The 57,671-nt window shown below is 58.0% G+C and carries 53 protein-coding genes and 1 other RNA gene (2 of these 54 only partly in view); 15 read left to right on the top strand and 39 right to left on the bottom strand.

All coding sequences use genetic code 11. The features are described 5' to 3' along the window. The 3 genes in view from creB to sdhE are tightly spaced (each overlapping or abutting the next) and all read right to left on the bottom strand, a layout consistent with a single transcriptional unit that may run on beyond the window. On the bottom strand, positions 1-619 hold the 5' portion of the coding sequence (gene creB, locus V2S86_RS20570; protein ID WP_006319417.1) for a two-component system response regulator CreB. The gene continues 77 nt to the left of window position 1, outside the view; only the first 619 of its 696 coding nucleotides appear in the window; its start codon is at positions 617-619; its stop codon lies off the left edge, out of view. Then, a complete protein-coding gene (locus tag V2S86_RS20565; protein WP_330763927.1) occupies positions 619-1,041 on the bottom strand; it encodes a protein YgfX in 423 nt (140 codons plus the stop codon). Before V2S86_RS20565 ends, creB begins: the two co-directional genes overlap by 1 nt. Further along, positions 1,022-1,288, bottom strand: a complete 267-nt coding sequence (gene sdhE, locus V2S86_RS20560; protein ID WP_330763926.1) for an FAD assembly factor SdhE — start codon at positions 1,286-1,288, stop codon at positions 1,022-1,024. Before sdhE ends, V2S86_RS20565 begins: the two co-directional genes overlap by 20 nt. Positions 1,289-1,612: 324 nt before the next feature. Here sdhE and ygfZ point away from each other — a divergent pair, with 324 nt between their 5' ends. Beyond that, positions 1,613-2,599, top strand: a complete 987-nt coding sequence (ygfZ, locus tag V2S86_RS20555) for a tRNA-modifying protein YgfZ (RefSeq protein WP_330763925.1) — start codon at positions 1,613-1,615, stop codon at positions 2,597-2,599. Between the two features lie 40 nt (positions 2,600-2,639). Here ygfZ and V2S86_RS20550 read toward each other — a convergent pair whose 3' ends face one another. Then, the gene (locus V2S86_RS20550) at positions 2,640-3,140 is read right to left on the bottom strand and encodes a DUF2165 family protein (protein ID WP_330763924.1); all 501 of its coding nucleotides are present in this window, start codon (positions 3,138-3,140) and stop codon (positions 2,640-2,642) included. Positions 3,141-3,302: 162 nt separating this feature from the next. Beyond that, on the bottom strand, positions 3,303-3,980 hold the full coding sequence (trhA, locus tag V2S86_RS20545; RefSeq protein WP_330763923.1) for a PAQR family membrane homeostasis protein TrhA: 678 nt from the start codon (positions 3,978-3,980) through the stop codon (positions 3,303-3,305). Positions 3,981-4,169: 189 nt separating this feature from the next. Between trhA and V2S86_RS20540 the strand changes: the two genes are divergently transcribed. Then, entirely contained in the window at positions 4,170-4,778 is a 609-nt protein-coding gene (locus tag V2S86_RS20540) for an HD domain-containing protein (RefSeq protein WP_330763922.1), read from the top strand. A 47-nt stretch (positions 4,779-4,825) separates the two neighbouring features. Here V2S86_RS20540 and V2S86_RS20535 read toward each other — a convergent pair whose 3' ends face one another. Genes V2S86_RS20535 through V2S86_RS20520 form a run of 4 tightly spaced genes read right to left on the bottom strand, consistent with a single transcriptional unit; the run spans position 4,826 to position 8,916 of the window. Continuing rightward, positions 4,826-6,151: an MFS transporter gene (locus tag V2S86_RS20535; protein WP_330763921.1), complete on the bottom strand. Its 1,326-nt coding sequence runs from the start codon at positions 6,149-6,151 to the stop codon at positions 4,826-4,828. Then, entirely contained in the window at positions 6,148-6,801 is a 654-nt protein-coding gene (locus V2S86_RS20530) for a hypothetical protein (RefSeq protein WP_330763920.1), read from the bottom strand. The genes V2S86_RS20535 and V2S86_RS20530 overlap by 4 nt, the downstream gene beginning before the upstream one ends. A 52-nt stretch (positions 6,802-6,853) precedes the next feature. Then, positions 6,854-8,203 carry an amidase gene (locus tag V2S86_RS20525; RefSeq protein WP_330763919.1) on the bottom strand — a complete coding sequence of 450 codons (1,350 nt, stop codon included), beginning with the start codon at positions 8,201-8,203 and terminating at the stop codon, positions 6,854-6,856. Continuing rightward, a complete protein-coding gene (locus V2S86_RS20520; protein ID WP_330763918.1) occupies positions 8,203-8,916 on the bottom strand; it encodes a DUF2848 domain-containing protein in 714 nt (237 codons plus the stop codon). Before V2S86_RS20520 ends, V2S86_RS20525 begins: the two co-directional genes overlap by 1 nt. A 127-nt stretch (positions 8,917-9,043) precedes the next feature. Between V2S86_RS20520 and V2S86_RS20515 the strand changes: the two genes are divergently transcribed. Further along, entirely contained in the window at positions 9,044-9,721 is a 678-nt protein-coding gene (locus tag V2S86_RS20515) for a GntR family transcriptional regulator (RefSeq protein WP_330764023.1), read from the top strand. Positions 9,722-9,729: 8 nt separating this feature from the next. Here the strand turns inward: V2S86_RS20515 and V2S86_RS20510 are convergent, their stop codons facing one another. Together V2S86_RS20510 and V2S86_RS20505 are read right to left on the bottom strand one after the other, a co-directional pair. Next, positions 9,730-10,476: an SDR family oxidoreductase gene (locus V2S86_RS20510; protein ID WP_330763917.1), complete on the bottom strand. Its 747-nt coding sequence runs from the start codon at positions 10,474-10,476 to the stop codon at positions 9,730-9,732. 25 nt (positions 10,477-10,501) lie between these two features. Beyond that, entirely contained in the window at positions 10,502-11,314 is an 813-nt protein-coding gene (locus tag V2S86_RS20505; protein WP_330763916.1) for a MipA/OmpV family protein, read from the bottom strand. A gap of 450 nt (positions 11,315-11,764) precedes the next feature. Here V2S86_RS20505 and V2S86_RS20500 point away from each other — a divergent pair, with 450 nt between their 5' ends. Both V2S86_RS20500 and V2S86_RS20495 read left to right on the top strand, forming a co-directional pair. After that, on the top strand, positions 11,765-12,433 hold the full coding sequence (locus V2S86_RS20500; RefSeq protein WP_330763915.1) for a response regulator: 669 nt from the start codon (positions 11,765-11,767) through the stop codon (positions 12,431-12,433). Then, positions 12,430-13,839, top strand: a complete 1,410-nt coding sequence (locus V2S86_RS20495) for an ATP-binding protein (protein WP_330763914.1) — start codon at positions 12,430-12,432, stop codon at positions 13,837-13,839. Before V2S86_RS20500 ends, V2S86_RS20495 begins: the two co-directional genes overlap by 4 nt. A 149-nt stretch (positions 13,840-13,988) precedes the next feature. Here the strand turns inward: V2S86_RS20495 and V2S86_RS20490 are convergent, their stop codons facing one another. The 4 genes from V2S86_RS20490 to gcvT all read right to left on the bottom strand — a co-directional run bounded on the left by V2S86_RS20490 (position 13,989) and on the right by gcvT (position 19,707). Continuing rightward, complete coding sequence (locus tag V2S86_RS20490; protein ID WP_330763913.1) at positions 13,989-14,954, bottom strand: quinone oxidoreductase family protein; 966 nt, start codon at positions 14,952-14,954, stop codon at positions 13,989-13,991. Positions 14,955-15,076: 122 nt separating this feature from the next. Further along, a complete protein-coding gene (gene gcvP / locus V2S86_RS20485) occupies positions 15,077-17,956 on the bottom strand; it encodes an aminomethyl-transferring glycine dehydrogenase (protein ID WP_330763912.1) in 2,880 nt (959 codons plus the stop codon). Between the two features lie 221 nt (positions 17,957-18,177). Further along, positions 18,178-18,564: a glycine cleavage system protein GcvH gene (gene gcvH / locus V2S86_RS20480; protein WP_020439706.1), complete on the bottom strand. Its 387-nt coding sequence runs from the start codon at positions 18,562-18,564 to the stop codon at positions 18,178-18,180. 45 nt (positions 18,565-18,609) lie between these two features. After that, positions 18,610-19,707 (bottom strand): glycine cleavage system aminomethyltransferase GcvT, encoded by a 1,098-nt coding sequence (gene gcvT, locus V2S86_RS20475; protein ID WP_330763911.1) that lies wholly within the window; start codon positions 19,705-19,707, stop codon positions 18,610-18,612. A gap of 854 nt (positions 19,708-20,561) precedes the next feature. On the opposite strand from gcvT, the gene V2S86_RS20470 reads away from it, so the two are divergent. Genes V2S86_RS20470 through V2S86_RS20455 form a run of 4 tightly spaced genes read left to right on the top strand, consistent with a single transcriptional unit; the run spans position 20,562 to position 25,093 of the window. Then, positions 20,562-21,569, top strand: coding sequence for a C-terminal binding protein (locus V2S86_RS20470; RefSeq protein WP_330763910.1), 1,008 nt, complete (start codon positions 20,562-20,564; stop codon positions 21,567-21,569). A gap of 24 nt (positions 21,570-21,593) precedes the next feature. Further along, positions 21,594-22,595, top strand: a complete 1,002-nt coding sequence (locus tag V2S86_RS20465; protein ID WP_006327758.1) for a radical SAM protein — start codon at positions 21,594-21,596, stop codon at positions 22,593-22,595. Positions 22,596-22,619: 24 nt separating this feature from the next. After that, a complete protein-coding gene (locus tag V2S86_RS20460) occupies positions 22,620-23,882 on the top strand; it encodes an ATP-grasp domain-containing protein (protein WP_330763909.1) in 1,263 nt (420 codons plus the stop codon). Then, positions 23,879-25,093, top strand: coding sequence for a hypothetical protein (locus V2S86_RS20455; RefSeq protein WP_330763908.1), 1,215 nt, complete (start codon positions 23,879-23,881; stop codon positions 25,091-25,093). Before V2S86_RS20460 ends, V2S86_RS20455 begins: the two co-directional genes overlap by 4 nt. A gap of 141 nt (positions 25,094-25,234) precedes the next feature. Here V2S86_RS20455 and ubiI read toward each other — a convergent pair whose 3' ends face one another. The 4 genes from ubiI to V2S86_RS20435 all read right to left on the bottom strand — a co-directional run bounded on the left by ubiI (position 25,235) and on the right by V2S86_RS20435 (position 29,660). Continuing rightward, positions 25,235-26,437: an FAD-dependent 2-octaprenylphenol hydroxylase gene (gene ubiI / locus V2S86_RS20450; protein WP_330763907.1), complete on the bottom strand. Its 1,203-nt coding sequence runs from the start codon at positions 26,435-26,437 to the stop codon at positions 25,235-25,237. An 87-nt stretch (positions 26,438-26,524) separates the two neighbouring features. Beyond that, the gene (ubiH, locus tag V2S86_RS20445; RefSeq protein ID WP_330763906.1) at positions 26,525-27,703 is read right to left on the bottom strand and encodes a 2-octaprenyl-6-methoxyphenyl hydroxylase; all 1,179 of its coding nucleotides are present in this window, start codon (positions 27,701-27,703) and stop codon (positions 26,525-26,527) included. A gap of 4 nt (positions 27,704-27,707) precedes the next feature. Next, on the bottom strand, positions 27,708-29,021 hold the full coding sequence (pepP, locus tag V2S86_RS20440) for a Xaa-Pro aminopeptidase (RefSeq protein WP_330763905.1): 1,314 nt from the start codon (positions 29,019-29,021) through the stop codon (positions 27,708-27,710). 60 nt (positions 29,022-29,081) lie between these two features. Next, positions 29,082-29,660 carry a YecA/YgfB family protein gene (locus V2S86_RS20435; RefSeq protein WP_330763904.1) on the bottom strand — a complete coding sequence of 193 codons (579 nt, stop codon included), beginning with the start codon at positions 29,658-29,660 and terminating at the stop codon, positions 29,082-29,084. Positions 29,661-29,979: 319 nt separating this feature from the next. On the opposite strand from V2S86_RS20435, the gene zapA reads away from it, so the two are divergent. The 3 genes from zapA (at position 29,980) to V2S86_RS20420 (ending at position 31,169) form a co-directional block, all read left to right on the top strand. Next, complete coding sequence (gene zapA, locus V2S86_RS20430; RefSeq protein WP_004931621.1) at positions 29,980-30,309, top strand: cell division protein ZapA; 330 nt, start codon at positions 29,980-29,982, stop codon at positions 30,307-30,309. Positions 30,310-30,350: 41 nt separating this feature from the next. Continuing rightward, positions 30,351-30,533, top strand: a non-coding RNA gene (gene ssrS, locus V2S86_RS20425) — 6S RNA. A gap of 27 nt (positions 30,534-30,560) precedes the next feature. Continuing rightward, the gene (locus V2S86_RS20420) at positions 30,561-31,169 is read left to right on the top strand and encodes a 5-formyltetrahydrofolate cyclo-ligase (RefSeq protein WP_330763903.1); all 609 of its coding nucleotides are present in this window, start codon (positions 30,561-30,563) and stop codon (positions 31,167-31,169) included. A gap of 44 nt (positions 31,170-31,213) precedes the next feature. Here V2S86_RS20420 and serA read toward each other — a convergent pair whose 3' ends face one another. Both serA and rpiA read right to left on the bottom strand, forming a co-directional pair. Further along, on the bottom strand, positions 31,214-32,452 hold the full coding sequence (serA, locus tag V2S86_RS20415; RefSeq protein WP_330763902.1) for a phosphoglycerate dehydrogenase: 1,239 nt from the start codon (positions 32,450-32,452) through the stop codon (positions 31,214-31,216). A gap of 326 nt (positions 32,453-32,778) precedes the next feature. Beyond that, positions 32,779-33,435, bottom strand: coding sequence for a ribose-5-phosphate isomerase RpiA (gene rpiA, locus V2S86_RS20410; RefSeq protein ID WP_330763901.1), 657 nt, complete (start codon positions 33,433-33,435; stop codon positions 32,779-32,781). Between the two features lie 204 nt (positions 33,436-33,639). Between rpiA and V2S86_RS20405 the strand changes: the two genes are divergently transcribed. Next, on the top strand, positions 33,640-34,533 hold the full coding sequence (locus V2S86_RS20405) for a LysR family transcriptional regulator ArgP (RefSeq protein ID WP_004952519.1): 894 nt from the start codon (positions 33,640-33,642) through the stop codon (positions 34,531-34,533). A 50-nt stretch (positions 34,534-34,583) separates the two neighbouring features. On the opposite strand, the gene V2S86_RS20400 is transcribed toward V2S86_RS20405, so the two are convergent. The 3 genes from V2S86_RS20400 to mscS all read right to left on the bottom strand — a co-directional run bounded on the left by V2S86_RS20400 (position 34,584) and on the right by mscS (position 37,132). Then, the gene (locus V2S86_RS20400) at positions 34,584-35,315 is read right to left on the bottom strand and encodes an oxidative stress defense protein (RefSeq protein WP_006319489.1); all 732 of its coding nucleotides are present in this window, start codon (positions 35,313-35,315) and stop codon (positions 34,584-34,586) included. 110 nt (positions 35,316-35,425) lie between these two features. Beyond that, positions 35,426-36,043 carry an arginine exporter ArgO gene (gene argO, locus V2S86_RS20395; RefSeq protein ID WP_330763900.1) on the bottom strand — a complete coding sequence of 206 codons (618 nt, stop codon included), beginning with the start codon at positions 36,041-36,043 and terminating at the stop codon, positions 35,426-35,428. 222 nt (positions 36,044-36,265) lie between these two features. Further along, on the bottom strand, positions 36,266-37,132 hold the full coding sequence (gene mscS / locus V2S86_RS20390) for a small-conductance mechanosensitive channel MscS (protein ID WP_330763899.1): 867 nt from the start codon (positions 37,130-37,132) through the stop codon (positions 36,266-36,268). 215 nt (positions 37,133-37,347) lie between these two features. Here mscS and V2S86_RS20385 point away from each other — a divergent pair, with 215 nt between their 5' ends. Next, positions 37,348-38,016 carry a DUF1345 domain-containing protein gene (locus tag V2S86_RS20385; RefSeq protein ID WP_330763898.1) on the top strand — a complete coding sequence of 223 codons (669 nt, stop codon included), beginning with the start codon at positions 37,348-37,350 and terminating at the stop codon, positions 38,014-38,016. 53 nt (positions 38,017-38,069) lie between these two features. On the opposite strand, the gene fbaA is transcribed toward V2S86_RS20385, so the two are convergent. From fbaA to tkt, 7 genes are all read right to left on the bottom strand, one after another. Further along, a complete protein-coding gene (gene fbaA / locus V2S86_RS20380; protein ID WP_004952575.1) occupies positions 38,070-39,149 on the bottom strand; it encodes a class II fructose-bisphosphate aldolase in 1,080 nt (359 codons plus the stop codon). 116 nt (positions 39,150-39,265) lie between these two features. Then, on the bottom strand, positions 39,266-40,426 hold the full coding sequence (gene pgk, locus V2S86_RS20375; RefSeq protein WP_330763897.1) for a phosphoglycerate kinase: 1,161 nt from the start codon (positions 40,424-40,426) through the stop codon (positions 39,266-39,268). A gap of 72 nt (positions 40,427-40,498) precedes the next feature. Then, complete coding sequence (gene epd / locus V2S86_RS20370) at positions 40,499-41,515, bottom strand: erythrose-4-phosphate dehydrogenase (protein WP_330763896.1); 1,017 nt, start codon at positions 41,513-41,515, stop codon at positions 40,499-40,501. 401 nt (positions 41,516-41,916) lie between these two features. Beyond that, a complete protein-coding gene (locus V2S86_RS20365; protein WP_330763895.1) occupies positions 41,917-42,987 on the bottom strand; it encodes an ABC transporter ATP-binding protein in 1,071 nt (356 codons plus the stop codon). After that, a complete protein-coding gene (locus tag V2S86_RS20360; protein ID WP_330763894.1) occupies positions 42,980-44,749 on the bottom strand; it encodes an ABC transporter permease in 1,770 nt (589 codons plus the stop codon). The genes V2S86_RS20365 and V2S86_RS20360 overlap by 8 nt, the downstream gene beginning before the upstream one ends. Positions 44,750-44,809: 60 nt before the next feature. Then, positions 44,810-45,898, bottom strand: a complete 1,089-nt coding sequence (locus V2S86_RS20355; protein WP_330763893.1) for an ABC transporter substrate-binding protein — start codon at positions 45,896-45,898, stop codon at positions 44,810-44,812. 169 nt (positions 45,899-46,067) lie between these two features. Continuing rightward, positions 46,068-48,062: a transketolase gene (gene tkt, locus V2S86_RS20350; RefSeq protein ID WP_330763892.1), complete on the bottom strand. Its 1,995-nt coding sequence runs from the start codon at positions 48,060-48,062 to the stop codon at positions 46,068-46,070. Positions 48,063-48,300: 238 nt separating this feature from the next. On the opposite strand from tkt, the gene V2S86_RS20345 reads away from it, so the two are divergent. Then, a complete protein-coding gene (locus V2S86_RS20345) occupies positions 48,301-49,053 on the top strand; it encodes a M48 family metallopeptidase (RefSeq protein ID WP_004947785.1) in 753 nt (250 codons plus the stop codon). A 39-nt stretch (positions 49,054-49,092) separates the two neighbouring features. On the opposite strand, the gene V2S86_RS20340 is transcribed toward V2S86_RS20345, so the two are convergent. The 8 genes from V2S86_RS20340 to V2S86_RS20305 all read right to left on the bottom strand — a co-directional run. Next, a complete protein-coding gene (locus V2S86_RS20340) occupies positions 49,093-50,733 on the bottom strand; it encodes a thiamine pyrophosphate-binding protein (RefSeq protein ID WP_330763891.1) in 1,641 nt (546 codons plus the stop codon). Between the two features lie 61 nt (positions 50,734-50,794). Then, on the bottom strand, positions 50,795-52,264 hold the full coding sequence (locus V2S86_RS20335) for an aldehyde dehydrogenase (RefSeq protein ID WP_330763890.1): 1,470 nt from the start codon (positions 52,262-52,264) through the stop codon (positions 50,795-50,797). 16 nt (positions 52,265-52,280) lie between these two features. Continuing rightward, positions 52,281-53,075: an aspartate dehydrogenase gene (locus tag V2S86_RS20330; RefSeq protein ID WP_330763889.1), complete on the bottom strand. Its 795-nt coding sequence runs from the start codon at positions 53,073-53,075 to the stop codon at positions 52,281-52,283. Positions 53,076-53,092: 17 nt separating this feature from the next. After that, on the bottom strand, positions 53,093-53,887 hold the full coding sequence (locus tag V2S86_RS20325; RefSeq protein WP_330763888.1) for an SDR family oxidoreductase: 795 nt from the start codon (positions 53,885-53,887) through the stop codon (positions 53,093-53,095). Next, positions 53,884-54,702, bottom strand: coding sequence for an alpha/beta fold hydrolase (locus tag V2S86_RS20320; RefSeq protein ID WP_330763887.1), 819 nt, complete (start codon positions 54,700-54,702; stop codon positions 53,884-53,886). Before V2S86_RS20320 ends, V2S86_RS20325 begins: the two co-directional genes overlap by 4 nt. Next, entirely contained in the window at positions 54,702-55,226 is a 525-nt protein-coding gene (locus V2S86_RS20315) for a cupin domain-containing protein (protein WP_012146663.1), read from the bottom strand. Before V2S86_RS20315 ends, V2S86_RS20320 begins: the two co-directional genes overlap by 1 nt. 29 nt (positions 55,227-55,255) lie before the next feature. Continuing rightward, positions 55,256-56,518: an MFS transporter gene (locus V2S86_RS20310; RefSeq protein ID WP_330763886.1), complete on the bottom strand. Its 1,263-nt coding sequence runs from the start codon at positions 56,516-56,518 to the stop codon at positions 55,256-55,258. Between the two features lie 23 nt (positions 56,519-56,541). Further along, a protein-coding gene (locus tag V2S86_RS20305) for an NAD(P)/FAD-dependent oxidoreductase (RefSeq protein ID WP_330763885.1) crosses the window boundary here: on the bottom strand, positions 56,542-57,671 show its 3' portion. The gene runs 82 nt beyond the window's last position; the window shows 1,130 of its 1,212 coding nt (coding positions 83-1,212); its start codon lies off the right edge, out of view; the stop codon is at positions 56,542-56,544.

Genomic DNA, 57,671 nt, shown 5'->3' with positions numbered 1-57,671 from the left:
GCTTGGCGCGCAGCGTTTTGATGTGAGTGTCGACGGTACGATCCAGGCTCTCTTCCGCCTGCGCCCAAACGCTGTCCATCAGTTGCTGGCGTGAAAACACCCGGCCGGGTGCCAGCAGCAGCGTTTTCAACAGCAGAAATTCGTAGCGGGTCAGCGGCAGCGGCCGCTGATGGTAATAAATGGTCGCCGCAGGTTCATCCAGGCCAAAAGGACCAAAGGTGTACAGTGCGGGCTGTTGCAGACGCTGCTGTTTTTGCAGGCGCCGCAGAATGGTACGCACGCGGGCGCTGACTTCGCGAGGAGAAAAAGGTTTGGCAACGTAATCGTCGGCACCGATCTCCAGCCCTATCAGGCGATCGACTTCGTCGCTGCGGGCGGTGAGAAACAGAATGGGCAAATCCGCCGACTGCGACAACAAACGGCGGCACAGTTCAAAACCGTTGATGTCCGGCAAGCCGACATCGAGGATAACCAGCGCGGGCGCTCCTTGCGCCAACGCCTGCAATGCCGGCTCGCCGCGTTCGAACCAGCGTACCTGAAAGCCTTCGCTCTCCAGGGTATAAATCAGCGTATCGGCAATGCTGGGCTCATCTTCCACCAGCCAAAGCGTCGGCTTCATCAGGGTTCCTCGTCATCATCGGCCGACGGGTACTGCAACAGCTGGCGCAGATGCCGCCATTCGGCTCGGCCCATACTGTCGGAGGCCAGCCACAGTCGGCGGCGCTTTTTGCCCTGCGTCGGCTGTAGCGTCAGCAGAATGCCGTAACGCGGCATCCAGGGTTGTTTTACCAGCAGCCATTCCTGCCCGTGCCAGCCCATACGTTTATTCGTCAGCAGGCGCAATTCACCCTGCCGTGACGCAATACGCTTTTGGCTGCGAATGCATTCAAACACCACCAGCGTCAGCAGCACCAGCCAGATCGGGCCGTAGCCTTCCGGCCAGGGCGCAATCAGGATCAGCAGGATCAGGACGCCATGGGTCAGCAGCGAGAGTAACTGGGTGCGCCAGGAAATGCGGACATTACATCGCCACTGGGCCACGGTCTTTATTTCGCGTTTGGATCAGTGTCACCATTCTCTGCAGTTCACTGTCTTGCGGAGCGCCATGATTCATCAGCCAGTTGAACAGATCGGGATCGTCGTTCTCAAGCAGCCGGATAAACAGGGCTTTGTCTATGTCATTCAACTGGTCGTACTCATACTCGAAGAACGGCATGATTGAGATGTCCAGTTCGCGCATACCACGGCGGCAGGCCCAGTGAATACGTGCTCTATTATTAATATCCATGTTGTTATGACTAACCTCTTTTCGGCGTGGCAAAAGCCATCGCAGGGTTCAACCGACACACTGTATGGCAACGCCTGCGCGATATAATTCCATCGGCCAAAGATCTGTCTGCAAGGGGTACCTTTGGCCGTAAGCCCATAGAGTAACAATTTGACATACTCGCCGGGAAGGACGTTCTCTGCGTAAAGTGGAATAAAGCGCTAAATGTCAAAAAAAGCGCTGCCGGGGATGCAAGCGTGAATAACAGTTTGCAAAGCCCGCCGCCTCTTTTACCATGGGGCCAACACACCTTCAGGTAAGCTAAACGTTAAGCAGGATCTTACTATGGCGTATAAAATTCCATTTCCACCCCGTCAGCCTTCCGCCTCCTCGCATTTGCCCCTGACCCTAATCTCTCTGGAAGATTGGGCGCTGGTGACGCTGAGCGGCCCGGACACGGTAAAATACCTCCAGGGCCAGGTGACTGCCGACATCGAAGCGCTGGCGAACGATCGTCACGTGCTGTGCGGCCACTGCGACGCCAAGGGCAAAATGTGGAGCAACCTGCGTCTGTTCCACCGCGGAGAAGGCTTCGCCTATCTGGAACGCCGCAGCGTGTTGGACAGCCAACTGGCGGAAATCAAGAAATACGCGGTGTTTTCCAAACTCACCATTGCCGCCGATAACGAAGCGGTGCTGTTGGGCGTAGCCGGTTTTCAGGCGCGCGCAGCGTTGGCGGGGGTATTCAACAACCTGCCGGATGCCGAGCATCAGGTGGTACAAGAGGGTGAAACCACCCTGCTGCATTTCTCCCTGCCGGCGGAACGTTTTCTGCTGGTGACCACTGCCGCCGTGGCCGAACAATTAGTCGGCAAGCTGAACGAGCAGGCAGAGCTGAACGACAGCCAACAATGGCTGACGCTGGATATCGAAGCCGGTTATCCGGTGATTGACGCAGCCAACAGCGCGCAGTTGATTCCGCAGGCCACCAACCTGCAGGCGCTGGAGGGCATCAGCTTCAGTAAAGGCTGCTATACCGGCCAGGAGATGGTAGCTCGAGCCAAGTTCCGCGGTGCCAACAAGCGTGCGCTGTACTGGCTGGAAGGCAAAGCCGGGCGGGTGCCGCTGGCCGCTGAGGATCTCGAACTGCAGTTAGGCGACAACTGGCGCCGGACCGGCACGGTGCTGGCCGCCGGCAAACTGGCCGATGGCCGGCTTTGGGTGCAGGCGGTGTTGAACAACGATTTGGATGCTGACAGCAAGCTGCGGGTACGTGACGATGCAGCCAGTCAGTTGACGATCAAACCCTTGCCGTATTCGCTGGACGTATAAGGATCATGTGTAGGGCGCAACTTGTTGCGCCCTACACTCCTCACTCTTCGTCCAACTCTCCGTCACGCTGAACCAGATAGATCAGGACTAAAAGAAGGGTTACAAAGAAACGAAAGGCATCAGGCACGCCGTTCCACTGTTTCGACATCCACATACCGAACCACTCTCCGCCAATCGACATAAACCCAACCTGCCACGTCAGGAACCCGAGCGTCAGGCCGGCTACCGCCAGCTTTTTACGGCCGTTAAACGCTTGCGACGGCAGTTTCAGGCCCCGCAACAAACGCAGGCCGCCGATCCAACACAGCAAGGCGGTCAGGCTTTCCAGCAAAATAATGACAATATAACCTGCGTGATGCAGCCAGGGAGTTTGTATCGAGCGGTAAGCGATGGTCGCATCGGGGAAAATCGTGTCCATCATAAAAACATGGCGCACAAAAGCGAAGTTAGAGCCGTAATCCGTCATATTGCCAAAGGCAACCAGGGTAGCAAACAGCGCCATAGCGCATACCAGCAGCGTTTTAGATAACCTAACGATCATAGTGATGATTCCTGAAAAAGTAATAAGTGCACCGAAGGTGCAAGCGTGCGGGCTCAGGAATGGGAAAGGGGCTTGCTGGATACCCGTAAGAAACAAGCGCTCCCTTTTTAGCCTAAAAGAAACGCGTGTTCAATATGGCATTAACACATGCGGGGTCGATACTTAAACGTACAGATAAATCGCCATAAAGTGGCACAGGCTGCCGCCGAGCACGAAACCGTGCCAGATAGCATGGCCGAAGCGGAACCGTTTGGACGCGTAAAAAATCACCCCCAGGGTATAAACCACGCCGCCTACCGCCAGCAAGGTTACGCCGCCGATCGCCAGGCGAGTCGCCAACTGATAAATCACGATCAATGACAGCCAGCCCATCGTCAGATAGGTCACCAACGACAACGCCTCGAAGCGATGAGCGAACGCCAGTTTGAACAATACCCCCAGCAGCGCCAGCCCCCAGATAACCGCCATCAGCCCTTTGGCCAGCGGTGAGTTCAGACCGACCAGCAGAAACGGCGTATAGGTGCCGGCAATCAAGAGGTAAATGGCGCAGTGGTCAAACTTTTTCAGCCAGTGCTTGGCTTTCTGATGCGGAATGGCGTGGTACAGAGTGGAGGCAAGATACAGCAGGATCATGCTGCCGCCATAAAGCGTGTAGCTGGCGATGGCCGTCATATCCGCACCGGTATCCACCGCCTGCACCAGCAGCAACACCAGCCCGACAATACCGAACACCAACCCGATACCGTGGCTGATGCTATTGGCTATTTCTTCCGCCCACGGATACGCCGTAGCGGTATTTTTATCGTTCTCGGCTTTCATCACTACGCCCGTATTTCCCATAAATCACAAACCCTCAAACGGCCAATATTGTTCGAAATTACCGCAACCCAGCTTAACTGAGAACAATTCCAGTGTACACGTGTACGCTAAAATAAAACTGTGAACACGTGTAACGCCACAAACATCGAAATCCCCTGCCCGCTGGTCTACAATCGACGGGCTTCACCCATCTACCTTGAGGTTTACACCATGTCATCCGCTGTACCCGCGTTAGATTTCGGCTCCATGACCCAGGTCGTCCAGTTCCTGATGGAAATCGACAAGTTGAAAAGCGTGCAACGCCGCACCAAGGTTCTCGGCATCCAGCGCCAGGAAAACTCCGCCGAGCACAGTTGGCACTTTGCCATTGCCGCTCTCAGCTTGGCTGAGTACGCCGGTGAAGGCGTGGATATCCAGCGGGTGATCCAGATGGCGCTGCTGCATGACATCGTGGAAATCGATGCCGGTGACGTGCTGGTTTACGATCTGGCGGCGCGTGCGGCAATCCACGATCAAGAAGTGGCGGCGGCACGTAGGCTGTTTGGCATGCTGCCTGCGGCACAACGCGAGTATTTCACCGCTTTATGGCAGGAGTATGAAGATGGCGAAAGCGCCGATGCGCGCTTTGCGCTGGTGCTGGACCGCACCATGCCGATGCTGATGAATCTGCATAACGAAGGCCAAAGCTGGGTCGAGAACGGCATCAGCCTCGAACAGGTGCTGTCGCGCAACGCGATGATCGCTGAAGTCCACCCGGAGCTGTGGAAACACCTGCTGCAACACCTGCAGGACGCACAGCGCAAAGGCTGGTTGAAGTAATCCCGCAGTCGCAGCAAGCCGGGTGAACCTCTCACCCGGCCTTCCTTTCACAAGGGTTTATGCGCCGTTTCCTTCGCGGCAATCACCGCCCACAGCGTGATCAGTAACGCCGCCACCACATAGGCCGAGATCGCCAGCGTGCTGTCGTAGGACTTGAACAACGTAGCGATAATCAGCGGCGCAAAGCCGCCGCCGAGAATGCCGGCCAGCGTGTAGGCCAGCGACGATCCGGCATAACGTACTCGAGTCGGGAATTGTTCGGTGATGAATGCCGCCTGCGGGCCGTACATCGCCGCATGGATCAGCAAACCGACCACCACCGCCAGGCAGATCAGCACCGGCTGGCTGCTGTCCAGCAACACAAAGAACACGAACGCCCACACCATCGCGGCCAGCGCCCCACCGATATACACCGGCCGACGGCCAAAGCGATCGGACAGCGCGCCGAACATCGGCACGGTAATGGCGTTGCCAATCGCCCCCAGCATGGTGGCGGTCAGCGCCAGCGGACGCGGCAGATTCAGCACCGTAGTGACGTAGGTCAGGGTAAATACCACCACCAGCGCATACAGCACGTCGGAACCGATGCGCGAGCCGCCGGCGATCAGCAAAGGACGCCTGTGTTGAGTAAATACTTCGCGGATCGGAGCCTGAGTCACATCCCTGGACGCCTCCAGTTTCAGGAAGGCCGGCGTTTCCCCCACGCCGCGGCGCAGCCACAAGCCAAATACCACCAGCACCAGACTGAGCAGGAAAGGAATGCGCCAGCCCCATTGCTGGAAATCGTCCGCCGACATCGCCACCGTCACCAGCGTGATCAAACCTGTGCCGATCAGCGTGCCGCAGGAAGGGCCAACCTGAGCAAACGAAGCATTACGCCCCCGCTGATGCGGTTTACCGTGCTCCATCGACAACAGTACCGCGCCCGCCCATTCGCCCCCGAGCGCGATGCCCTGAATAAAGCGCAACGTCACCAACAGCAGCGGGCTCCAGATGCCCCAGGTGGCGTAGCCAGGCAGCAGCCCCATCAGTGCGGTGGTGACCCCCATAATCACCAGCGTGGTGACCAGCACAAACCGCCGGCCCAATACGTCGCCGAGATGGCCAAAAACGATGCCGCCGATCGGCCGCGAGACATAGCCGACCGCATAGGTGGAAAACGCCAGAATGGTGCCCACCAGCGGATCGAACGACGGGAAGAACACGTGGTTGAAAATCAGCGCCGCCATGATGTTATAAACGGTGAAGTCATACCATTCCAATGCGGTGCCAATCGAACTGGCGGCCGCCAATCTGCCGGTTTTTGGCGGATGGGCAGCAGAAGCGGCGGCAGTCGAGTCCGCGATCGGCGTTTCAGTGGTTGATGTGCTCATGATGCCAGCTCCTGCTTGGTCAGTTGCCAGCCAAGGACATAGTGCTGGGTCGCCTCAGCCGATGTTTTCAACTGGCGACAGGCCAGTTCATTTAGCCGCTGACCGGCTGCGGCGCTGCTGCTTTCAATCAGCAGCATCGGCAGCAGGCGACGGTTTTCCCGCGATTCTTTCGGCAACGGCGAGCTGAGTTCAACGTCGGGCGCAAGCAGGCTGCTGCGGACAAAGCCGGGTTGTTCCGCCAGCATGCTTCCCAGATGCGTAATAGCGTCCTTCAGTCTCTCAGGCTCCGCCGGTTCAAGGGTGATGATGGCCAAATGACTACCGCAGCCCTGGCCGGTTACCGCCTCCACCGCACACACCCGACGCATCGGATCGCGCATTTTATCGAGGCTTGCCACCGACCAGGGGGTTTGTTGGGTAAAGGCGGCGCGGTAGGCCGCGGAAGTAAAACTGGCCAGGGATTCGGTTTTGTATAACCCAAGGTATTTACGCCCGCCCTGCAACGCCTGGTAACGTGTGCCCGACAAAAAACCGGGAACGCGTACCCGCTCTTCCACATGCTCACGGTCGTACCACTGATTGAAATCCGCCTCATCCTGCGCGGCGACATCTGTTGCGACAAACAGCATTCCGTTCGGGGAACCGGTCATGGGTACTCTCCTGTTAGCTCAAAGTATGGCGGGGCCACGCCCCACCGGTAAATTACGCACCGGCAAGACAGCGCTCGACCGCCAGCGCCCAGCCCAGCAACGTTTCATCACTCATGGGCAACCCGGCCAGCATCAGGCCAACCGGCGCTCCGCCAGGCCGTTGACAAGGCAGCGACAGCGCACAACCGTCGAGGAAATTGATCACCGAGGGGTTGCGCAGCGCGGCACCATTGATACGGAAATAGGCATCTTCATCCGCTTCAAGCCCGGCAATCGTCGGCGCGACCAGCGGGACGGTCGGCATCAGCAGCGCGTCAAAGCTTTGCACTGCGGCGGTAACCCGCCGTTGCCAATCGGTCCGCTGCTGCTGCAGCTGCTGCAAATCCCCCTCCCCCAACGACTGACCGCGGCGAATGCGCGACAGCACCCGTGGGTCATATTCCTCGGCATGTTCGGCGATCAGCGCCTGATGCCAACGCCAGGACTCCAGCGCGGTAAAACCGCCGGCGGCGTTGATGGTCGCCAGTTCGGCAAATTCCGCGCAGGGAATGAGTTCAATCTGCGCGCCGGCCTCCATCAGCCGCTGCAGGCTGAGGTGAAACGCCACAGCGACCTCTTCCTCCAGGCCGTCCAGCACCAGGGTTTGCGGCACCGCAAAGCGCGCCTGACTCAGGTTTTTTAACTGCGGCTGCAACGGCAGCTCGGCTATCGCCGTATCCAGCGCGATGCAACCGGCAACGTCGTGAGCAATCACGCCAATCGAATCCAGCGACGGTGACAGCGGCAGCAGGCCGCCATCGCTAATGCGCCGGGCGGTAGGCTTAAAACCGGTCAGCCCGCAGAAGGCCGCCGGGATCCGCACCGATCCGCCGGTGTCACTGCCAATCGAACCAAAACACATACCCTCGGCCACCGCGACCGCAGCCCCGGAGGACGAACCGCCGGGAATTCGACGCGCGGCCCGATCCCAAGGGTTGGCGGGCGTGCCGTAGTGAAGGTTGATGCCAAGCCCGGAATAGGCGAACTCGGTCATGTTGGTTTTACCGATAACCACCGCACCCGCCTGCAACAAGCGTTCCACCACGGCGGCATGTTTTGCGGCGGCCTGTGCGGCGGCCAGCACCCGTGAGCCGGCGGCGGTGGCTTCACCGGCCACGTCGAACAGGTCTTTGACCGACACCGGCACGCCGTCCAGCGCTGACAAAGGTTTCTCCTCCGCACGCCGGCGATCGGCCGCCAGTGCCTGCCGTTGCGCCCACTGCGCATAAACGCGGGTAAAGGCGCGCATTCCCTCGCCCTGCTCATCGGCAATGTGCGCCAGCGCGGCGGCGGTCAGCTGCACGGCAGTCAATTCACCGCTGGCCAGCCCGGCGGCGGCTTGCCCTAACGTCAATTTTTTCATTACGCCACCACCGGCAGTTCAACGCTGTGATAGCCATGAGTGATAGAGCGCCCCAGTACCTCGTCCGCCAGCTCCATGCGGAACTCTGCCGCCGGCCGGATGCCGCCAATCGCAGCCACCGTCCCGCAGGTCATGGCCAGCCCATCACGCGGCTGCGGCAGCGTCAGCCCGCCTTCCGGCAACTGCCGGCCGCCCAGATAGCGCTCCAGCAGATCGCCCGGGGTGCGCAGGCTGGCGAGGCTTCCCTGCTGATAAAGCCGGAATTCCCCGTCTTCCTTGATCCACGAACGCAGGATCAGTGAATCCCAGTGCGCGATCACCTCTCGCAGCGGCCAGGCAGTGCGCGCAACCGGCTTAACGCAGATCTGTTTGGATAGCGCTACACTGTGCGCTTCCAGTTGACGATCGGTATGGTCGGACGCCAGCGAAACGAACAGCTCGCCGCGATGGGCAAAGATCAGCGGTTCCGCTTCCCCGGAAGTGGCGTTGCCGAGCACTTCGATGCGTTCGCTCTGGCTTAGCTGGTTAACCGCCACGCGGTAAAACAGCGGAATTGCACTGGGTTGGGGCACGCCCAGTTCAGCCAACTCCCGAATATGGTGCAAAATCGCCTCGCGATCGCGGCCGGTCCAACCGGCGATCACCAGATGATCAATCTCGGCATCCAGCGCCCCCGCGCCGCAGGATTCGGGTAAAGTGAAGGTCAATCTCATGGCGTTGTGCCTCTTTGGTTAAAATACTGTGAAATTTCACTATATCTTTAGTAACCAAATAAGCGATTTCCGTGCCATGTTTTTGTGTACTATGTCTAAAAACTTTCTTGTGCAGGAGCAGAACGTGATGACCGTTGACGCAGAGAGCCAGGCACTCCCGACGGCAGAGGAAGCCGGGCTGTCACTGAATGAACTGGCCTATCGGCGCTTCAAGCAGGCGCTGGTGACGTTGAGCTATAAACCAGGCGAATATCTCAATACCGCACAGGTTATGAGCGAACTGGATATGGGCAGAACGCCGATCAATCAGGCGATCCACCGTTTGGCCAATGAAGGGTTGCTGCAGGTGATCCCGCGCAAAGGAGTGATGGTATCGCCGTTGTCGATGGATGACGCACTGGAGCTGATCGAAGTGCGGCTCGCCAATGAAATGCTGTGTATGCGGCTGGCGAGCAAAAGGATCACCGAGCCACAGATCGCTGCGCTGACCGCGCTAAACCAGCAAATCGAAGCCGCCAGCCAGAGCCGCGACCGGGTACGGATGATGACGCTCGATCACACGTTTCATCAGGAACTGGCGCTGATCGCCGGCAATAACATGCTGGCGGACATATTGAGCGTACTGCACGCCAGGGCGCAGCGTTTCTGGGCCAGCACGTTGTCGCGGGAAGGGCATATGCGGGAGGTGATCGAGGAGCATCGGGCGATTATCGCCGCACTGGCCGCCCAAGACAGCGACGCGGCGGCCAATGCCGCAGAGGCGCATATTCTGTCGTTCCGCAGCGCGCTCCTGCACGAGGGCTGACAAAACGCTCACCGCCCGCCGGCAGCCTCGATAAAACTGCCGGTCACGTAAGACGCGGCATCGGACAGCAGAAAGGCGATGGCTTCCGCCACCTCTTCCGGATAGCCGCCACGCTGCATCGGCAACCCGTTTTTTACCCGGTCGACACGCCCCGGCTCACCGCCGCTGGCGTGCATTTCAGTATAAATAAACCCCGGTCGTACGCCGTTGACCCGGATGCCCTGCGCCGCCACCTCGAGCGCAAGCCCGGTAGTCAGCGTGTCGACCGCGCCCTTTGAGGCGGCATAGTCGACATATTCGCCCGGTGCTCCCAAACGGGCGGCGGCGGACGACACATTGACGATCGCACCGCCCTGCCCGCCATGGCGCTTGGCCATGCGCTTCACCGCCTCGCGGCAGCAGAGAAAATAGCCGGTCACGTTGGTGGTTAACACCTTGTTGATACGCTCTGCGGTCAGCTGCTCAATACCGGTCTGCTGAAACAGAATGCCGGCATTGTTGACCAATGCGTCGAGCGAACCAAGGGTTGCGTCCAGTTTGGCGAACATCGCCACCACCTGGTTTTCGTCAGCGATATCCGCCCGCAATGCCAGCGCCCGGCCACCCAGCGCCGCAATCTCAGCGACAACTTGCTGCGCCGCAGGCTCATCTTTCAGATAGTTAACGCCCACCGCGTACCCCTGGCGTGCCAGCAGCAGCGCCGTGGCACGCCCAATGCCCCGGCTGGCGCCGGTGACCAATACAACTCTCGACATGCTGTTCCTTTTTACGGTTGGGAAATCAGAAACTGTAACTGGCGCTCAGGAAGGCAACCCCAGCCACTTTTTTCTCGACGATCGGGCTTTTGGCCGCATCGCCCAACAGAGTATAGATACCCACACCGGCCTGGAAGGCGATTTCTGGCGTCCATTGGTAATTCAGCGCGCTATTGAGTGCCACCTGGTTGAAGCCACTCCCCGGCCGATAGGCGGCGAAAGTGGTTTGCTGCGCCTGACGCTGCGTTACGCCGAAATAGCCGCGCTGATAACCGCTGTTGGCCCAGGTGGTGCTCAGATCGGTCGACAGGGTCAACGCATCGCTCAGTGGATAAACCGCCGCCACGCCCAGATCGACGTAGGCGGTATGCCCCAGATCTTCCCCCCCATAACGACGTGCCTTGGTCGCCTGCATACCTTTTATATAGGTATGGAAAGCATCAAATTTATAACTCAGCTCTATGCCCGCCTCAAAAGCGCCATCGAGGTCACCCATGCCTTTTAGCCGCTTATTGCGGCCGCTCAACGTTTTCACCTCCTCATCCCGCCCGGCGTCATAACCGGCCAATAAGGCGATGCCAAACGGCCCTGACAAGGGTAACTGCCAGCGCGCCCCTTCGCTCAGGCCCAGACTGAAATCACCCCAGGCGGATTTGGCGTAGCCAGCCTCAATATCGTACAACGGCTCGGCGCTATAGCTGGAAGCCCCCTGATACACCGGCGCCACCGCCATGCCGCCGCTGAGTTTCAATGAAGCTTCCCCGCCGTCCTGCGTAAAACCCTGCAGGGGAAATAGCATCAATAATGTCGCTGCGGAATAACCCAGAGTATTCTTCACCGTCTCTACCTTATTATTTAATGGAAATCTTATAGCGCCGCCAGGCGCCGTAATTGTTTTTTAATACGGGGTTTGAAGCTGCTAAAAATATCCGACGCCACCGTATGCGAGCTAAGCTTCGCCACTGGTTGGCGCGTGGCTCGATTATTTTCGCCCCAAGCACCAGCGTGAAAAATCAGTAGAATCAGAGTGACAAATAAAATCACGCACGGGCGGATAACTCCCCCGGGGAGGGTTAAATGTAAAGAGTTGTCGGCATGCATTTTTTATCCAGAGGTGATTGTCGTGCAGAAGAGCCTACCCGAAATCCAGGGTCATTCCCTTAACGTGAAATTAACGCCAGATTAAGGTTTGCTTAAGAAGGGGTGAGCGAACAGCCACACGGCGTTGTCTTCCTCCGAAGGTTGTAGTTATATAGCCGCCAGCGCAGTGACATAAACCGGGTATCAAGTGAACATATTGCTTGTGGAAGACGATCTGCAATTGGGTAAAGCCCTTTGCCGCGCCTTGGAACTGGCAGGCTTCGACCTGTGCTGGGTACGGCTGCTCCATGATGCACAAGATAAATTATCGCAACGCAGCTTCGATTTAATGCTGCTGGATCTGACGCTGCCCGACGGCGACGGATTGACGAGACTGGTCGAATGGCGCGCCAGCGGACAGAATATTCCCATCATTATTCTGACCGCCCGCGATCGCATAGAAAGCCTGGTCAATAGTCTGGATTCCGGCGCAGACGATTTTCTGGCCAAACCTTTTGCGCTGCCGGAACTGATTTCACGCGTGAAGGCGGTGAACCGACGTATGGCCGGGTTTGCCTCCCAGACCTGGAGTCTCGGCAATCTGTATCTGGACCCGATGAACCATCAGGTGACATTGGAAGACGAATTGTTGCTGCTGTCGAAAAAAGAGTACCGATTGCTGCATGAACTGATGCGCTGCGCCGGCACGGTGGTGCGCAAGGCCGCGCTGGAACAGCGGCTGTTCGGCAATGGCGACTGTGTGGAGAGTAATTCCCTGGAGGTGCATATGCATAACCTGCGACGCAAGATCGGCAAGGAAAGGATTATTACCGTACGTGGCATCGGGTATTTATTGAAGAAAGAGACACAGGGATGATCAGTTTTAAATCATTTTTTATGCGTACCATTGTTTTTCAGGTACTGGCGATATTATTGCTATGGGGTGGCGTGATTGGCTGGGCCAAGTATCTCTATTTTCCCGACATGGAAAAGTATTTGGATAACCAGCAGCGTATCGTCGCACTAGGCCTCGCCAATATTCTCGAAAGGACCCAAACGACCGATCCTAATTACCCTGCGATCATCAAAGATATCGAAAAAATGTATATCGACTCGATCAATAACGGCATGCTGGACGAAATAGACTATCACCCATTATTTGTAGTTTACGATCATAATAACCACGTGATCTACGCTTCGCCACCGCAGGAAAAACCGCTGATCCTGCCCCCGTCGGTGCTGTCCGGCACCATCAGCTATGCCAACGAGAAGTGGCATATCTCCGGTAGCTGGAGCGATAAACGGCAATTTCGGGTGATCATCGGTGAATCCTTTGAAGACCGCACCACCATTTTTGGCAACCCGGCGGAAAGCACCGCAATCCCCCTGTTGGTGGTCCTGGCTGCCATTATTGTTACGCTGCTGATCACCGCTTATTTCAGCCTGCGGCCGCTGCGGCAAATCGCCAGAATGATTTCCGATCGCAAGCCCGGCAATTTATCGCCGATCAACGTCCGTGAGCAATACCAGGAAATTCGGCCGATAGTTTTGGAAATCAATAAGTTGATGACGCGCATCGATGCCGCCAATCAACGTGAAAAACGCTTTATGGCCGATGCCGCGCACGAACTGCGCACTCCGATCGCCGCCGTGCTGGCGCAATTGCATTTGCTGACCCAGGTAGCGGACAAGACCGAGCGACAGGAGATTATTGAAGATATGCAGCAGGGGCTGGATCGCGCTGCATCGTTGTCGCGCCAGCTGATAGACCTGGCCAAGCTGGAATCGGAAAACTTTCCGCTGAAGATGGAAGCGGTGGATATCTACGCTGAAATCAGCAAGTGCATTGCGCAGCACGTGCCCTATGCGCTGGAGAAAAACGTCGAACTTTCGCTGGATGGCAGTGAAAGTGTGGTGATTGAGACTGACCGCCACTCGCTGATTGCCATATTCACCAACCTGCTGGATAACGCCATCAAATACGCGCCGACTGGCGGTCGCATCGAAGCCAACATCCGTTCGCTGTCGCCGATGGGTTGCTACGTTAGCCTGCGCGACAACGGGCCGGGGGTGAATAAAGAACACTGCAAACGCTTGTTTGAACGCTTTTACCGCGTACCCGGCACGCAACAGATCGGCAGCGGTCTGGGGCTGGCGATAGCCAAAAACCTGGCCGATAAAATCGGCGCGCAGCTGCGGATCACCGAAGGGCTTGACGATCGCGGTATCGGATTTGTGATCGATCTGCCGGAAAATTACCCGCCCCCGCAGGGAAAGGCATAAATCGACGGCTGTCCCCTTCTTCTCCCGCAGCAACAAAGGGATCTGGCCCATTTTGGGGCGGGTACGGTACTGTGGCTCGAGCCGGCCATCGGGGTGGCGGCGCTGGCCAGTTTTTTCCTGGCGACCAAGCTGGCCGCCAGGGCTAACGCCTAACGCGAAATGCGGATCACCGAACGAACATCGCTCTTCTTGTTCAAATCCCAGACGGCGGCAATCTCGGACAAGCCATGCTCCTGCGTTTCGACGGCGATCTGGCCTGCCGCCGCCAAGGCCAGGATCTCGTGGGCATATCTCCGCATTTCCGCCACCGGCGGGAAGTTACCGGTACCGCTGCCCATAATCTGCAGCTGATTACTGCGCAGCACCGCCGCCGGCAGCCGGATATCCGGCCCGGCCATTGAGCCGACGTTAACCAGCCGAATGCCGCGCCCTCCGGCATAGGAAGAGAGATCGTGGTTGTTCAAGGTGGCGAGCAGCGCTTCGGTGGCCGCCCCCCAGATATAATCGATAATCACGTCATAACCTGCCGGGCCGGCTGCGTCGGCAAAGGCCTGCACCAGTTCCGCGCCTTCCAGCCCGAGATCTACCGTGCCATCAACGCCCAGCGCATCCAACACGCTCTGCCGACGACCGGCCGCCACGATGCGCCCTGCCCCCGCCTGACGCGCAGCGGCCACCGCCAGCTTGCCCGACGTACCCGTGGCGCCAATAATCAGCACCGTTTCACCCGGCTGCACCTCGGCGCGCCAATGAAGCGGCAGCCAGGCGGCGAAAGCCGGGTTAATCAGCGCCGCTGCGGTGGCGTCATCCACGCCTTCCGGCACCGGCACTGTCCATGACGCGACGGTTCTTTCCGCCAGTGCGCCATGCGGCTGGCGGAACGAGGCGAAATAAACCCGTTGGCCGTCCGGTGTATAACCCACGCCATCAGTGCCGGGCACAATCGGCAAGGTCCTGGGGCTGGAGTAGTGGGTTCCCGCTACCATCGCGCGGTCAAGCTGCTTAATGCCCGCCAACGTCACCTCAATCAACACCTCGCCCGCCTGAGCCTGCGGCTCTTCGACTGACCCGAAAACCGGTGGCTGCCCTAACGTTTTTACGATTGCCGCTTTCATAACGATTCCTTATGCCATTGAGTTTGCCCATTAAGCAGTGAAGCGCAATCACTGCGGCCCGGCAATAAAAAAGGGACACCGCATCATGCGGTGTCCCTTGCCAACAAACTTTACCGAATGTGTTATTCGTATTCGCTCATTGGCACACAGGAGCAGAACAGGTTACGGTCGCCGTACACGTCATCCAGGCGCTTCACGCTCGGCCAGTATTTGTTCTCACGCACACCGGCGACAGGGAACACCGCCAGCTCGCGGCTGTAGGCATGCTGCCAATCGCTGACCAGCTCCGCCTGAATGTGCGGTGCGTTCACCAGCGGATTGTCTTCCAGCGGCCATTCGCCTTTCGCCACCCGATCTATCTCGCCGCGGATGGCCAGCATCGCGTCGATAAAGCGATCCAGCTCTACCTTGCTTTCCGATTCGGTGGGTTCGACCATCAGCGTGCCCGCGACCGGGAACGACATGGTCGGCGCATGGAAACCGTAGTCAATCAGGCGTTTGGCGATGTCCATTTCGCTGATGCCGGTCTCTTCTTTCAGCGGACGAATATCGAGAATACATTCATGCGCCACGCGATGGTCGCGGCCGGTATACAGCACCGGGTAGGCATCTTTCAGGCGGGTCGCGATGTAATTGGCGTTGAGGATCGCCACCTGGCTCGCCAGTTTTAACCCTTCCGCGCCCATCATGCGGATGTACATCCAACTGATTGGCAAAATTGAAGCGCTGCCGAACGGCGCGGCGGACACCGCACCTTGCTGAGTGGTGACGCCGTCGATCTGCACCACGCTGTGGCCCGGCACGAAGGGTGCCAGATGCGCTTTCACGCCGATCGGGCCCATGCCCGGACCGCCACCGCCGTGCGGGATGCAGAAGGTTTTGTGCAGGTTAAGGTGCGAGACGTCCGCGCCGATGTAACCTGGCGTGGTGATGCCGACCTGAGCATTCATGTTGGCACCGTCGAGATACACCTGGCCGCCGAACTGATGAACGATCTGGCACACTTCACGGATGGTTTCTTCGTACACGCCGTGGGTAGACGGGTAGGTCACCATAATGCAGGACAGCGCTTCGCCCGCCTGTTCTGCCTTGACGCGCAGATCGTGCAGATCGATGTTGCCGTTCTTGTCACAGGCCACTACCACGACGCTCATGCCGGCCATCTGGGCGGAAGCCGGGTTGGTGCCGTGCGCGGAACTTGGGATCAGGCAAATATGACGGCCCGCTTCGTTACGGCTTTCGTGGTAACGGCGGATAGCCAGCAGGCCGGCGTACTCGCCCTGCGCGCCGGAGTTCGGCTGCATGCAAACCGCATCGTAGCCGGTCAGTTGCACCAGCCACTGCGACAACTGGCCGATCATCTGCTGATAGCCTGCCGCCTGCTCTGGCGGGCAGAATGGGTGCAGTTCGGAGAATTCGGGCCAGGTGATCGGGATCATTTCCGCCGCCGCATTCAACTTCATGGTGCAAGAGCCGAGCGGGATCATCGCCTGGTTGAGCGCCAGATCTTTGCGCTCCAGACGGTGCATATAACGCATCATCTCGGTTTCGCTGTGGTAGCGGTTGAATACCGGATGGGTCAGGATCGGATCCTTGCGCAACATTGCCGCCGGGATCGACTGGCCGTTTTTGCTCACCGCCGCGTCCAGCGCGTCGATGTCCAGCCCGTGCGCGTCACCCGCCAACAGGGCGAACAGCGTCTGCACGTCTTCACGCGAAGTGGCTTCGTCCAGCGTGATGCCGACCGCGCCGTGGATGTCGGTACGCAGGTTGATGCCGAAGCCCAGCGCGCGTTCCAGCACCGCGGCCTTGTCTTTGACTTCCACCGTCAGGGTATCGAACCAGGTTTTATGACGCAGCGCCAGGCCGGCCTGCTGCAGCCCGGCGGCCAGAATGTCGGTCAGGCGATGGATACGCCCGGCAATGCGCTGCAGGCCCTGCGGGCCGTGGTACACCGCGTACAGGCTGGCGATGTTGGCCAGCAGCACCTGCGAGGTACAAATATTCGAGTTGGCTTTTTCGCGGCGGATATGTTGCTCACGGGTTTGCATCGCCATACGCAGCGCGGTATTGCCGGCAGCGTCGCGGGAAACGCCGATAATGCGGCCCGGCATTGAGCGTTTGAATTCGTCGCGGCAAGCGAAGAAGGCGGCGTGCGGGCCGCCGTAACCCATCGGCACGCCAAAGCGCTGCGCGGAACCGAAGACCACGTCTGCGCCCTGTTTGCCCGGTGCGGTCAACAGCACCAGCGCCATAATGTCGGCCGCCACGCTGGTGACGATTTTGCGGGTTTTCAGCTCGGCCAGCAACGCACCGTAGTCGTGCAGTTCGCCGGTGGTGCCCACCTGTTGCAACAGCACACCGAACACGCCCTGCAGCTCCAGCACCTTCTCGGCTTGATCCACGATCACTTCAAAGCCGAAGGTTTCGGCGCGGGTACGCACCACGTCCAGCGTTTGCGGATGCACGTCGTCAGCCACGAAGAAGCGGTTGGCGTCTTTCAGCTTGCTGGCGCGCTTGGCCAGCGCCATCGCTTCGGCGGCGGCGGTGGCTTCGTCCAGCAGCGAGGCGGACGCCAGATCCAGTCCGGTCAGATCCAGAGTCAGGGTCTGGAAATTCAGCAGCGCCTCAAGGCGGCCCTGCGACACTTCCGGCTGATAAGGGGTATAAGCGGTGTACCAGCCCGGATTTTCCAGCATGTTGCGCAGGATCACCGGCGGCGTCAGCACCGCGCTGTAGCCCATACCGATATAGGATTTGTAGCGCTGATTCTGCGAGGCAATCGCCTTCAGTTCGGCCAGCGCCTGATGTTCAGTCGCCGCATCGCCCACCGGCGGCGGCCCCGGCAGTTGAATGTCTGCCGGCACAATCTGTTGGATCAGCGCGCTGAGCGAGCGTGCGCCCACCGCTTCCAGCAACTGCTGCTGTTGTTGCGCAGAAGAGCCGATGTGGCGTTCGATGAACGCTTCGCTGTGTTCAAGTTGGCTGAGTGTCTGAGTCATTGCTACAAATTCCTGAATGCTGACGGGGTACGGGATATAGCCTGTTCTATAACTAAAACGCCCTACCCTCGAAGCTTGGGTAAAGGCGTTACCTACTCAATGGATTTCAAGTTGCCGCCTGGCAGCGGCTTGCTTATCCCCAGGTGCTTACTTAAGTCAGTCACCGGGGTAAGCCAGTGCAGATAACAAAACCGCAGCTTGAAAAACGAAGAGTAGGTTGGTTACTCGTCGATAGAAGCCTGGTACGCACCGGCATCCAACAGCTTACCGAGTTCGGCAGCGTCGGAAGCCTTGATGCGGAACAGCCAGCCATCGCCATAAGGCTCGCTGTTCACCAGCTCAGGTGAAGCTTCCAGCGCCTCGTTAACCGCAACGATTTCGCCGCTGATTGGCGCATAGATATCGGAAGCGGCCTTCACCGATTCCGCCACGGCGCAGTCGTCGCCGGCGGTCACTGCCGCGCCAACGTCTGGCAGATCGACAAACACCATGTCGCCCAGCAGTTCCTGCGCGTGCTCGGTGATGCCTACCACGTATTCGCCGTTGCCTTCGTCACGCACCCACTCGTGGGATGCCGCGTATTTCAATTCTGTTGGCACATTGCTCATCGCCAGTTACTCCTTCGAAGAAATAAAAAATCAATAAACAAAAATTTAATTAGTCAGTGGCTTACCGGCACGGACAAAACCGGGTTTGGTGACCTTGACCGGCATTTCGCGATTGCGGATTTGCACGATAGCCCGCTCGCCGATACCGGCGGGCACGCGCGCCAGGGCAATACTGAAGCCCAGGGTCGGCGAGAAGGAGCCGCTGGTGATCACCCCTTCATGCGACTGGCCTGCCGCGTCGGTGAAGCGCACCGGCAGCTCATTACGTAATACGCCTTTTTCCGTCATGATCAAGCCGACCAGTTGTTCGGTGCCCTGTTCCCGCAGCTGTTCCAGCGCGTCACGGCCGATGAACTGGCGATCTTCCGGCTGCCAGGCGATGGTCCAGCCCATGTTGGCAGCCAGCGGCGAAACGCCTTCGTCCATCTCTTGGCCATACAGGTTCATGCCCGCTTCCAGGCGCAGAGTGTCGCGCGCGCCCAAACCGGCCGGTTTAACGCCCGCCGCCAGCAGTTGCTGCCAGAAATCCGCCGCCTGCTCTTTCGGCAGGGCGATTTCATAACCCGCTTCGCCGGTATAACCGGTGGTGGCAATGAACAGATCCCCGGTCTGCACGCCGAAGAAGGGCTTCATGCCTTCGACCGCACTTTTTTGTTCCGGGGTAAACAGGGTGGCGGCGCGTTCTTTGGCCTGTGGGCCTTGCACCGCAATCAACGCCAGATCGTCGCGCACTGTCAGTTCAATGCCATAAGGTGCAGCGTGTTCTTCGATCCAGGCCAGGTCTTTGTCGCGCGTGGCGGAGTTCACCACCAGGCGGAAATAGTCTTCAGTAAGGAAGTAAACGATAAGATCGTCGATCACGCCACCGGACGCATTCAACATGCCGGTATACAGCGCTTTGCCAGGTTGAGTGAGTTTGGCGACGTCATTCGCCAGCAGGTAGCGCAGGAACTCGCGGGTGCGGGCACCGTGCAGATCCACAATGGTCATATGGGAGACGTCGAACATACCGGCATCCTGACGCACGGCGTGGTGCTCATCGATCTGGGAGCCGTAATGCAGCGGCATCATCCAGCCATGAAAATCTACCATGCGCGCACCGCACGCCACGTGCTGGTCGTACAGTGGGGTTTGCTTTGCCATCTTTTCCCTCATTCCACTCAGTAGCTGAAGTTAGGGTGCTGCCACGCAATACGTCAGATTATGGCTCGCGGGCCGGGTTGCGTGGCGCACTGACTGCCCAACGGCAACGCTGCGCCGAAACGTACGGAAACTGCGGCTGACCGTCGTGACGCAAACGATACCTTTGTTCTGACGTTATCACCGAACGCCCCCATTAACCATAAGTTAAAATAGGTTTGGCGGTTCCCGTCGTCATTAAAAAGTCGGGCTAGTGTGCAGAGTTTTTAACTGGAAAAATGCGCTTTAAGGCACAAAAACAACAATTGGAGCACCAAAAATCCGAAGTTATATAACAAACCAACGGCCTGTCGCGGAATTTCGACTTTTGATAACCGAGCATTAAATTAGAAAAAGTAATGCGAAAAACCAGCTGAAATTAGATTATTTCAAATGAAGGGTTATATAAGGAAAAACTATGGGTGATCCCATGTTTGAGCATGGCCGAAACTTGACGTTCACTTGAACGCCGTGAGTTTTCCTGATGACGATGAATGCGCTCCGACCCAAGCCCTCTCTGTCGCATCGGGAATATTGGATTATTTCAGTAAAAGAACCTGCTTACCCATTCCGGTAAAGGTAAATATTTTTCACGTTTACTGTGTTTTTTTCAGAAGATTAATATTTCTATCCCTTACCCATTTCCTGTTTTTTTGATTAACAAACCTATATCAATTGGTTTTATAAACTAAAAAAAGAAAATTAATCGAATTTTTAAGCTAAAAAACAGCAACTTGTTAGAAAAAAAGAACCGTGCTTCAATTAACGCTCAGTTTGTAATGTTAATGTTATCTTAACAATTATAGGGTGGGCGTTAGATGGAACCCAGACGTACCAAGGTTTTAATCATTGATTCGACAACGGAAAAACATTTTCCCCAACCAGATATTGAACAAGAAATACTGGCCGGGCATGATGTTCACTTGGCACATATCAGCAATATCAATGAAATACCCGCCGACATCCTGCCTGAGATAGAGTTCATGATCATCTGGGCATGCATCCCGTCCATCCAGTTCAATCAGGCTTTTTTAAGCAATTTAGGCCGCTGCCGCGCTATCGTTAAAGCCGCTGTCGGTTACGATAATGTGGATATCGACGCCGCCAGGCAGCTCGACATCGCCGTGTACAATATTCCCGACTACGGCACAGAAGAAGTGGCCGATCACACTTTGGCGCTGATGCTCGGCGTAGCCCGTAAACTCAACGACATCAATCTGCATGTCAGACAAGGTGGTTGGGACTGGGCCAGCGTCAAAAAGTTGTACCGCTTGCGTGATAAGACCCTGGGGATCATCGGTTTTGGCCGCATCGGCGGTGCCGTGGCAAAAAGAGCGGCGGCTTTTGGTTTGAACATCCGGTTTTACGATCCCTTTGTCGCCAGCGGGATTGATAAAACGCATGGCGTAACACGCTGTGAATCCCTTGAAGAGCTGCTCGCTTCGTCGGATATCGTTTCTGTCAACGCTTCCCTAAACCGCACGTCCCACCATCTCCTTTCCGGGCCGCAGTTTCAGCAAATGAAAGAAGGCGTATTGCTGGTCAATACGGCACGCGGGGGCATTGTGGACTCACAGGCTTTGTTGGCAGCGCTGAAATCCGGCAAGGTTGCCGCGGCCGGGCTGGACGTCCTGGAGAATGAACCCGATATCCCCGCAGGTTTCAGAACTCTGGATAACGTTATTCTTACCGCACATTCGGCTTTTTACACTGAAGAATCATTCCTGGAAATGAGAACCAAGTCGGCCGAGCTGCTTTTGGGCATTATGGCCGGGGCTAACGTACGCAACCGCGTGAATGGAAACGGTATTTTACAACCCTCGTGATCAATAAGAGCATGGAGAATAACAATGTCTGCCGAGCAAAATATTGTCGTTAAACAGGTTGAAGAAGAAACGCGTTTTTCAGAAAAATTGACACCATATTTAAAAGAACTCAGCAAAACCAGCCAGGCAATAAAGGATATGTATGAATTCAATCCTGAATATGAAACATTGCCGGCCAATCTTGACGTTGACCTGCTGAACGAGAAAACATCCACGCCCGTTTTTGGTACGGTAAAAAAATATGATGGCCAATTGCTGGTCTTGCTCTCTTACACCTGCGCCGCCAACTGTCGCTATTGTGAACGGCAGGATCGCGTGGGAGTCGGCCTGGATGTGGAAGGTCGGTTAAAAATGTCTCAGATTGACGATATCGTTGACTATATCGCCAACGATAAAAGCATCTACGAGGTCATCGCCAGCGGTGGCGATCCGCTGACCAACCCCAAAGGTCTGCAATATCTGTTTAATCGACTGAAAGCGATCGACCATGTAAAAGTGGTCAGGATCCATACCCGCTATCCGCTGCAAAACCCCGGCAAGGTGCGGATGGAATTGATGGAAGAGCTGGCGCAGGCTAAACCGACCGTATATTTGAGCCTGCACATCGACCATCCGGATGAGCTGCAACCTGAAGTCATCGAGATGATCCGGGCTTTCAAAAAGATGGGCTATGTGTTGCTGACGCAAACCGTCTTCCTGAAAACAATCAATGACGATAAGGACACGCTGAAAACCCTCTTTTTGCGTTTATTCGAGTTGGGCGTTCGCCCTTATTACATTTATCACGGTCAGGAAGTCACCTCTACCCGGCGTTTTGTCATGCGCCTCGAAGATGAGATGGCGATCATGACGCAGCTGCGCAATGAACTGTCCGGCCTCGCCTTCCCCCAGCACGTTATCGATATTCCCAGCGCTTCCGGCAAAGTGGTGGTGCCGAGCGATCACTGGCAAACGGATACCGCTACCGTCACGGACTTTTACGGCAAAACGGTCAGAACGGCCGACTGGTCGCCCATTACCAACTAAAACAACAGGGAAAGAGGTTGTCGCATGAAAACATTTATCATATTACAGAACATTGTCACCTTCCGGGCTGACTGGAATAAGCTGATCGACAGGGAAAAATACGCAGTCTGCCTGCTAACGGGGAAACAGGGCTGGGGTAATTTGCCCGCGGATCAAAAACCTTGTTTCGACGATATTCAAATCTGCGATCCCTTCACGACAGAAGAGCTGGAGCAAGCCTGTCGCGATCTCTTTACCCGTCGCAATATCACCGATATGGCGGAGGTGAGAATTATCACCAACGACGAGTATTTTCTGGGACATGCAGCACGCCTGCGGGAAATATTCGGTATTCAGGGCGCAACGTTCGCGCAAACGGAACCCTTTATCAACAAGCTGCGCATGAAGGCTGTCATGGCTGCCGGCGATATAGAGATCCCTCGGGTGGCGCCTTTTTCTCCGCAGGCCTATCAGACCTCTCCTGAACGTTATCTTCAGCAGGTTGAACTTGCCTTGTCTTACCCGATATTCGCCAAACAAATTGATTCGGCCGGCAGTGAACGAATCGCCAAAATTCCTGACCGCCCGGCGCTGCGGCAATGGTGTGAAGCCAATAAAGACGTTGAAAACTATGAGTTGGACCAATTTATTGAAGGCACGCTGTTCCATATCGACAGCCTGGTTTATCAAGGAAAGATCGCCGATATTTATATCTGCCAATACAGCCACCCCAACGCCGAGTTTATTGACGGCAAACCCGTGGGCAGCTTACCGCTGGACAAGGAAAACCCGCTGTATTCACGCTTCGAAGCCTATAACTCCCGCGTATTCGATGCGCTGGGTTACGTGCCTGACGGCGCGACTCATCTGGAAGCCTTCCTGACCAAAGATGGCCGTATCGTGTTTCTGGAAATCGCCGCCCGTGCGCCCGGCGGCTGGATCCCGCAAATGCATGCCCTGTGCTCTGGCCGCAATATCGAAGAGCAGCATTTTTTGGCGCAAATGGGTTTGCTGGAGCAGGCGAGCGAGCGGCCTGTCGGTTACGCCGCCTGGGTGTGGTATCCGCACCGGGAAGGCGCGCGTGCCGATATAGAAAAAAACATCAGCGTCGGCAGCGCATATAAAACGGCATGGGAGGTTCCGCAAGGCACGCTGCTGACCAGACCGCAGAGCGTACGCGACCGCATTGGCGGGATCCTGTTGTGGAATGATTCGCTGGCGTCTTTAACCGCGGACTTCCAATGGCTGGTCAATGACTATCTGCCTTATCACGATGCCGTGGCGGCAGATAGCGGGGAGAATAAATGAATACCGCCGGCATGTTGCGATTATGGTTTCCCAGTGCGATCAGCATCAGTCTGCTGAATCTGGAACTCCCCATTATCTCGCTTATTCTTTCGGCCTACAGTCTCAAGGCATCCGGCGATTACGCCATTGCCCTGAGTACTTTCATGTTTGCCAATGCGTTTGTTTTTCCTCTGTGCGCGGTGGTCATCAAAATGAAAAAGAGTGCGGAGACACTGATGTTTTCCGCACTGCTCGCCGCCGCGGTCTTTTTGATATTCAATCTGGGCGTTTGGGGTTTTAGGCAACATATCAGCCCGCATATCGCTTTTATTACCCACGTGTTTTCGCTTTCTCTGCTGGCCGTAGGCGTCCGACGTTATCTGCAAGGATGTTGCATCCTGGAGGGGAAAACCGCCCTGATGAGCCGCGCCTCATTCGTACGCGTGCTGGTTTCGGTGCTCGGCTGTTATGCACTGACCCGATTTCAGGTCCCTGTGGATATGGCGGCGATCCTTGCGCTGGTGGCCGGCGCCTATACGGAGGCCATTTTGCTGCTGCTGTTGGTCCTGCGTCAGGGCATTCGGTTACACGAAGGGGGCGGTAGGGACTATCGGCAAATCATCGCGCCTTACTTTTCTGCCTTTTTGATGACCGCTTCATCGCTCATGAGCAACATCATTGTCGTCATCTGTCTGAGCCGGGTTATCGGCGGGAGTGAAGTGCTGCAATACTGGCCGTTAACCTTTGGCCTGATCTGCATTTCCATCGGCGCGGTGTTGGATATCGAGAGCATCCTCTTAAAAATATTGGGGCATCAGCCGCAGAAAAAACAGCAGTTCGGCTTCCTGGCGCTGCTGTGTCTGGCAGCGCCCATATTATTCGTGGCGTTGTGCCTTATTCTTGATCGATTCGACCTGTTGCCGGCCGGGAGCAGAACGATTTACATGAATGCGGAGTTTTTCATCGCCATCGTCGGTGTGTCGATGCTGTGGATTTTACGGGGTTATATTCGCGCCAACCTGATGAACGACAATCGGCTGAGGATCATCAATGCCAGCATTCTGGTAGCGATGATGACCCCTTTGGCCGTATTTTACGCCGTTGAAATACCCAACTATGGCGTCATGCTGTCGCTGTCGATTTTTTCCGCGCTGATTATACTGGAGCTGTTGTGCTATGCGCTTTACGGCATGACGCAAGCCCTGCAACGGCGACAGATCGCCGCAGAGTAACGCCCCTTGGTTCATTCTATGATGACAAGGCTCCGAAAGGAGCCTTGATGATGACAAAGTGCGGTTTTGTTTCATGCTGGGCGCAATATGCCGCGCCCCTGCGAAAGATACAGGCGAAGGCTTTCTGCTGAGTTTACAGCCTTAAGCCAGCCACTCCGGCAAATCGTTCAGGCCCATTGCCTGGCGCACCAGTTTCGGCTTCACGCCCGGCAGGCTGTCGGCCAGACGCAGACCGACATCGCGCAGCAGTTTCTTCGCCGGGTGATTGCCGTCAAACAACTCACGGAACCCTTGCATACTCGCCAGCATCACGGCAGCGCCCTGTTTGCGGCGGCGCTCATAGCGACGCAGGTACAAATGTTGGCCAATGTCCTTGCCCTGGCGTTGCAGACGGCGCAGCTCGGCGATCAGCTCGGCGGCGTCCATAAAGCCCAGGTTCACCCCTTGGCCGGCCAACGGATGCACGGTATGCGCCGCATCCCCCACTAACGCCAGACGGTGCGCGGCAAAGCTGCGCGCGTAACGTCCGGTCAAGGGGAAGGTTTGCCGTTCGCTTTCAAGCCGACAGGCACCGAGGCGCAGATCGAACGTCATCGCCAGCTCACGGTTAAACTGCTCCGGCTCCAACTGCTTCAGGCGCTCCGCGTCTTCCGGCGCTACCGACCAAACGATCGAGCACAGATGCGGATCGCTGAACGGCAGAAACGCCAGAATGCCATCGCCATAAAATACCTGCCGCGCCGTCGCCAGATGCGGTTCTTCGGTGCGGATGGTGGCCACCAGCGCGTGATGACGGTAATCCCAGAAGGTCAGCGGAATATCGGCATGCTGACGCAGCCAGGAATGCGCGCCGTCGGCGCCCACCACCAGCCGTGCAGTCAGCATGCGGCCATCTTCAAGCGTGATAAAGGCATCGTTCTCGCCCCAGGCCACCTGTTTTAGCGCCGCCGGGGTGATCAGCGTGACATCGCTCAGGTTTTCCGCACGCTTCCACAGCGCCTGCTGGATCACCGAATTCTCAATGATATGGCCGAGGTGACTGAAGCCGCATTCATCGCCGCGAAAGGCGATCTTGCCGAAGCTGTCGCGATCCCACACTTCCATCGCGTTGTAGGCGCTGGCGCGCAGGGCGAGGATTTCGTCCCACACGCCAATATGCTGCAGCAGGCGCTCGCTGGCGGCGTTGATGGCGGATACGCGCAGCGCCGGTTGTTCCTGCAGCGGCGCCATCTCCGGTTGCCGGTGCTCAAGCACCGCCACGCGCAGACCGCTGCCTTGCAGGCCACAGGCCAGTGCCAACCCCACCATACCGCCGCCGGCGATAACCACGTCAAATGATTGCATGCTGCTTAATTTCCTTAAATGACTCGCTGCGCAGCGATTGCGCGGCGTTCCGGGCGCAGCACGCTGCGCCCCTGCTTATACCTCAGCCTAGCGATCCACCCAGCCCAACGTGCGTTTGGCAAAGGTATCGCGCACCGCCGGCAGCTGTTCCATCGCCATCAGGCCCAAATTACGGCCAACCACTAAAGGGCCATAACGATTGGCGAACAACCGGATCAGACCTTCGGTCACGCCGACCGTCGCCTGCTGATCTTTCTGCCGCCGCTGCTGATAGCGGCTCAGCAGCGCATAGCCGCCGGGATCTTCGCCCGCCTGCTCCGCCTCTGCCAGCGTTTCCGCCAGTGACATCACATCGCGCAGCCCCAGATTGAACCCCTGACCGGCTATCGGATGCAGCGTCTGCGCGGCATTGCCCACCAGCGCCAGCCGGTGGCTTATATGCTGGCTTGCAGTCAGCAGACTGAGCGGATAGCTGTGCCGTTTGCCGGCCTTGACGATCCGACCCAGCCGCCAGCCAAACGCCTGTTGCAGCTCACGGATAAAACGGGCGTCGTCCCAGTCATCGACCTCGGCGCGATCCTCGCGCGCATGGCACCACACCAGCGAACTGCGGCCCTGAGACATCGGCAACAGCGCCAATGGCCCATAGCGAGTGAAACGTTCGAAGGCACGCCCTTGCGGATCTTCTGAGGTGGTAACGTTGGCTATGGTGGCAAACTGCGGATATTCACTTTGTTGCCACTGCACATTGCAGGCCTGTGCCAGCGCCGAACGCGAACCGTCCGCTGCCACCAACAGGTGTCCGTTGATGCGCCGTCCGTTATCCAACAGCACTTCGGCGCGATCCGCAGTACGCAGCACGTCGACCACCCGGGCCGGGCAGTGCAGCGTGACGCCCGGCGCTTTGGCCAGCAACGCGAACAGCCGTTGGCCGGCGTCATGCAGCTCAATAACCTGACCAAGCGCGTCGACCTGATAATCTTGCGCATACAGGTTAACAAAGCCGGCGTGGCCGCGATCGCTGACGTGCACATGGGTAATGGCCGTCGCACAATCGCGTAGCGCCGGCCAGACGCCGATACGCGTCAGTTGCTGGCAGGTGCCCTGCGCCAAGGCAATGGCGCGGGCGTCAAACCCCGGATGGCTGCGATCGTCCGGCCGTGTAGCTTCGATCAGATCAACCGCCATCCTGCCCTGGGTAAGCGACGAGATGGCCAGCGCCAACGTCGCCCCAGCCATGCCGCCGCCAACGATAATTACGCTCATTCGTTTACCTTGCCGCCGCCATCAGCGCTTCAATGGCATCGGCGTCTTTCACCACCCCGGCGGTCAGGTTTTCATTGCCGTCGGCGGTGATCACAATGTCGTCTTCAATGCGAATGCCGATACCGCGATATTGTTCCGGCACGTCGGCGTCCGGTGCAATGTACAAACCCGGTTCGACGGTCAGCACCATGCCCGGCTCCAGTTCGCGATCGCGAGCCGGCGTGACGTAATTGCCGACGTCGTGCACGTCCAGCCCCAGCCAGTGGCCCAGCCCGTGCATGTAGAACTGGCGGTGCGCCTGTTCTGCAATCAGTTGCTCCACGTCGCCTTTCAGGACGCCCAGCTCCACCAACCCGGTAATCATGATGCGCACGACTTCGTCGTTCGCCTCACGGATGCTGGCACCGGGTTTTAACAGCGCCAGAGCCCGCAGCAGCGATTTCAGCACGATGTCGTACAGGGCACGTTGCGGTTTGCTGAATTTACCGTTCACCGGGAAGGTACGGGTGATGTCGCCGGCATAGCCTCTATACTCGCAACCTGCGTCGATCAGCACCAGATCGCCATCGCGCAACTCGCTTTCGTTTTCTGTGTAGTGCAGGATGCAGGCGTTTTCGCCGCCACCGACGATGGTATTGTAGGACGGGTAACGGGCGCCAAGGCGGGTAAACTCATGCAGGATTTCCGCCTCAAGCTGATACTCGAACATCCCGGGGCGACATTTTTCCATCGCGCGGGTATGAGCCAGCGCGCTGATCTCACCGGCACGACGCATCACTGCCAGTTCTTCCGCGGATTTGATCAGGCGCATCTCGTGCAGCCAAGGACGCCAGTCGATGACGGTCGCCGGCGCTTGCAGGTTCTGACGGAAGCCTTTGCGCAGCTTGTCCAGCGCCGAGAACAGGATCTGATCGGCATAGGCGTATTCGCCCTGCGCGTGATAAACCACATCCAGGCCATTGAGCAGCAGGTGCAATTGGTCATTTATTTCATCGAACGGCAGCGCGCGATCCACTCCGAGCTTCGCCGGTGCGGCATCCTGGCCCAGGCGACGACCAAACCAGATTTCCGCCGTCAGATCGCGCACCCGGTTGAACAATACGCTGTGGTTATGCGTTTCGTCGCTCTTCACCAGAATCAACACAGCTTCCGGCTCGTTGAAACCGGTCAAATACCAGAAATCGCTGTTCTGACGGTAGGGATATTCAGTATCTGCACTGCGCGTCGCTTCCGGCGCAGAGAAAATAATTGCCGCGCTGGCCGGAGCCATTTTCGCCAACAGCGCCTGACGGCGGTTGTTGAATTCCTGCTGAGTCATCACCTTCTCCTGAAATCAATCTGCCTGTGCTCACGGCCTTTACGGGCGTGGTATCGGGGTTTAGTGCAAGGTCGGTTTGGCATTCTCCGGCGCCGTCGGCTTGTGGCGGGTAAATTCGGTATGGCACAAAATAGCCGCCACCCGCACATACTCCACCACTTCTTCCAGAGAGTGTTCCAGCTCTTCCTGATCTTCGTCTTCGTCGTAACCCAGTTGGGCGATATTGCGCAGATCGTCGATCGCCTCACCCACTTCGTCTTTCACCTGAGCCAGCTTCGGTTGCATCATCCCCAGCCCGAGCAGGAAATGGTTCACCCACCCGGCCAGCGCGTCGGCGCGTTCGAAGACGGTTACCGTTTCGCCTTCCGGCATCATCAGTTGAAACATGAAGTCGTCGTCTTCCAGCGTTTCACGCGTAATTTCATAAAGTTGCTGGAGCGGCAGACTCAATGCCTGCGGAAAGGCCACGCCTTCGTTAGTCAGATCGTAGACCAGCGTTTGCCAGCCGGCGTCGCGGCTGCCACCGCACAACAGGCCGCTGATCAAGCCGTGCATTTCTGCTGCAGTCAACGCCACCGCTTGCTGGTTGAGAGCAACGGTCAAAGATTGGTAACTTGGAAATGTATTCTGTATAGACATGCGCATTCGTCATCGTTGGCAGGATAAGTTCGTGTTATGCTACCACCAAGGTCCATCGCTGTACCAGATAAGCGCGACACCTCAGTGGCTAGTTATAATCGTGATGCGCCAGAGATCACACAGTGCCGGCAGGGAGCAAAATGACGCTAAATACGCATTTTGAAACCCTTTTTTGACTGGTAATGTCTGTCGCGGTAGATTACAACCAGGTACTGAAAAAGGGGTTGTATCTTGGTACCGAGGTATATATAGTGGCGCCCGCTTTGGTGGCCCGGTAAGGGTAACTGGGGCTGGCGCGAAATTTAGGCAGGAAGGTGGCATGTCTGCACAACCGGTAGATATTCAAATTTTTGGCCGCTCGTTAAGAGTCAATTGCCCGCCAGAACAACAAGATGCGTTGAACATGGCGGCGGACGATCTTAACCAACGGTTGCAAGATCTTAAAGTTCGCACTAGAGTCTCAAATACTGAGCAACTGGTTTTTATCGCGGCATTGAACGTATGTCACGAACTTGCTCAAGAACGGTTGAAAACCCGTGATTATGCGTCCAATATGGAACAACGCATTCGTATGCTGCAACAGACCATTGAACAGGCTTTGCTTGAACAGGGTCGCATCTCTGAACGTCAGGATGCACAATTCGAATAACTTAAATTGCTGAAATCCAAGGTTTCGGCAATGAGTAAAAAATTTCTCTGAGATGTTCGCCAGCGGGCCAGTCCCCTGAGCCGATATTTAGTACCAACAGAATGTGATGATCCGCGATCGGTGTGCATGCTCGGCCCGCCGAGAAGCCTTAAGATTGCGACAGCACGTTCACCTTGAACCATGGGTTCAAGGGTTACAGCCTGCGACGGCATCTCGGAGATTCCCCTTCCTCAGCGGTATGTGTGCTGACTATGTCTTTTCAATCCCAATATGCCCAACAGCGGCAAAATATCCGCAATCAAATCCGTCAGCGCCGTCGCGCCTTAACACCAGAACAACAACATGATTTTGCCTTGCAGATGGCTGAGCGTATCGCTGCCCACCCGCGTATTCTGGCGGCGCAAACCGTTGCGGTCTTCCTGTCGTTTGACGGCGAATTGGATACCGGTCCTCTGATCGAACGGCTATGGCGGCAGGGCTTGCGGGTTTATCTGCCGGTTCTGCACCCGTTCAGCGCCGGCAATCTGCTGTTCCTGCGCTATGCCCCGGATACGCCATTGGTGAGCAACCGCTTCAATATTCTTGAGCCACGGCTCGACGTGCGCAACGTATTACCCGTCGATGAACTCGATGTGGTGCTGACGCCATTGGTCGCTTTCGACAGCGCAGGCCAGCGTTTGGGGATGGGCGGCGGTTTCTACGATCGCACTCTGCAGAATTGGCAGCATGCCGGCCCCTACCCTATAGGGTTGGCGCATGACTGTCAGCAGGTGGACAAGATCCCAACGGAGCATTGGGATATCCCATTACCGGAGATTGTCACCCCATCGCAAAATTGGGCATGGCAAATACCGGAATAGAAAAAGGCCGGATAAATCCGGCCTTTTCGTTAACGCGCGGACACTCAGAACAGCAAGCGGGCGCGAATGGTGCCGGCAATTGCCTTCATGCGCTGCAGTGCGGCATCGGCACGTTCGGTTTCCGCTTCGATATCGATAACCACGTAGCCGATTTCCGGACCGGTTTGCAGGTACTGCGCGGCGATGTTCACCCCTTCTTCAGCGAAGATCTGGTTAATCTGCGTCAGTATGCCAGGGCGATTCTCGTGAATGTGCAACAGGCGGCTGGCATTAGGGCCATGCGCCGGCAGCGACACTTCCGGGAAGTTAACCGCCGACAGGGTCGAACCGTTGTCGGAGTATTTCGCCAGCTTACCCGCCACTTCGTCACCGATGTTCTCCTGCGCTTCCTGAGTGGAGCCGCCGATGTGCGGAGTCAGGATCACGTTGTCGAACTCGCACAGCGGTGAGTTGAACGGCTCGCTGTTGGTCGCAGGCTCTTCCGGGAAGACGTCGATCGCCGCGCCGGCCAAATGTTTGCTGGCCAGCACGTTGCACAGCGCAGGGATATCCACCACGGTGCCGCGCGAGGCGTTGATCAGAATCGAACCCGGCTTCATCAGCGCCAGCTCTTCTGCACCCATCATGTTCTTGGTCGACGGGGTTTCAGGTACGTGCAGCGTCACCACGTCGCTCATATTGAGCAAATCGGACAGGTGCCGAACCTGCTGGGCATTCCCCAACGGCAGCTTGTTCTCGATATCGTAGAAAAACACTTTCATGCCCAGGCCTTCGGCCAGGATACCCAACTGGGTGCCGATATGGCCGTAGCCGATAATCCCCAGCTTCTTGCCGCGCGCTTCGAACGAGCCGACGGCCAGTTTCTGCCACTCGCCACGGTGTGCCTTGGCGTTGGCGGACGGAATGCCGCGCAGCATCAGCAACAGCTCGCCCAGAACCATTTCGGCCACGGATCGGGTATTGGAGAAAGGCGCGTTAAACACCGGAATGCCGCGTTTGGTCGCCGCTTTCAGATCAACCTGGTTAGTGCCGATACAGAAACAACCCACCGCCACCAGTTTTTCTGCGGCAGCGAAAACCTCTTCGGACAGATGCGTACGCGATCGAATGCCGACGAAGTGAGCATCGCGGATGGATGCCTTAAGCGCTTCGGTGTCTAACGCACCTTTATGATATTCAATGTTGGTATACCCGGCGGCAAGCAGATTATCTACCGTGCTCTGATGAACCCCTTCCACCAACAGGAATTTAATCCTGTCTTTCTCCAATGATACTTTTGCCATTTACCCGACCCTATATTCAGACTTCAGAAGCGGCTGTCATAAAACAGCACCTCTCCAACATAACAAAAATAACGCGGGCGGCAATACAAACGATTGCCTGCCCGTCAGTACAAGGCTCAGCGTTACTGGTGGTTTCTGGTAGAAAATGCCAAAGGGAAAGAAATAGACAGAAGCTTTGTGGAGCCAAGACTCACAATGTGACATATGTCACCAAATTTGGCGCTTTTAATAAAAGATATTTTAGCCAGTGAATTATGCGGTCCGGTGGGATCCAAGACCGCATTCAAGATGAAGGCGCACTACACGCGCCTCCGCAGGCAGCGGATTTATTCAACCACCTTCACGCCGTCAGGCGTACCGACCAGCGCCACATCCGCGCCACGGTTGGCGAACAGACCTACGGTCACCACCCCGGCGATGCCGTTGATTTTGTTTTCCAGCGCAATGGCGTCGACGATGCTCAGGTTATGCACATCCAGGATCACGTTGCCGTTGTCCGTCAGCACGTTCTGGCGGTATTCCGGCAGGCCGCCCAACTTCACCAACTCACGCGCCACGTAAGATCGCGCCATCGGGATCACCTCCACCGGCAGTGGGAATTTGCCCAGCACCTCTACCTGCTTGGTAGCGTCGACGATGCAGATAAACTTGCGTGCGATGGCGGCAATGATTTTTTCACGCGTCAGCGCTGCACCGCCGCCTTTGATCATCTGCATCTGGCGGTTGATCTCATCCGCGCCGTCGACGTAAATATCCAGCGAATCCACCTCGTTGCTGTCGAACACATGAATGCCCAGGCTTTTCAGCTTGGCGGTAGAGGCGTCGGAGCTGGACACCGCTCCTTCGATCTGGTGCTTGATAGAGCCAAGCGCGTCAATAAAGTGGGCGGCGGTCGAGCCGGTGCCTACCCCAACGATGGTACCCGGGGTAACGTAATCCAGCGCTGCCCAGCCAACCGCTTTTTTCAGTTCATCCTGCGTCATGATATGTCCATTGCCTCTGTACGAAAACCTGTGCGTATTATAGGGTAAATCGCTATTTTTCACTCCGGCAGGATCACACTTCTTCACCCTAAGCCGCATTTTTAGGCGCGCCGCAGCAAGATAGCCCCGTGATTTTTCCACCTGTAAAACACCAGAAATGTGGCATAGTGCCAGTATCAATCTAATTTAAGGGATATCTTTCCGATGAAACGCCCAGACTATCGAACGCTGCAAGCGCTGGACGCGGTGATCCGTGAGCGCGGCTTCGAACGCGCCGCACAGAAACTTTGCATCACCCAATCGGCGGTATCCCAGCGCATTAAACAGTTGGAAAACCTGTTCGGCCAACCGCTGCTGGTGCGCACCGTGCCGCCGCGCCCGACCGAGCAGGGCCAGAAATTGCTGGCCCTGTTGCACCAGGTGGAACTGCTGGAAGAAGAGTGGTTGGGTAACGACACCGGCGCCGATACGCCGCTGCTGCTGTCGCTGGCGGTCAACGCCGACAGTCTGGCTACCTGGCTGCTGCCGGCACTGAAACCGGTGCTGACCGATTCCCCTATCCGCCTGAACCTGCAGGTGGAAGACGAAACACGTACCCAGGAAAGGCTGCGCCGCGGTGAAGTGGTAGGTGCGGTGAGTATCCAGCCGCAACCGCTGCCAAGCTGTCTGGTGGATCAACTGGGCGCACTGGATTATCTGTTCGTCGCCTCGAAAGGCTTTGCCGAGCGCTATTTCCCGAACGGCGTCACACGTTCTGCGCTGCTGAAAGCGCCTGCGGTGGCGTTCGATCATCTCGACGATATGCACCAGGCTTTCCTGCAACAGAACTTTGATCTGTCGCCGGGCAGCGTGCCCTGCCACATCGTGAACTCGTCGGAAGCCTTCGTGCAACTGGCACGCCAGGGCACCACCTGCTGTATGATCCCGCACCTGCAAATTGAGAAAGAGCTGGAGTCGGGCGAGCTGATCGATCTGACGCCGGGCCTGTTCCAACGCCGCATGCTGTTCTGGCACCGCTTCGCGCCGGAGAGCCGCATGATGCGCAAAGTGACCGACGCCCTGCTGGAGCATGGCCGCCAGGTTTTGCGCCAGGATTAAATGGAAAAGGTTCGCCGTGGCGAACCTTTTTTACTGCAACAAGCCTGCCGTTACTGAGCGGCGTTGCGCTGCAACTCGAACACCACGTCCACCTGATCGTCAAAGTGAATGCTTTGCTGTTCGTAGGTTTGCGCCGCATCGGTTTCCGCCGCCGCACCCGCCGATTTATACATGCGCGCTACCGGCATCGGTTGGTAGTTGGCTACATGGTAACGGATGCTGAAGACCGGCCCCAGCTTGGCGTTAAAGCCTTTCGCCAACGAAGCGGCCTGCTGGGTGGCGTTCTCAATGGCTTTCTGGCGCGCCTGCTCACGGTAAACATCCGGCTTCGCCACGCCCAGTTCAACGGCACGGATCTCGTTCAGGCCGGATTTCAATGCGCCGTCCAGCAGCTCGTTCAGTTTATCCAGTTGGCGTAAGGTCACCTGCACCTGACGTACCGCACGGTAGCCTTTCAATACCGACTCGCCGGTTTTCAGGTAATCATATTCCGGCTGGGTGCGCAGGTTGGCGGCGCTGATGTCTTTCTTCTCGATATTGTTTTTCTGCAGGAAATCGAAATATTGCGCCACGCGCTCATCGACCTGCTTCTTCGCCTGCCCGGCGTCTTTGGAAGAAACGCTGACTTCGATCGCCAGCGTGGCGATATCTGGGGTAGCGTCCACGCTCGAAGTGCCCGAGGTGACCACATGCGGCCCTTCCGGCAACTCCGCCGCCTGCAGCGCCAGAGGTAACGTCCCTAATCCAACCATTGCGGCCATAGCCAATGCTTTAAGCTTCACAGTGTCTCCTTGATGACAGGCTGTAACTGATTACCGGCCTGACAGCCGGTTCCTTGGCATAAAACGTAGCATATCGCGCGGGTTTTTAAATTCGGATTAGTGACAAATTCTTATAAATTTGCCCCCTGCCAGGCCAGTTGCCCTGCGATGGCCCACATCACCAGCCCCACCAGCGTATTGATAATGCGCTGCGCCAGTTGAGTTTTCAGCCACGGCGCCAGCCAGGAAGCCAACAGCGCCAGCCCGAAAAACCAGACGACGGAGGCGCTCACCGCACCCAGCGCAAACCAGGAGCGCACATCTGGCGTCAGTTGGCCGCCCAGACTGCCCAAAACCACAAAGGTATCCAGGTAAACATGCGGGTTCAGCCAGGTCACCGCCAGCATGGTGACCACCAGGCGCCAGCGGCTCTGTTTCAGCTCCTCGGCCGTCGCCAGGGCCAACTGCCGGGTGAAAGCGGTGCGAAATGCGCCCCAGCCGTACCACAGCAGGAACGCCACGCCACCCCAGGTGACAATCGCCAGCAGCAGCGGCGAACGGCTCAGCAAGGCGCTGCCGCCGAAAACGCCGCCACAGATCAGCACGATATCGCTCAATGCGCACAGCGACGCGATCATCAGATGATACTGGCGGCGGATCCCCTGATTCATCACAAAAACGTTTTGCGGACCGAGCGGCAGGATCATCGCGGCACCCAGGGCGAACCCCTGTATAAAGACAGCTAGCATGGTGTTCCTCACAGAGAAAAAAGCGCCGTTCGGGGGGCGCGTGTCGTTCAACACGCGCATCATACGAGGAAGGAATTATTAGGTGAAATTGATATTTCTAATCAGCCATCAGGGATACTAATACTCAGGCCGGGATAATCGCTGTTGCCGCAGACGATAAAAACACGGCAAGAACGCCTATTACTGGCAATAAAAAAACGGGGCCAAAAGGCCCCGATTTGCTTATTCCGCTTTGGCGGCGGCTTGCTCGGTGCGATAGAGATGCACGTCCATCTGCGGGAATGGAATACCGATGTTGTTGGCATCCAGCGCGCGCTTGAAGTTTTCCATCAGATCGAAGTACACATTCCAGTACTCCGCGTTGGTGGTCCAGGAACGGGTCACGAAGTTCAGCGAAGACGGCGCCATTTCGTTCAAGCGCACGGTTACACCCTTGGCATGCATGATGCGCTTATCAGCCGCGATCACATCGCCCAGCACCTTTTTCACTACGTCGATGTCGGCGTTATAGGCCACGCCCACCACGATATCCACGCGGCGATTCGGCTCGCGGGAGTAGTTGATGATGTTGCCGGCAATGATTTTGCCGTTCGGCACCACGATGGTTTTGTTGTCTGCGGTACGCAGAGTGGTAGAGAAAATTTGCACCTGATCGACAGTACCGGCCACACCGCCCAGATCGACATACTCACCCACGCGCAGCGGACGGAAGATCACCAGCAGCACGCCGGCGGCAAAGTTGGACAGCGAGCCTTGCAGCGCCAAACCAACGGCCAAACCGGCGGCACCCAGTACGGCGATCACCGAAGTGGTCTGCACGCCAATGCGCCCCAGCACTGCGATAAAGGTAAACGCCAGCACGCCGTAACGCACGATCGCCGCCAGGAAATCCGCTACCGTGGCGTCAATGCCGCGCAGCTTCATCACGCGGTTTAATGCGTTGCCTATCACGCGGGCAATGATCGAACCGATGATCAGGATAACGATAGCGGCAACGATGTTCACCGCGTACTGGATCAGCAGATCCTGGTTCTTCACCAGCCAGTTACCGGCGCCGTTGATGCCGTCTACTACATTCAAATCTTTCATTCGTGTTGTCCTAACTCTGCCCCTAAAGGGATAAACTCGCAAAAATACACTGACATCAATCGTCAGTTGGAAACCACCGCCTTAGGTTAACCAACATTCGCCCAGCATCCAACCGCAAGCACTAAAAATAGCCGAAACAGCAACGTGTTTAAGGCCATTTCCTCTATGATAAACAAAGCGCTACCCCATTAAGCTACTAAGGAATCCCGCCCCTCATGTACATTCCGTCGTCGATTAAACATTACTGGCAAGTCCGGCCGAGGCTGCTGCTTTCGGTGGGAGCCGGCATCCTGTGCTATCTGCTGCTACCGGCTCAGCTCTCTGAACTGCAACGCCTGATGATTGGCTGGAACGTGCTGGCCTGGCTCTACCTGCTGTTTCTCTGGCGTTTGATGCTGGTGAGCACGCCGCAGCACATCCGCCAGATTGCCCGTTCGCAGGATGAAAGCGCCAGCATGGTGTTGGCGCTGGTCAGCATCGGCTGCCTGGTGAGCATCCTGTCGATTATGTTTGAGCTGGGCACCACCAGGCAGGTCAGTGACTCGCTGAAAACGCTGCATCTGACGCTGACCGGCACCACGTTGGTGGTGTCCTGGCTGCTGCTGCCAACCGCCTTTACCATGCATTACGCCCATCAGTTTTACCGCAAGGGGGCGCAGCAGGATCCGCTGCCGCTGATGTTCCCCGGCAATCTTGCCGAACCAACCTATCTGGACTTCGCCTACTTCTCATTCACCATCGCAGTGGCGTCGCAAACCGCCGATGTGGCGGTCGGCGCGGCGGAGGTACGCAAAATCACCCTGCTGCAATCGGTCATCTCTTTCGTGTTCAATATGGTGATTCTGGGGTTGTCGATTAACGTCGGCGCCGGTCTGTTGAGCTAAAAACGAAAAAGGCTCCCCGAGGGGAGCCTTTATGGCAAAACAGCTAACCGAGATTACAGAACGTCTACTGCGTTCAGATCTTTGAAAGCCTGTTCCAGACGAGTAATCATGGAAGTCTGGGCTGCGCGCAGCCATACGCGCGGATCGTAGTATTTCTTGTTCGGCTGGTCGGCGCCTTTCGGGTTGCCCAACTGGCCCTGCAGGTAAGCTTCGTTCGCTTTGTAGTACTGCAGGATACCGTCCCAGGTTGCCCATTGGGTGTCGGTATCGATGTTCATTTTGATCACGCCGTAGCCTACGGACTCTTTGATCTCTGCGTCGGTAGAACCGGAACCGCCGTGGAACACGAAGTTCAGGCTGTTGTGCGGCAAGTTGAATTTCTTGGACACGTAGTCCTGAGAATCACGCAGGATGGTCGGAGTCAGTTTAACGTTGCCTGGCTTGTACACGCCGTGCACGTTACCGAAGGACGCCGCGATGGTGAAGCGTGGGCTGATGGCGTTCAGTTTTTCGTACGCGTAAGCCACGTCTTCCGGTTGGGTGTACAGAGCGGATGCGTCCATATGGCTGTTGTCCACGCCATCTTCTTCACCGCCGGTGCAGCCCAGTTCGATTTCCAGAGTCATACCCAGCTTCGCCATGCGAGTCAGGTATTTGCTGCAAATCTCGATGTTTTCTTCCAGAGACTCTTCAGACAGGTCGATCATGTGGGAAGAGAACAGTGGCTTGCCGGTAGCGGCGAAGTGCTTCTCGCCCGCGTCCAACAGGCCGTCCAGCCATGGCAGCAGTTTCTTCGCACAGTGGTCGGTGTGCAGAATGACCGGCACGCCATAATGCTCAGCCAACTGGTGAACATGATGTGCACCAGAAATCGCGCCCAGAATCGCTGCGCCCTGCGGAACGTCAGTCTTCACGCCTTTGCCGGCGATAAACGCGGCACCGCCGTTGGAAAACTGAACGATAACCGGAGCACGTACCTTCGCGGCTGTTTCCAGCACGGCGTTGATGGAGTCGGTCCCCACGCAGTTCACTGCTGGCAGCGCAAAGTTGTTCTCTTTAGCTACTGCGAATACTTTCTGAACGTCATCGCCAGTGATGACACCCGGTTTTACGAAATCAAAAATTTTAGACATGTTACTTTGTCCTGTTTCGTCGGCCGTAGATGGATGTAAATCGATTTTTTCATGCCGCGCCGCCTTGGCCGCGCGGTATAAAACAAACGGGCGGCTTTCGCCTCCCGTTGTCTGAATTACTGCTTAGCACGCTCTTCCAGCATCACTACCGCCGGCAATGATTTACCTTCCACGAACTCCAGGAAGGCGCCGCCGCCGGTTGAGATGTAGGAAATCTTGTCAGCAATGCCGAACATGTCGATTGCTGCCAGAGTGTCGCCGCCGCCTGCAATAGAGAAGGCTTCGCTGTCTGCGATAGCGTTCGCGACAATTTCGGTGCCCCGACGGAAGTTAGGGAACTCGAAGACGCCAACCGGGCCATTCCACAGAATGGTTTTGGCATTTTTCAACAGCGCTGCCATTGCATAGGCAGTTTCGTCGCCGAAGTCCATAATCTCTTCGTTATCAGCGATGTCTGAAACGTTTTTCACCGTTGCCACGGCAGTTTCAGAGAACTCTGTGCCCACGCGAGAATCGGTTGGTACTGGAATGCCGTACTGATCGCGCAGACCTTTTGCCGCGGCAACGAAGTCTGGCTCGTACAATGATTTGCCCACGTTGTTTTCGATAGCAACGAAGGTGTTTGCAATGCCGCCGCCGACAATCACGGTATCCGCGATTTTCACCAGTGACTGCAGAACGTCGAACTTGGTAGACACTTTAGAGCCGCCAACGATAGCGACCATTGGGCGAGCCGGGTTACCCAGCGCTTTGCCCAGGGCTTCCAGCTCGGCAGACAGCAGCGGGCCTGCACAGGCAACAGGGGCAAACTTGCCCACGCCGTGAGTCGAAGCCTGCGCGCGGTGCGCGGTGCCGAAAGCGTCCATCACGTATACGTCGCACAGCGCCGCGTACTTCTTGGACAGGGTTTCGTCGTCTTTCTTCTCGCCCTTGTTGAAACGGACGTTTTCCAGCACGACCAGCTCACCTTCTGCAACGTCAACGCCTTCCAGGTAGTCTTTAGCCAGACGTACCGGGCTTTTCAGGTGTTCTTTCAGATAGTTTACAACGGGCAGCAGGGAGAATTCTTCGTTGTATTCGCCTTCGACAGGGCGGCCCAGGTGGGACGTTACCATCACGCGAGCACCTTGTTTCAGCGCAGCTTCAATCGTCGGCAGGGAAGCACGGATACGTGCATCGGAAGTCACTTTACCGTCTTTCACTGGTACGTTCAGATCGGAGCGGATCAGAACGCGTTTACCTGCCAGATCCAGATCGGACATGTTAATTACAGACATGGTGAACCCTCTTGGTTAACTCTCTTTAAAGTTGCCTAAGCGACGCACCGGCAAGCTGCCGATGCCGCCGTACTAGAAACCGCTTGCGGCCATTGCCCGTGTTGTATCCAACATCCGATTGGCAAAGCCCCATTCATTATCGCACCAGACCAAAGTCTTGATCAGGTGCTGCCCACTGACCCGGGTCTGCGTACCGTCGACGATAGCGCTATGCGGATCATGGTTAAAATCAATCGAGACTAATGGTAGTTCCGTATAGTCGACTATACCACGAAAAGATCCCTGTGCGGCCTTTTGCAACAACTGGTTGACCTCTGTCACTTTCACCGCCGAACTGACGCTGACGCTGAGATCGATAGCCGTCACGTTGATGGTCGGCACGCGCACGGAAATCGCTTCGAAACGATCGCAAAACTGCGGAAAAATGCGGGTAATGCCGGCGGCCAACTTGGTGTCGACCGGAATAATCGACTGGCTCGCCGCGCGGGTACGCCGCAAATCCTGGTGATAGGCATCTATCACCGGCTGATCGTTCATCGACGAGTGAATGGTGGTCACCGTGCCGGATTCAATGCTGAAGGCATCGTCCAGCAGTTTGATCACCGGAATAATGCAGTTGGTGGTGCATGACGCGTTGGACACGATACGGTGTTCCGCCAGCAGCGTCTGATGATTGACGCCAAACACGATAGTGGCGTCCAGATCGTTGCCGCCCGGATGGGCGAACAGGACCTTTTTCGCCCCCGCCGCCAGATGGGCCTCGCCATCCGCCCGGCTGCCGAACACGCCGCTGCAATCCAGCACGACGTCGACGCCCAGCTCGCCCCAGGGAAGCCGTTCTACCGCCGGCTGATGCAGCAAACGGATAGTGTCATCCCCGACGGTCAGCATGTCGCATTCCTGGCGGACATCCCAGGCAAAGCGGCCATGGCTGGAGTCGTATTTCAACAGGTGGGCTATACCTTCGGCGTTCGCCAGTTCGTTGATCGCCACCACGGAAATTTCCGCTCTACGTCCCGATTCATACAGTGCGCGTAAAACGCTGCGGCCGATGCGGCCAAAACCGTTTATCGCTATGCGGATGGTCATGCTGCTCCTGAAAAAGGGCCTTCTTCCGCCGGGCGCGTTCACCGGCATCGAGAGGGCACGGGCTGGTTATCTGACTAACCTGCATAGAGTAGTGTATCGCACCGCCTGCTGTGAATCGTCGCGTAACATTATTCCTGCCTGCCGGCGCTAATTCACCGGCGTCACTCGGGCATTTCTGCGAGATACCGCTACAACTGAAACGCTTCAGCCGAGCATAAACCAAAGTTTTGCCAAAAGGAACAGGTGCAGCAAGCCGGTGGGCAACGCGGGAAGGTTTTGCGAGAATAAGATGATCTAGCGCACACTTTTGACTTAAGGCAGCGCCAAAGGCGCACGGCGGGATGCTGAATTTATAGCCAAACGGCCGCCCCCGTAGGTAACAGGGTACGGCCTTGCCGATATTATTCTTTGGGGAAAATCCACAGATGCTCCGCCGGCAAAGATAGCCGGCACAACGCCTGCCCGCGCACCTCGCTGCCATAGGCACGCACCACAAAATCCTCGGCCACCGTGCGGAACAGATATTCCCAGCGATCGCCAAGGTACATGCTGGTCAACAACGGCAGCTCAAGTTGATTACCCTGAGGATCGTCCCCCAGCCGCACGCGCTCGACGCGGATCACCGCCGTCCCCGCTTCGCCGGCTTTTACCCCCGCGCCCGCCATGCCCCACAGCGCCCAGTCTTTACCCTCGATACGCGCTTTGCCGTCACTCACCTCCGTGACCTTGCCGTACAGGCGGTTATTGCTGCCCATAAACTCGGCGGTAAACAACGTGGAAGGTGAACCGTACATTTCCTGCGGCGTGCCCTGCTGTTCGATTTTCCCGTTGTTGAGCAGCAAAATACGGTCGGAAATCGCCATCGCCTCATTCTGATCGTGGGTCACCATCAGCGCCGACAGGCCAAGCTTGATAATCAACTCGCGCAGGAATACCCGCGCCTCTTCGCGCAGCTTGGCATCCAGGTTGGACAATGGCTCATCGAGCAGGATCACCGGCGGGTTGTACACTAACGCCCGGCCAATCGCCACACGCTGCTGCTGGCCGCCGGAAAGCTGGTGCGGATGGCGTTTGCCCAGCAGCCCCAACCCAAGCTGATCGAGCACGCCCTGCACCCGCTGGGTGATTTCCGTCGAGGCGACTTTGCGTAATTTCAACGGGTAGGCAACGTTCTCGAACACGGTTTTATGCGGCCATAACGCGTAAGACTGGAACACCAGCCCGAGGTTGCGCTCTTCGGCCGGGATCTCACTGCGAGCGGTGCCATCGTAAACCCTATTGCTACCGATGGTAATGCGACCCTGCGTCGGTTTTTCCAGCCCGGCTACAGCACGCAACAACGTGGTTTTCCCACTGCCCGACGGGCCCAGCAGCGAAACCACTTCGCCCCGTTTCAACTGCATCGAAACGCCTTTCAGCACCGGGTTGTCGCCGTAGGTCAAATGCAGGTTCTCTACCGAAAGTTCAATCATGTAATTTCACTCCAAAGCGCAGCGCGATACCCAGACCTAACACCACCAACAGGATGTTGATAAAGGAGAGCGCCGCAACGATATCAATGGCACCCGCCGCCCACAGCGAAACCAGCATCGATCCTATGGTTTCCGTCCCCGGAGAAAGCAGATACACCCCGGTGGAATACTCGCGTTCAAAAATCAGGAACATCAACAGCCACGAGCCAATCAGGCCGTAGCGCGACAGCGGAATGGTGACGTGTCGGGTGATCTGGCCACGGGTCGCACCGGCGCTGCGCGCGGCCTCCTCCAGTTCAGGACCGACCTGCAACAGCGTGGAGGAAATCAGCCGCAGCCCATAGGCCATCCATACCACGGTATAGGCCAGCCAAACGCTGAAGATGGTGCTGCGCAAGGAACGCAACCAGACGATCAGGTTCTCCCGCAGCCACTCGGCCACCGGCAATGCCGACAACCAGCCCTCTTTCAGCGACTTATCCAGCCACATCGGCAGGAACAGGAACACCCACAGGAAAGCCAGACCGGCCAGCAGGCCCGGCACCGCTCGCGGCACCAGCACGCTGTAGTCGAGGAAACGGGTCGCGCCGTCGGGCTTGCGGTGCATGGCGATACCGATAAACAGGTAGCAAACTACCGCCAATGCGCCGCCGATCACGCCAATCGCCATCGAGTTGACAATCGCCCGCAGCAGGTTGGGCTGCTGCCAGATGGTGCGGAAGGTATTGAGCGACAGCTCGTCCCAGATGGATACGCCCACGCCCCAGTTGGAGATAAAAGCACGCAATACCACGCCCACCAGGGGTACGCCGATGGTGACCGTCAGCCAGAACACCACCACGGCACCGGCGACCCAGCGCCATTTACCCAGCGGCAGCGCACGGGCCTGCGAAGCCTTGCCTTTGACGGTAACGAAACGGTTGGCGGTGCGCATCAGACGGCGTTGCAGCATCACCAACGGAATGGTGATGCAGATCAACACCACCGCCACTGCCGCCATCAGATGGTAAGACGGCGTACCCAGCTTATTGGTCAGTTGATACAGGTAGGTTGCCAGCACCAGGTTGCCTTCCGGATCCCCCAGCACCAGCATCAGGCCGAACACCTCCAGCCCAAGGAAGAACAGCAGCACGCCGGCATAGAGAATGGATGGCCGCACCATCGGCAAACTGACGGCGGTCATCACTTGCAAAGGCGAAGCCCCCGCCGTGCGCGCCGCCTCTTCCACGTCGGAACCCACGCTGCGCAGCGCCGAAGAAATGTATAAATAGGCGTGGGGAACGTGCGTCAGCCCGGCGATGACTACGATGCTGGACATCGAGTAGATATTCCACGGCACGAAGCCCAGCAGCGCTTCCGCCCACAGCGAGAAAAAACCCACCGGGCCGGCGGCCACCACGTAGCCAAACCCCAACACCATCGGGGAAACAAAGATCGGCACCAGGATCAGCGGCTCAATGAAGCGGCGGCCGGGCAAATCGGTTCTGACCATCAAAAAGGCCAGAATGCCCCCCAACGGAATGGCGATCACCACCAACCCGAAAGCCAGAATAAAACCGCTTTTCAGCGCCTTGTAAAAGTCGGGGTCGGTAAAAATGAACTGAAACGCCTCAAGGCTGAACACCTTGGAGGGGGAGAAAAAGGGGGCGGAGAGGAAACTTTGAATCACGATAAACGACAGCGGCACATAGATAACCAATGCGGTTATCAACACCACCAAACCGCGCGGCAGGCTTTGCCACTTTCTGCGCCATGCTTCCATAAAAATATCCCAATGGTTGTAAACGACGACGACCAAAGGGCGCGCGTCCGGATCCGGTTATTATTTTGCCGCGGCGGTACGCCACTGCTTAATGTAATCCAGGCGTTTGGCCGGCTGCAGATACTCCAACAGGCTCTCGTCCACCGGGATAGGTTTCAGCGCATTGCCGAGCATTTTAGTCATGCCTTCAATGTCGTTCTTGCCTTCGATGTCATTGCGGATGGAAGGTATGTCCGCCTGATTGGCCAGTATGCTCTGGCCCTTTTCCGACAGTACGTAGTTAAGCCACAGTCTCGCTGCATTGGCGTTGACAGCCTCTTTGCTGATAAAGGAGACGCGCGACAGTACCAGCGTGTAATCCTTCGGATAAGAGATGCCGAGCGAAGGGTCGGTTTTTGCGCGAGCCTCGGCGTAAGAGCCCAGAATGTTGAAACCGATCAGGTTTTCACCGGATGACACCCTTTCCATCATGGTGCCGGTGGAGGATTGCACCGCCAGGCCGCCTTTGGCGACGTCAGCCAGAGTAGCGAAATAGTTCGGATCGGCCTTGGAATCCTGTACCGACAACATGAAACCCAGCCCTGACTTTTCGATGTCATAGGTGGTGACTTTCTTTTTGAACTTGTCGGTCTGGCCGGCGATCAGTTTTGCCAGCGCGGCGTGTGAATCCGGTACGTCACCCTGCGGGATCAGCCGTTTGTTATAGATGAATACCACCGGCTCGTAGGTGGTGCCGTAAGCCTTCTCTTTCCAGACCGCCCATTTCGGCAGTTGGCCCTGCTCCGGCGAGGCGTACTCTTGCGCGTAGTCGGTCGCCAGTTTCAGCGCGGTGTCCATCGACGAGCTCCAAATCACGTCGCCGCTGGTGCCGCCCGCCGCCTGTTCGCTGATATAGCGGTTGTATAATTCGGTGCTGTTCATGTCGTTGTATTCGACTTTAACGCCCGGATACAGCGCTTCGAATCCCTGAATCAACGGGCCGGCAGCTTTAATATCGGTGGTGGAATAGATGACGACCTTGCCTTCTTTCTTCGCGCCATCGACTATTTTTTGATAGTCAGCCGGGTAGCCTGCCGGGAAGTCGGCATAAGCAGGCGCTGCCCCCAGCACCGCGATCGCAACCACAGACGCACTGATTCTTGTCAACATGATCAACCTCTTGCTACATTTAAGAAACTAAAAATTAACATATAGTTAATCCTGGTTCTTAAGCAACGCCGTTAATTTTTTATCTTCGCGTTTTGTGAGGTTGGGCGATTTTTAGGCAATAAAAAGCCCGGCAACGTTGCCGGGCTTGGGTAACACGCCACTATGTGACTTACTTCAGCAGCGCCTGTGCTTTGGCCACCACGTTGTCCACGGTGAAACCGAACGCTTTGAACAGCTGGTCTGCCGGGGCCGATTCGCCGAAGCTGGTCATGCCCACGATGGCGCCGTTCAGGCCCACGTACTTGTACCAGTAATCCGCGATACCCGCTTCCACCGCCACGCGCGCCGTCACTGCCGCCGGCAGCACCGATTCACGGTAGGCCGCATCCTGCTTGTCGAACGCGTCGGTCGACGGCATCGACACCACGCGCACTTTGGTGCCCGCGGCACTCAGCTGGTCCGCCGCTTCCACCGTGATGCCCACTTCCGAACCGGTGGCAATCAGGATGACTTCCGGCGTACCCGCGCAGTCTTTCAGCACGTAGCCGCCACGGTACACGTTCGCCAGTTGTTCGGCGGTGCGTGGCTGCTGCGTCAGGTTCTGACGCGAGAAAATCAGCGTGGTCGGGCCGTCGTTGCGCTCGATGCCGTACTGCCAGGCAATCGCCGACTCCACCTGGTCGCACGGGCGCCAGGTGCTCATGTTCGGGGTCACGCGCAGGCTGGCGATTTGCTCGACCGGCTGGTGCGTCGGGCCGTCTTCGCCCAGACCGATGGAGTCGTGGGTGTAAACGAACACATTGCGGATTTTCATCAGCGCCGCCATGCGCACCGCGTTGCGGGCGTATTCCACGAACATCAGGAAGGTCGCGGAGTACGGCAGGAAACCGCCGTGCAGCGCGATGCCGTTGGTGATGGCGGTCATGCCGAACTCGCGCACGCCGTAGTGGATGTAGTTGCCCGCCAGGTCTTCATTGAGCGGTTTGGAGCCGGACCACATCGTCAGGTTGCTTGGCGCCAGGTCGGCCGAGCCGCCGAGGAATTCCGGCAGCACCTTGCCGAAGGCTTCCAGCGCGTTTTGCGACGCCTTGCGGCTGGCGATGTTGGCCGGGTTGGCCTGCAGCTGCTCGACGAATTTCTGCGCGTCGGCTTTCCAGTTGGCCGGCAGTTCGCCGTTCACGCGGCGGGTGAATTCGGCAGCCAGGTCCGGGAAGGCTTTGGCGTAGGCGGCGAACTTGTCGTTCCAGGCAGACTCTTTGGCCTGGCCGGCTTCCCTGGCGTCCCACTGGGCATAGATGTCCTGCGGGATTTCGAAGGCGGCGTATTTCCAGCCCAGGGCTTCGCGGGTGGCGGCCACTTCGGCGGCGCCCAGCGCAGCGCCGTGCACGTCGTGGGTACCGGCCTTGTTCGGGGAGCCGAAACCAATCACGGTTTTGCACATCAGCAGGGACGGCTTGTCGGTGACCTTGCGGGCTTCTTCAATCGCCGCCTTGATGGCGTCCGGGTTGTGGCCGTCGACGTGGCGCACCACGTGCCAGCCGTAGGCTTCGAAACGCTCGGCGGTGTCGTCGGTGAACCAGCCTTCCACGTGGCCGTCGATGGAGATGCCGTTGTCATCGTAGAACGCGGTCAGTTTGCCGAGCTTGAGGGTCCCGGCCAGCGAACAGACTTCGTGGGAGATGCCTTCCATCATGCAGCCGTCGCCCATAAAGGCGTAGGTGTGGTGGTCGACGATGTCATGGCCCGGGCGGTTGAACTGCGCGCCCAGGGTGCGTTCGGCAATGGCGAAACCGACGGCGTTGGCGATGCCCTGGCCCAGCGGGCCGGTGGTGGTTTCGACGCCCGGGGTGTAGCCGTACTCCGGGTGGCCCGGGGTTTTGGAGTGCAGCTGGCGGAAGTTTTCCAGCTCGCTCATCGGCAGGTCGTAGCCGGTGAGGTGCAGCAGGCTGTAAATCAACATGGAGCCGTGGCCATTGGACAGCACGAAGCGGTCGCGGTCAGCCCAGTGCGGGTTGGTCGGGTTGTGGTTCATGTAGTCGCGCCACAGGACTTCGGCGATGTCCGCCATGCCCATAGGTGCGCCCGGATGGCCGGAATTTGCTTTTTGTACGGCGTCCATGCTGAGTGCGCGGATGGCGTTGGCAAGCTCTTTACGAGAGGACATGTTTTACTCCAGGTCGGATTAAAAAATCAGTCAAGTTTTCTATTTTCTCAGACTCAGCATTAAAACGGCAATCCCTAATGCCAAATGAGAGCGAGTTCACAACTTATTAGCACGATCGGACGGTTTTTCGGAATAACACTATTCTCCCGATTGCTGACGTACACTAGTCTCGTGCGACAAGATTTTCCCTAAACTACAATCGCACTATCCCTTGTTACTATCACAGGAAGATGGCCTTATGAAAATTCGTACTTCTTTGATTGCATTAAGCATTGCCACTTTGGTAAGCGGCTGTCAAAACCTGAATACCGATACGCTGATGCAGTCTGGGGCGCAGGCGTTTCAGGCGGCAACGCTGAGCAATGACGACGTAAAAACCCTGAGTGTTAAATCCTGCGCAGAGATGGACAGCAAGGCACAAATCGCGCCAGCCGACAGCACCTACGCCAAACGTCTGAACAAAATCGCGGCGGCGCTGGGAGACAATATCAATGGCACGCCGGCCAACTACAAGGTTTACGTTACCAAAGACGTGAACGCCTGGGCGATGGCCAACGGCTGTATCCGCGTTTACAGCGGGCTGATGGACATGATGACCGACAACGAAGTGGAAGGCGTGCTGGGCCATGAAATGGGCCACGTGGCGCTGGGCCATACCCGCAAGGCGATGCAAGTCGCTTACGGTACCGTGGCGCTGCGCACTGCGGCATCCTCAACCGGCGGCATCATAGGTTCGCTGTCGCAATCGCAACTGGCGGATGTGGGCGAAAAACTGGTTAACGCCCAGTTCTCGCAGAAACAGGAAAGCGAAGCGGACGATTATTCGTTCGACCTGCTGAAAAAACGCGGTATCGATCCTAACGGCCTGGTGACCAGCTTTGAAAAACTGGCGAAAATGGAAGCCGGTCGTCAGAGCAGCATGTTCGACGATCACCCGGCCTCCGAAGAGCGTGCGCAGCATATTCGCGATCGCATCGCCGCAGGCAAGTAAACCTCAACGCCCGGCCTCAGCCGGGCGTTTTTTTATCTCTTAATACAAGGATTTTTGCGGTGGTCCGGCGAAGGTCAGCGGCCCGATACTGTTCATGTCCACCTCCACCACCGACGGCCCCGGGTAGTTAATCGCTTCCGCCAGCACGCCCTTGAACTGCGCCGCACTGTCCACCTTCCAGGCCTTCAGCCCCATCGCCTCGGCGACCAGCGTAAACGCCGGGGTATGCAGTTCGTTGTAATACTGACGGCCGGCAAAGTATTTATCCTGAATACCGCGCATCACGCCATACCCGCCGTCGTTCATGATAAGCAGCGTGATATTGGCCTGCTCCTGCGCCATGGTCGCCAATTCCCCCAGCCCCAGCGCCAGCCCGCCGTCGCCCACCAGCCCAATGACTTTGCGCTGCGGGTTAGCGATCGCGGTGCCGATCGCCATCGGCAGGCCCATGCCGATCGCCCCGGCCAACGAGTGAATGTTGCATAGCGGCGAAATGGCGCGGAACAAACGGCTGCCCCATACGCTGCCGGACACGGTGATATCGCGGACCAACAGCCCATCCTGCGGTAACGCGGCGGCAATGGCGTCGTTCAGTTTGGCGTATTCTCCCGACTGCTCGCGCAGCGCGCTTTCCGCCTGCCGCACCGCAGAGGCGATCTCGGCATCCCAGTCGGCATTTACCTTCTCCGCCGGATTCAACCGGGCGGCCAGCGCGTTAAGCAATGCGGCGCAGTCGCCGTTGATTTGCTCATCGGCCAGATAGTTGCGGTTGCCCGCCGCCGGATCGATATCAATCTGCACCAATGGGCGCGGCAGCGGCAACGTCCAGGTGCGGGTTTCATTGCTGCGCAGGCGCGAGCCGGCCACCAGCGTCAGATCGCACTGCGCCAGGATCGCCTCAATGCTTGGTGAATTATGAAACGCCCGCAGGCTGCGCGGATGGCTATCCGGCAGAATGCCGCGCCCGTGGGTGCTGGAGATCACCGCCACCCCGGCGTCGGCCAGCTTGCGCACCGCATCGCCGCAGGCCAGCGCCCCGCCCCCCAGCCACAGCAGCGGCCGTTTGGCGTCTTTCACTCGCCGATACAGGCGTTCTACCGCATCGTCATCCGCCGGCGGCAGCGGCGCGGGCGCTAACGGCCGGCTCAACACCGAGCTGGATACCAGGCTGCTTTGAATATCGATCGGGATCTCTACCGCCACCGGCCCGCAAGGCAGGGTCTGCGCATCCAGGATCGCCCGCTGGATCACCGCCACCGCCTGCTCCGGGGAGTTAACCCGGTAGGCGCGCTTGGAGCAGGCACGCAGGAAACCGAGCTGATCGCGAGTTTCATGAATAAACCCGGCATCGGCGTCCAGCCAGGCTTTTTCCACCTGGCCGGTAATGTGCAGCAGCGGCGTGTTGGCGTTTAACGCCTCGATCATCGCGCCGACCGCATTGCCGGCGCCCGCGCCGGTGCTGGTCAGCGCCACGCCCAGGCCGGAAAAGCGCCCGTGAGCGTCGGCCATAGTGACTGCCCCCGCTTCGCCACGTGCCGGTACGAAGCGGATTTTTTCGCGCTGCCCCACCGCATCGGCAATTGGCAGATTGTGGATAGAAATGATGCCGTACATCGCCGACACCCCGTATTGCTCCAGCGTTCGGGCTATCGCTTCACCAACCGTTATTTTATCGCTCATCATCAGCCTTCTTATTGTGTTCGTTGTAGGGTTCCCGACAGATTTTTTCCTGACCTGTTTCTCAGTCGCTCCAGCGGTTCACCTGATGGTTCAGCGCCAGGTACAAGCTTTTCTGCTGCATGTAGGCTTTGATGCCGTTCAGACCCTTTTCGCGGCCCAGACCGCTCTCTTTGAAACCGCCGAAAGGCGTTGAAATAGAAAATGTTTTGTAGGTATTGATCCACACCGTGCCGGTTTCCAATCGCTCCGCCAGCGCCATTGCCCGTGGGAAGTCGCGGCTCCAAATGCCGGCCGCCAAGCCGTACACCGAGTCATTGGCCTGTTCGATCAACTGCCGTTCATCATCGAACGGCAGCGCCACCAGCACCGGGCCAAAAATTTCTTCCTGACAAGTTCGGGCACTGTTGCTTAACCCTTCGATAATCGTCGGCAGGTAATAGCTGCCGCCTGCCAGCAGCGGATCGGTCGGTGCTTCGCCGCCGATCACGACCCGCCCGCCCTCTTGCTGCGCCAGCGCCACATAGTCCGCCACGCTCTGGCGATGTTTGTCGTTAATCAACGGGCCGAGGTGCACCCCCGGCGTCAGCGGGTTGCCCACTCGCAGCCCGGCCGCCAGTTCGCTCAGGCGCGCCAACAGCGGCCGGTACAGCGAACGCTGTACAAACAGCCGCGAACCGGCGATGCAGGCCTGGCCGGCAGAGCTGAAAATGCCGTAGCAGATCCCGCGCGCCGCCTGTTCCAGATCGGCGTCTTCCAGCACAATCGTCGGCGACTTGCCGCCCAGTTCCAGCGAAGTAGGGATCAGTTTTTCGGCGGCAACATGCGCCAGATGGCGGCCGGTACTGGTGCCGCCGGTAAAGGAAATCTTTTTCACCAACGGGTGACGCGCCAGCGCTTCGCCAATCACCGATCCTTTGCCCGGCAGCACGCTGAGCAACCCGGCGGGCAGCCCGGCCTGTTCAAACAACTCCGCCAGTTTTAGCGCCATCAGCGGCGTGGCTTCGGCCGGTTTGAGGATCACCGCATTGCCTGCCGCCAACGCCGGGGCCACCTTTTGCATTTCACTGGCAATGGGCGAGTTCCACGGCGTGATGGCGGCAATAACGCCCATCGGCTGATACTGGCTCAGGGTCATCACTTCGGCGCTGCGCTGGGTGGGCAGTTCGCCCTCCAGCACTTCGCAGGCGGCAGCGAAATAGCGGGCAGTGGCTGCCGCGCTGGCCACCAGACCACGGGTTTCCGCCAATGGCTTGCCGTTGTCGCGGGTTTGCAACTGCGCCAACTGTTCCTGTTGCGCCAGAATCAGGTTGCTGACGCGATAGAGGATCGAGGCGCGTTGGTGCGGCACCAGCCCGCGCCACTCGGGGGCGCGCCAGGCGCGCTCCGCCGCTTCCACCGCCTCATTCACGTCGTCGACGCTGGCGGCATTCAGCCGCGCATTGATGCTGCCGTCGGCCGGGAATACCGAGGCCATCTCATCGCCCCGGCCTTCGCACCAGCGCCCGGCCACAAAAATCTTTAACTTTTCCATGCTCCGCTCCTGCCGTTCAGGCAATAAAGCCACCGTCGATCAGACGGCGACAGGCTTGTACCGCGCTCAGCGCCGCCAGGGTTGATGTCTTGGGATTGCTCGCCAGCGGGTTGCCGCTCAGCTCTATATGGAACTCACCGAAGCTGCCGCACACCTGCAGCCGGTGAGTATTGCGCCGGGTATGCGGATCGACCTGCAATCGCACCCGCGTAGCATCCATGCCCAGCCCGTTCAGCGCGATGGTCGCCGCCACGTTGGCGTTAGCCGGAAACAGCCGCGCCGCTTCACGTGCCGACCCTTCAAAGAACACCCGCGCCTCGCTGACCGTATCGAGGTCGATCAGTTTTTCTGCCAGGCTGCCGCGCCAACTGGCGGGGCTTTTACTGGCCTGGTAGGTGACGCTGTCCAGCCCGCCCTCGCGCGCCGACGCCAACCCGTCCATGCCCGCCACCGCACCGGACAGCACGATCACCCGTCCCTGATATTGCCGCCCGGCCTGTTGCAATCTGAGCTGCAGCGCCGCATCCGCCAACGCACCGGTGGAGATCACCGCCAACGACCAGCCGCGTTTCACCACCGCCTCGCCAAACTCCGCTACCGCCTGCTGGCTGGCGCACTCCAGCACCAGATCCGGCTGCCCGGTACAGTGATCCGGGTGCGTCAAAGCCTGCACTTTGCCGCCGAAGGCGCTATTGATAGCCGCATGATGAGCCGCACGCGCCACAATCCAGCCAACGTCGACGCCCTCCGGCAGGCGGGAAAGCACCTCCTTCGCCATCGCGCCGTAACCAATCATCATGATGTTCTTCATTTCTCCGCTCCCAACAGTTACAGATGGCGGTTAAAGCCGCCGGAGACGTCGAGCGCCGCACCTGTGGTAAAGGACGCTAACGGCGAGGCAAGGAACAGCAATGCCCGCGCCGGCTCCTGCGGCTTACCGAGGCGTTTCATCGGAATGCCGCGCCGTTCGGCGATCGCCGCCGTCCACTGTTCCCAACTTTGATCCTGGTCGCTGCGCTCCTCGAAACGCCGCCGCCACTGGCCGGATTCGACCATGCCCAGCAGAATCGAATTAACGCGAATGCCTTTCGCCACCAGCTCTTTCGACAGCGTCAGCGTCAGGTTTAGCAGTGCGGCGCGCGCCGCCGAGGTGGCGATCATGTGTTCTTCCGGTTGCAACGCCAGCAGCGAATTCACGCAGGTGATTGAGGCAATGTCCGAGCGCTCCAGAGCCGGTAAAAACGCCTGCACCGGGTTAATCACGCCAAACAGTTTCAGCTCCGCCTCATGCAGCCAGGCGGCGCGCGGCGTTTGGTCAAAATGGGCGACAAATCCCTGGCCGGCGTTATTGATCAACAGATCCACACCGCCGAAATGCGCCGTCACCCGTTCGGCGAACTGCGCCACCTGCCGCTCATCGAGCACGTCGCAGCACAGCGCCAGCACTTGCGCCTGCGGGAATTCATTGCGCAGGCTGGCTTCGGCGCCGGCCAGTTTGTCCGCATTGCGGCCGCAAAACGCCACCTTCGCCCCTTCCGCCAACAGCAGACGCAAGGTTTCGAAGCCAATGCCCGACGAGCCGCCGGTGACGACCGCGACCCGATCCTCAAGCTGAAAATTCATGGTTGAATTGCTCCCGTAAAATCCTGCAGATAACGGTTAAACAGCGCCGGCGCCTGGAGATAGCTGGCATGCCCCGCGCCGTCAATCAGGCGCAGAGGCGCGTCATGCCGTTGCGCCAGCCTCGCAGCCGCCTCGGGGGGCGTGATACGGTCTTGATCACCGCACCACACTTCCAGCGGGCCGCGATAGCGCGCCAAATAGCGGTCGATATCCTCGTTGACCAGCATCCAGGCGGCGCTGAGAAAACCCTCGGGATCGAGCTGCTGCATGCCGTTGCGCACCCAGGCGATATCCTGATCCGACGCCTTTTCACTCAGCAGCGCGGCCGCCCGCTGTTCGCCGTAGCCCAGCGGCCCCAGCGTTTCAATCATCTGTTTGCGCTGGCCGTAAACCTGGCGCCGTTTTTCCTCCGTCGCCGTGGCGTAGCCCTGCGCGGGGTCCGCCAGCACCAGCCCGCACAACCCGTCCGGATAGCCTGCGGCATAGGCGCCGGCGATCAACGCGCCAAGCGAGTGGCCGATAATCAGCGGTTGCTCCAGCCCCAGTTCGCTCACCAGCGCCGCCAGCGCGGCGGCATAGGCGGCGGCGTCCGGCTCGGTGGCGGCCAGCGGCAGGCTGCCGCCGTAGCCCGGAGCATCCCAGGCCAGCAGACGGTGACTGTCGGTCAGCCCAGCGTCGTTAAACTGCTTGATCCACGAAGCTGAACCGGAGCTGATGCCGTGCAGCAACACCACCGGTCGGCCGTGCCCCGCTTCGCGCCAACTGAGGGTGTACCCCCCGCAGCGCCGCTGCTGACGTTGCGCCAGGCCGTTCATCAGTTACGCTTCACTTTGGATAACGGGTGATCGGCCGGGTAGGTCGGCGTTTCCGGTTTGGCCGTGCCGAGCATCACGCACATCAGCGCCTCTTCCTCGCCGTGATTGAACAACCCACGGTAGACGCCGGCCGGCACCGAGATCAGATCGCGCTCCTTCAGCTTGGTTTCGTAATATTCCGTGCCATCCTGGATCATCAGCGTGATGCTGCCTTTCAGCATAAAGAACACTTCTTCCACGTCGTCATGCAGGTGCAGCGGGCCTTCGCATTTCGATGGCAATACCATGGTGGAGAAGGTGAAGTTTCCCGCCGGAATGGTGTTGGTGTCGTTAACCACGCCGGTTGCGCCGGTGCCGATGTAGCGCATCTGCGCGCGACGGTATTTCGGGTCGTAGTCGGCCTGGAACTTCAACGCGTTCCAGTCATATTTGCGGCCTTCAAAGCGGGCGATTCGCGATTCCACCCAATGCTCTATCGACTGATCCTGCGGCTTGACGCCGGCTTGTTTCTCAACCTGGGACATGTTGTTACTCCTCTGTAACCATAGATAAATCAGTATTTTTTCAGCAACGGCAGCAAGATGATGCTACCGATAAAGGCCATCACCACCAGGAACAGCAGGCCGTTATCCATGTTGCCGGTGGCGGCGATCAGCGCCCCCATCAGCACCGGCGCCAGCGCGCCGGCAAAATTGCCCAATCCGTTAAAAATACCGCCTGCGGTGGCGCTGACCTTGCTGCTGGTCGCTTTCGCCAGCAGCGCAAAGATGTTCGGCGCACCGGCGCCCCACATAAAGGTGCTGAAGGCCATGGCGGCAATCACGCTGTAGGTGCCTTGCAAATGCAGCACCACGCCCAGGCCCAGCCCGGCGCCGCACAGCGAGACAAAGCAGGCCAGCGCGCGACGATCCAGCTTGTCCGACAGCCAGGCGCCGACCACTTCGCCGAGCAGCATGGCGATAAACGGCAGCGATGACAGGTAACCGGCGTGTTCCAGATGTATGCCTTTCCCCTTGATCAGGTAGCTGGGCAGCCAGCCGTTCATGCCCCACAGGTAGGTCAGGAAGGCGATGTTAAACAGGCAAATCATCCAGAAATGCGGATTGCGCAACAGTTCCCGGCGCTGCCGTTTACGTTCCGCCGCCACAGGTTGCGCATCGGTTTTGGCTACCGGACGCGCCACGTTCAGGTGACGCATGCCAAACAGCACCAATAGCATCACCGGCAGCGTCAGAAACGCCATAAAGAAGAAGGTGGTCTGCCAATCGAAGGTATTGAGGATATACAGCGTCACCGGGAAACCGAGCGCTGCCCCCAGCGGCGTGCCAAGCAGCCACAACATGGTGGCGCGCGCCTGCAAGCGCTGCGGGAATGCCTGGCGGATAATGGCGTACGCCATCGGCAGCAATGGCCCTTCCGCGATGCCGAGCAGGATGCGCAGCGTCATCATGGTGTGATAAGAACGGGACAGCCCCATCAACACCATCAGCACACCCCACACCACCATCATGCCGATCAGCACCTTAACCGGATTCAGCCGGTCGCCAATGCCGCTCAACAGCATGGAAGATATGCCGTAAGAGAACAAAAACGCGCTCATCAGCAAGCCGAGCCGCGCCGGATCAAAACTGATACCCAGCGCCTGCTGGAACTCGCTGTCGGAAAACAGCGCCGCAATGCTGATCTTGTCGAAAAACGCCAGCAGCACGCAGGCGAACAGCGCGATCGGCACCGACCAGCGCACCCGTTGCTGCGGATTTTCGGCAACGGCGTCCCCCACCCGTCCGACGCGGGCGTCAATGTCTTGCGTAGTCATGAAACGCTCCCGAGATTCGGGCGTTATTTCAACGCCATCAGAGAAAATTCCGCGTCCGCCAACTGCTGCGGCTCCAGCACCCGCCCGCCGGCCAGCCAGCGTTTGCCCAGCTTGATGGTGCGCGCATCGTTAAACGCCACCATCTGCACCAATTGCCGGTCGGCGTTGAGCGTAAAGAACACCTGCGACTGCGGCGTACGACGCACCACGTGATGAACTCCGCCGATCGGCACGCCGAGGATCTGAATATTGGTGTCGTATTGATCCGACCACAGCCAGGCCACATCGTTGTAAGGGGCGGCGAAGGCATCGAGCATCGCGCAAGCGGTGCTGATCGCCTGGTTCTGCGCATAGGCCCAGGATTGCAGGCACAGGCCAAGCGTCGGGTGGCGCGCCACATCGCCGGCGGCGAAGATCGCCGGGTGACTGGTGCGCCCCTGGCCGTCGATCACGATGCCGGCGTCAACCTTCAGCCCGGCGCTGTGCGCCAGCTCGAGGTTAAGCTCGACGCCGATACCGACCACCACCAGATCGAAAGCCTGAGGATCGCTGCTTTCACTGCCGATCCACGCAGCGCCGTCGCGATCTTCCAGAGAGATTTCGCCGCAGCCGCAGCGTACCGTTACGCCCTGCTGCTGATGCAGCTCAAGCAACGCCTGTGAAACATCCGCGCCTACGCTGCGCATGCATAACGCGGGCTGGCGCTCAAACACCGTCACCTCGGCACCGAGCCGCCGGGCGGAAGCGGCGATCTCCAGCCCAATCCAGCCGCCGCCGACGATCGCCAACTGGCGACACCCTTGCAACGCCTGGCGCAGTTTTGCCGCATCGTCCCAGGAGCGCAGCGTCATCACCCGCGGATGGCTGGCCCAGCGGGCGTCCGGCAGGCGTGGCCGACCGCCGGTGGCGATCAACAGTTGATCAAACTGCAACTGCCGCCCGTCGCTGAGCGTGACGATTTGCTGCTGCCCATCAATGGCTTCGGCACGCAACGGGCGACACCAGTCGATGTTCAACCCCGCGACCACCTGTTCGCTGAATAGCCTGCTGAGCGGCGCATTGCCGTCCAGCAACGCCGCCTTGGAAAGCGGCGGGCGTTCGTAAAAATCATAGGGTTCGTCGCTGATCACCGTCAGCCGGCCCGCGTAACCCC

It is taken from the genome of Serratia sp. C2(1), from assembly GCF_036352655.1.
GTDB classification, from domain to species: domain Bacteria; phylum Pseudomonadota; class Gammaproteobacteria; order Enterobacterales; family Enterobacteriaceae; genus Serratia; species Serratia inhibens.
Note: the sequence above shows the minus strand (reverse complement) of the source record. Positions and strands in the feature narration are given on the sequence as shown.

Coding starts and splice junctions, on each gene's coding strand:
- sdhE (WP_330763926.1), bottom strand. CDS start 1,288: ATGGATATTAATAATAGAGCACGTATTCACTGGGCCTGCCGCCGTGGT.
- ygfZ (WP_330763925.1), top strand. CDS start 1,613: ATGGCGTATAAAATTCCATTTCCACCCCGTCAGCCTTCCGCCTCCTCG.
- V2S86_RS20550 (WP_330763924.1), bottom strand. CDS start 3,140: ATGATCGTTAGGTTATCTAAAACGCTGCTGGTATGCGCTATGGCGCTG.
- trhA (WP_330763923.1), bottom strand. CDS start 3,980: ATGGGAAATACGGGCGTAGTGATGAAAGCCGAGAACGATAAAAATACC.
- V2S86_RS20540 (WP_330763922.1), top strand. CDS start 4,170: ATGTCATCCGCTGTACCCGCGTTAGATTTCGGCTCCATGACCCAGGTC.
- V2S86_RS20535 (WP_330763921.1), bottom strand. CDS start 6,151: ATGAGCACATCAACCACTGAAACGCCGATCGCGGACTCGACTGCCGCC.
- V2S86_RS20530 (WP_330763920.1), bottom strand. CDS start 6,801: ATGACCGGTTCCCCGAACGGAATGCTGTTTGTCGCAACAGATGTCGCC.
- V2S86_RS20525 (WP_330763919.1), bottom strand. CDS start 8,203: ATGAAAAAATTGACGTTAGGGCAAGCCGCCGCCGGGCTGGCCAGCGGT.
- V2S86_RS20520 (WP_330763918.1), bottom strand. CDS start 8,916: ATGAGATTGACCTTCACTTTACCCGAATCCTGCGGCGCGGGGGCGCTG.
- V2S86_RS20515 (WP_330764023.1), top strand. CDS start 9,044: ATGACCGTTGACGCAGAGAGCCAGGCACTCCCGACGGCAGAGGAAGCC.
- V2S86_RS20510 (WP_330763917.1), bottom strand. CDS start 10,476: ATGTCGAGAGTTGTATTGGTCACCGGCGCCAGCCGGGGCATTGGGCGT.
- V2S86_RS20495 (WP_330763914.1), top strand. CDS start 12,430: ATGATCAGTTTTAAATCATTTTTTATGCGTACCATTGTTTTTCAGGTA.
- V2S86_RS20490 (WP_330763913.1), bottom strand. CDS start 14,954: ATGAAAGCGGCAATCGTAAAAACGTTAGGGCAGCCACCGGTTTTCGGG.
- gcvP (WP_330763912.1), bottom strand. CDS start 17,956: ATGACTCAGACACTCAGCCAACTTGAACACAGCGAAGCGTTCATCGAA.
- gcvH (WP_020439706.1), bottom strand. CDS start 18,564: ATGAGCAATGTGCCAACAGAATTGAAATACGCGGCATCCCACGAGTGG.
- gcvT (WP_330763911.1), bottom strand. CDS start 19,707: ATGGCAAAGCAAACCCCACTGTACGACCAGCACGTGGCGTGCGGTGCG.
- V2S86_RS20470 (WP_330763910.1), top strand. CDS start 20,562: ATGGAACCCAGACGTACCAAGGTTTTAATCATTGATTCGACAACGGAA.
- V2S86_RS20465 (WP_006327758.1), top strand. CDS start 21,594: ATGTCTGCCGAGCAAAATATTGTCGTTAAACAGGTTGAAGAAGAAACG.
- V2S86_RS20460 (WP_330763909.1), top strand. CDS start 22,620: ATGAAAACATTTATCATATTACAGAACATTGTCACCTTCCGGGCTGAC.
- V2S86_RS20455 (WP_330763908.1), top strand. CDS start 23,879: ATGAATACCGCCGGCATGTTGCGATTATGGTTTCCCAGTGCGATCAGC.
- ubiI (WP_330763907.1), bottom strand. CDS start 26,437: ATGCAATCATTTGACGTGGTTATCGCCGGCGGCGGTATGGTGGGGTTG.
- ubiH (WP_330763906.1), bottom strand. CDS start 27,703: ATGAGCGTAATTATCGTTGGCGGCGGCATGGCTGGGGCGACGTTGGCG.
- pepP (WP_330763905.1), bottom strand. CDS start 29,021: ATGACTCAGCAGGAATTCAACAACCGCCGTCAGGCGCTGTTGGCGAAA.
- V2S86_RS20435 (WP_330763904.1), bottom strand. CDS start 29,660: ATGTCTATACAGAATACATTTCCAAGTTACCAATCTTTGACCGTTGCT.
- zapA (WP_004931621.1), top strand. CDS start 29,980: ATGTCTGCACAACCGGTAGATATTCAAATTTTTGGCCGCTCGTTAAGA.
- V2S86_RS20420 (WP_330763903.1), top strand. CDS start 30,561: ATGTCTTTTCAATCCCAATATGCCCAACAGCGGCAAAATATCCGCAAT.
- serA (WP_330763902.1), bottom strand. CDS start 32,452: ATGGCAAAAGTATCATTGGAGAAAGACAGGATTAAATTCCTGTTGGTG.
- rpiA (WP_330763901.1), bottom strand. CDS start 33,435: ATGACGCAGGATGAACTGAAAAAAGCGGTTGGCTGGGCAGCGCTGGAT.
- V2S86_RS20405 (WP_004952519.1), top strand. CDS start 33,640: ATGAAACGCCCAGACTATCGAACGCTGCAAGCGCTGGACGCGGTGATC.
- argO (WP_330763900.1), bottom strand. CDS start 36,043: ATGCTAGCTGTCTTTATACAGGGGTTCGCCCTGGGTGCCGCGATGATC.
- mscS (WP_330763899.1), bottom strand. CDS start 37,132: ATGAAAGATTTGAATGTAGTAGACGGCATCAACGGCGCCGGTAACTGG.
- V2S86_RS20385 (WP_330763898.1), top strand. CDS start 37,348: ATGTACATTCCGTCGTCGATTAAACATTACTGGCAAGTCCGGCCGAGG.
- fbaA (WP_004952575.1), bottom strand. CDS start 39,149: ATGTCTAAAATTTTTGATTTCGTAAAACCGGGTGTCATCACTGGCGAT.
- pgk (WP_330763897.1), bottom strand. CDS start 40,426: ATGTCTGTAATTAACATGTCCGATCTGGATCTGGCAGGTAAACGCGTT.
- epd (WP_330763896.1), bottom strand. CDS start 41,515: ATGACCATCCGCATAGCGATAAACGGTTTTGGCCGCATCGGCCGCAGC.
- V2S86_RS20365 (WP_330763895.1), bottom strand. CDS start 42,987: ATGATTGAACTTTCGGTAGAGAACCTGCATTTGACCTACGGCGACAAC.
- V2S86_RS20360 (WP_330763894.1), bottom strand. CDS start 44,749: ATGGAAGCATGGCGCAGAAAGTGGCAAAGCCTGCCGCGCGGTTTGGTG.
- V2S86_RS20355 (WP_330763893.1), bottom strand. CDS start 45,898: ATGTTGACAAGAATCAGTGCGTCTGTGGTTGCGATCGCGGTGCTGGGG.
- tkt (WP_330763892.1), bottom strand. CDS start 48,062: ATGTCCTCTCGTAAAGAGCTTGCCAACGCCATCCGCGCACTCAGCATG.
- V2S86_RS20345 (WP_004947785.1), top strand. CDS start 48,301: ATGAAAATTCGTACTTCTTTGATTGCATTAAGCATTGCCACTTTGGTA.
- V2S86_RS20340 (WP_330763891.1), bottom strand. CDS start 50,733: ATGAGCGATAAAATAACGGTTGGTGAAGCGATAGCCCGAACGCTGGAG.
- V2S86_RS20335 (WP_330763890.1), bottom strand. CDS start 52,264: ATGGAAAAGTTAAAGATTTTTGTGGCCGGGCGCTGGTGCGAAGGCCGG.
- V2S86_RS20330 (WP_330763889.1), bottom strand. CDS start 53,075: ATGAAGAACATCATGATGATTGGTTACGGCGCGATGGCGAAGGAGGTG.
- V2S86_RS20325 (WP_330763888.1), bottom strand. CDS start 53,887: ATGAATTTTCAGCTTGAGGATCGGGTCGCGGTCGTCACCGGCGGCTCG.
- V2S86_RS20320 (WP_330763887.1), bottom strand. CDS start 54,702: ATGAACGGCCTGGCGCAACGTCAGCAGCGGCGCTGCGGGGGGTACACC.
- V2S86_RS20315 (WP_012146663.1), bottom strand. CDS start 55,226: ATGTCCCAGGTTGAGAAACAAGCCGGCGTCAAGCCGCAGGATCAGTCG.
- V2S86_RS20310 (WP_330763886.1), bottom strand. CDS start 56,518: ATGACTACGCAAGACATTGACGCCCGCGTCGGACGGGTGGGGGACGCC.